The organism is Synechococcus sp. CS-1333 (assembly GCF_025128015.1).
Taxonomy (GTDB): Bacteria; Cyanobacteriota; Cyanobacteriia; order PCC-6307; family Cyanobiaceae; genus MW101C3.
Map to the genome: position 1 here is coordinate 335,141 of NZ_JAHLYO010000014.1, position 56,242 is coordinate 391,382.

A 56,242-nucleotide genomic window follows, 5' to 3' on the forward strand; every position below is an offset into this window, starting at 1 on the left:
GCGCGGCAGCCGGTGCGGCAGCCGGTGCGGGCAGCGGCTGGCCGAAACGGCTGGGCTGGGCCTGCAGCCAGCGCAGGGTGGCCCGATCCCGGGCCGTGAGCGCCAGCACCGGCTGGCGGCCGGGCACAGCCGCCAGGGCATCGGCCGGATCGTCGCTGTGGCCCCACAGGCCGAAGGCATGGCCCAGCTCGTGCAGGGCGGTGGCCTGAATGGCCAGCTGACGCTGCCCCGGGCTGATCAGCACCTCCACCCGCGGCTCCAGCCGCCAGCGACCGGCCCGCTGCACCTCCAGCACCTGCAGCGAGGCGCGCCCGTGGCTGGCACGCAGGCGCCCGCCCAGCTCCCGCAGCGGCGGCCGCTGACGCCGCACCAGCACCTGCGCCTGCGCCGGATCCGTCACCCGCACAATCACCAGCTCCTCCGCCCAGCTGGCCAGCGCCGCGTTCACCGCCTGCTGCCAGCGACTCTCCAGGGACGCCGCCGCAGCGGGGGGGACAGCAGAGGGACCGGCAGCGGCAGGCTCCACCCAGACGCACCAGCGCGCCAGGCGCGCCCAACCGGCGGGCGTGGGCGTTAGCCGGTGGCTGTAGCCCACGGGAGCCTGCGGGGAGAGGGGGGGAGCTGCTGGATCAGGTGGGGGCTGAACGGCCTGCAGGCCGGAGGCTGTGTCCGTACCCCCAGTGGCGGGTGAGGCCGTGCGGCCTGTGGGGGCCGGGCCCGTACCGGCAGTGGCGGCTTTATCGGGCTGCCATGGCCGTGCGGCTACCGACGGCGTGCAGTCGGCGGTGGGATCAGCAGCGGCAAGCTCAGGCCCGGTCCCAGAAACCTCGCCCACTTGAACCGGAGGGAGACCCTCACGGCCTGCCCCCCACGACCCCGAATCCGGGAGGGGAAGAGCGGTGACCTGGCCGGCTGGCCAGACCAGGCAAGCAGCGAGCGCCTGGACCAGATAGTGCCGCAGCGAGCGGAGCCGAGGCCGCACAGGAACGGCTCGCTCAGGCCGCCAGGCCCACGCCGCGGGCCATGAGGGTGGCCAGCACTGGAATCAGCGCGAAACCCACCAGCTCGATGTTGAGGATCCAGCGCAGACGGCCTGCCAGGGCCTCACTCACCTCGGGCAGCTCCCCCTTGCGCAGCGGCAAGGCCCAGAGGATGTAGGTGATGGTGGGGTAGAGGGAAAGGCCACCCACTGCGAGGTAAAGGCCCACCTTCCACCAGAACACCGGGTTTTCGGTGTAGAAATCGGCCCCCTGGCCGTAGTGCAGCACCCGCAGGATGCCGCTGAGCAGCAGGGTGAGCGCGGCGATGCCGTACACGATGTCGGTGATCACCAGGGTGGTGGCCACCTCCTTGCTGGGGTTGGCCTGGATCAGGCGCCGCTCCAGCACCAAAGCGCCGAAGCACAGCATCACGCTGATGTAGTGCAGATAGGCCACACCGGCACTGGGCAGCACGCCAGTGGGAAACACGAAGGCGGGCAGGGGTGCGAGGTGCGCAGAGAGGAGCGGTGCGAGGGCGAGCATCGCCGGTGGCATCAAATCTGCGCGGACGGTAGCGGCCTGACGCGGCCGATCGCCCGCAACGCCAGGGGAAGTGGACCCAACGACAGCTCAAGGTGCAGCAGATCCGCCGCACCTTGCTGTGTTTCACCATCATTTAGGGGCAGATTTAGGCAGGGATAACGGAACGGAACGGCTCCATAATTGCCACTGAAACCTGAGAAACTGGAAGTCTTTCTATAGCTCCTCTTTTATCCTCAAAAGCACCGTAGGGTCGAAACAGATATCAGGAACATATGGCTAGCTCACTCAGTGCCTTTCTTGGCGAGATCGGCAGACATCAGCTGCTCAGCCCCGCGCAGGAACTCATGCTGGGCCGCAAGGTTCAGGCCATGGTGGAGATCGAAGAACGTTGCGGCGCAAGCCGACGCAACGGCGAACCCACCCCGCTCACGAGCATCGAAACACGCACGGTCCGCTATGGAATGCGCGCCAAGGAGCAGATGATCGTCGCCAACCTGCGCCTGGTGGTGAACCTGGCCAAGCGCTACCAGGGCAAGGGTCTTGACCTGCTCGACCTGATCCAGGAGGGCACGATCGGCCTGGCGCGGGCGGTGGAGAAGTACGACCCCACCCGCGGCCACCGCTTCAGCACTTATGCCTATTGGTGGATTCGTCAGGGCCTTAACCGGGCCCTCTCCACCCAGAGCCGCATGATCCGGATTCCGGTGAATGTCAACGAGAAACTCACACGGCTGCGGGCCGCCAAGGCGCAGCTGCTGCAGCTGAATGGCCTGACACCCACAGCGCGCGAGCTGGCCGCGTGCATGAGCATTCCTGTTGCCGATGTGGAGGAGCTGCTGGGCTGCGAACTGCGCAGTGTGACCGTGAGCCTGCAGGGCATCGTGAAATCAAAGGCGGATCCCTCCGAGCTGGTGGATGTGCTGCCCAGCAATGAGGTGCCACCGATGGAGCGGGCCGAGCAGGAGGAGCGGGCCGCCACCGCCTGGAACCTGCTCGAAGTGGCCCAGCTGACAGAACGAGAGCGCACGGTGGTGATCCTGCGTTTCGGGCTGGACGCGCAGCACGAGTGGCGCACCCTTGCCGAAGTGGCACGCCAACTGGGCTGCAGCCGCGAATACTGCCGCCAGGTGGTGCAACGCGCCCTGCGCAAACTGCGCAAGGCCGGCACACAAGCAGGCTTGGCGGGCGTGGCCTAGGCCGTGATCACCGTCCTCTCCAGCAAGAAGTCCGCCCTGGAACTCTGGAAGCGTGGCCGCGATGATGAACAGATTCCGTGCTTGGGAGTGAGTGATGACGCCAGGAGAAGCCACCCCAGGCGACGCTGGTTTTGAATCTTCCGGCTTCAATCCCGATGGCTCCGGCGATGCCGACCGCACCGTGGATGCACAGGTGCTGGAAAGCAGCGTGGTGGATGAGGGGCTGCTGCAGCGGCTTCTGCGGCGCGCCGGCCGAGCGATCGCTCTGCCCGCACTGGAATGTCTGGAATTGCTGCTCGATGGCCAGACCCCGCCGCAGGTGCGCCTCACGATGCTGGCGGCACTCACCTACCTGCTCCTGCCCCTCGATCTCATCCCCGATTTCGTGCCGGTGGCCGGCTTCAGCGATGATCTGGTGGCGCTTACGGCCCTGCTGGGGCTCACCGGTAGCCACCTCACCCCGGATATCCGGTCACGGGCACGCCGCAAACTGGATCGCTGGTTCCCGCCCACCCGTTGATGGCCTCCTTCACCTCCCCGCAACTGGAGGATCTGCAGACCTTCCTGAAGGAATGGATGCGTCACCATGGCCGCACCCAGTCGGATCTGCGCCGGGCGTTGCGGGCCGGCTCCACCCGCATGCCCGTGCTGCTCGAAGAACTGCAGCGACTGGAGCAGGAGGAGGGCTTGGCCCGGCTCGCCGCCCAGCTCTGCGCCATTGAGGAGCAGTGGCTGGGTGAGCAGCTGGAGGGGCGCCCGGATGAGCAGCTCGATGGACAGCTGGATCTGTTGCTGCAGGAAATCCTGCAGGACGGCCAGAACTGATCCCCGCAGGCAGAGTGGGAGCATTCACCTCCCTCCGATGCTGCCCCCCCGTCGTCCACCAACCGGCCCAGCCATGGGCCGATCACTGATGTTGATCGTCAGCGGCTCCCTGATCAGCTTCGGCAGCCTTGGCGCTGTCCCGGCGTTCGCCCAGCGCGAGGGCTACCTGCTGGGTCCGGGCAGCAACGTGGGTCCCGCCACCCGCATCGTGCCCACCAATTGCGTCACGGCGGCCGATGGCTCGGTCACCTGTGACACCAAGATCGAGAACCCTCCTGGCGACACCCGCGCCAAACCCCAGTACACCCCCTTCGGTAACTGATGCGCTGGAGCCGTGGCAAAGCGGGAGACGAGGCCTTCCTCCATCTCGTTGACCGATTCGAGCGCCAACTTGCCAAGGTGCTCTCGTTGATTCTCTGCATCGTGCTGCTGGCGGCCGCCGTCCAGTTCGTCGGTGCGGTGATCCAGCAATTCATTGATCCCAACACAGGCTGGCTGGGCGACGACCTGATCCGTCTGCTCGGCGATCTGCTCACGCTGCTGATTGCCCTCGAGGTGCTGCAGAACGTGACCGCCTACCTGCGCCATCACGTGGTGCAGATCGAGCTGGTGCTGATCACGGCACTCACCGCCGTGGCGCGGAAGGTGATCGTGCTGCCACCGGGTTCGGAAGACAAACCGATGCTGCTGGTGGGTCTCGGCCTGGCCGTGCTGTCGTTGTCGGGGGGTTACTGGCTGGTGCGCCGCGCAGACATCACAACCCTGAACGCCAGTGCAACGCCAGCCAGAGCGTTCCCGGAGCAGGATCCGTAGCCTCCACCCGGTGCGGGCGTCCGGGGGCAATCCGCAGCGTGTCGCCAGCCACCAGCTCCCTGCTGGCGGGTTCATCGGCGAAGGCCAGGCGGGCTCCACCGCGCAGCACCAGCACCCACTCCTCCAGCTCCTGGCTCTGCCACTGCCCGGCAGGGGTGGACCAGGCGCAGGAATGGATCCGCTCCAGCCGTAGATCGGGGGTGTCGAGCAGCAGATCCAGCCGCTCTTCACCCAGCGGCGGGCAGGGACTGGCCAGCAGATTGTCGGCACCCGGAACGGCAGGCGGCAGGTGTTCGCCCCAGCGGCGACCGATCTCAAAGCCGTGGCGGCGGGCCAGTGCCACCACCTCGTGATGGCTGCTGCAATCGCGCAGGGCCTGCTCCACGTCGGGGTCGGCGTCGCTGAGGGCCACGAAGGCCACCAATTGGCTCACCTTGGCGCGGAACTGCTGCAGATCGCTTTCGGCCATGGACCCTGACGCTGAACCTGTCCATCATCCCGGCGGGGCGGAATCGAGGGTTTTGTGCATCAGCGAGCGCCGGAACGACACCCCTCCCAGTTCCAGATCCTCCATCGCCATCACCTGCCAGCCCTGGCGCTCAAACAGCGGACGAGAGATGAAGCTGGCCTCCGTGCGCAGGGAGGCCACCCCAGCGGTGCGGGCCAGGGCTTCGAGGGCCTGCAGCAGGGCGCCGGCCCGGCCCTGGCGGCAGGAACGGCCGCGGCAGTACAACAGCGAAACGCGATCCAGCGGCTCCAGCACGGCGAACGCCTCGATGGGCGGCACGGGATCGGTGCCGGAGGGTTCACCCTCACTCACCAAGCCGAATCCCCGCTCCAGAGTGAGCCTGAAGTCCGGGCGGTTGAGCGGCAGACCTGCCCAGGCCGCCACTTGTTGCGGGCTGTAAAGCGCAGGGGCCTGGGTGTGCACGGCATCGCGGTACACCTCGATGACGGCGGTGTGATCGTCGGGAGTGAGACGACGGATCAGCACGGCTGCAGCCTGGCAAAAGCGCCGTGCCTTAAAGCGAGGGGGAACGAAGTGTACATTCGCTGCAGCCATGGGTTTCGTTATCTTCCCAGTTATTCACCCATGCCTGAGTGTTGACGAGGAGAAGAGGACGAAGCTGCCATGCTGAAGCTGTGGGTTGGTGCCGGATCCGCAGCCGGCCGATGGCCACTGTTGGCGGACCGGGGCGTACTCCCGAGGCGTTTCGAGGCGCTGATCTTTAAGCACGATCTGGCCACCGTGAACTCGCAGAGTGAGGCGATGGTGATCGCATGCGATCGATCCATCGTGTAAGTTGTAGAGCGCAAGGCACGTACAACGGAGAAGATCTCATGATCAAAGGAGCAGATTTGCTGGCCAAGGTCAAGGAGATGGGCGACGTCGGGAAATCCGAAATCGTTCGCGCCTGTGGCTATGTTTCCACCAAGAAGGATGGCTCCGACCGCCTCAACTTCACAGCCTTCTATGAGGCGCTGCTGGAGGCCAAGGGTGTGGATCTGGGTGCCACCAGCAAGATGGGCAAAGGTGGCCGCAAGCTCAGCTACATCGCCACTGTGCAAGGCAATGGGAACCTGCTGATCGGCAAGGCCTACACCGCGATGCTGGATCTCAAACCCGGCGACGAATTCGAGATCAAGCTGGGCCGCAAGCAGATCCGGCTGATCCCCGCCGGCAGCGAAGATGTCGAGGCCGACGACTGATCCATCCGTCCCTGGCGCCGCCACCCATGCCTCTTCCCTGCGCCCACACCACTGACCCCGGCCCCGCCGCCCTCAGGCGGCTCCGGTTGGTGGCCTGGCTGGTGGTCTTCGCCGTGATCCTGCTGGCCTGGTGGCCCCGGCCAGCCTGGGGAGACGCCCCCACCCTGCAGGCCAGCGGCGCCCAGCTGTTCGAGAACCACTGCGTGGGGTGTCACATCAACGGCGGCAACATCCTGCGGCGCGGCAAAACCCTGAAACTGGCCGCGCTGCAGCGCCAGGGCATCGACGGCCCCGACGCCATCGCCCGGATCGCCGCCGCCGGCCAGGGCCAGATGAGCGGCTACGCCAAGGTGCTCGGCGACGGCGGCGACCAGCTGGTGGCGGCCTGGGTGTGGGAGCAGGCCCTGCGCGACTGGAAACCGGCCCCTCCGGTGGGCTGAAGGAACAGCGCGCTCAGGCGGCGAACGCAACCCCTCCGCGCTTCACGGTCGCAACGTCATCCGATCGCCTGGATCCACGGGTACACCTGCACCTCGGTCCAGATGCCCTCGCGGGCATACACATCGGCGTGCACCAGCGCTTCCACCTGCTCCAGGGCGTCCGCCTCATACAGGCCGAACACATGGGTGCTGCCTTCGGTGGGTCCGAGCGTGAGCAGCACACCCTCCGCATGTTGGCGGTGCAGGCCGTCAAGGTGCTCCTGCCGAAAGGGGGTGCGCCGCGTGAGGGCGTCCTCGCAGTAGGTGCCCCAGAGCACGAATTTCGCCATCGCCGTGGTCAGCGGGTTGCAGGATCCACTGTGCCGCCCCGCCGCCGCCGGCAACGCTCGGAGCAATACCGCACCTCCTCCCACACGGCGCTCCAGCGGCGGCGCCATTGGAACGGCCTGCCGCACACCGGGCAGATCTTGGTGGGGCGGTCACCACGCCGCGACGGCCGGTTGGCAGGCTGTTGTGCTGCCATCCCACCTCCTACGTTGAACAACGCTTCCAGTCCACCACCATGACGCTGGCAACCGCGCCGATCGGTCAGGTCGTCGTGCTGGTCACGCTGCCCCAGCTCCCCTCCCTCCACGACCGCCTGCGAGCGATGGGATTGCGGCCGGGCTCCGAAGTGCAGGTGCTGCGCCGTGGCTTCCCCGGCGGCCTGCTGCATGTGCGTTGCGGGCAGGTGGAATTCATGCTGCGGCGCAGTGATGCTGCGGAGATGGCGATCCGACCGCTGGCTGCTTGATCCGCTCAACCCAGACCAAGCAGCAGGCCGCCCTGATAGGTGAGCAGGGCCATCACCCAGGCCAGCGTGAACGACCAGGCCAACGACACCAACACGAACACGCGGCTGCGCGATTCCTGCCACTGCACCGCCACCGTGGACAGGCACGGGGTGTAGAGGAGCGTGAACATCATGAAACTGACGGCCTGCAGCGGCGTGATCGCCTGCACCAACGCTCCGCCCAGGCCCGCCTGGCTGGTGGCATAGATCACCGCCATCGCCCCCAGCAGGATTTCCTTGGCCACGAAACCGAAGATCAGCGACACCGTGAGGGCGGGGTTCATGCCGATCGGCCCGAGCAGTGGCTGGAAGGTGCGTCCAATCATTCCCGACAGTGACAGGCCGGAAAGCGGATCCACGCCCGGCGGCAGGTTGTTGAGCAGCCACACGGCGATCACGCCGATCACGATGAACTGGCGGGTGGTGAAGAAGAAAGTCACCATCTGCTGCCAGGCGCGCTGCAGCATGGTGTCGAGACTGGGGGTGCGGTAAGGGGGCAGCTCGAGCACGAATCCCTCGCGGCCGCGGTACACGTGCTTGAACAGCAGTGCCGTGAGCACCGCCGCCACGAAGCTCATCACGTAGAAGCCGAACACCACCAGCCCCGCCGCCCACCAGGGGCGCACAAAAAAGGCGCCGGCCATGAACACGAACACCGCCAGCCGCGCCTGGCAGAGCGAGAACGGGATCACCAGCATCGACAGCAGCCGCCGGGGGCGGTCGCGGATCACCCGGGTGCCCATGATCGCCGGCACATTGCAGCCGAAGCCCATGATCTGCAGCACGAAGCTGCGGCCATCCATGCCGAGCCAGTGCATGAAGCCGTCCATCAGGAAGGCGGAGCGGGCCAGATAACCCGAGTCTTCGATCAGGGAGATCATCAGATAGAAGAGGAAGATGATCGGCATGAAGCTCACCACAGTGGTGAGCCCGAGCCAGAGCCCATCGGTGGCCAGGTGCACGAGGAAGGGAGAGAGCCGCAGGGACTGCAGCAGCGGCAGCAGCAGCCGGGTTTCCAGTGCATCGGCGGCAGTGCCGATCAGCTCCTGCAGTGGCGTGCCGATCGCGTAGATCGCCTGGAACATGGCGAGCATCACGACCAGGAAAGCCAGCACGCCCACCGCTGGATGCAGCAGGAAGCGGTCGATCCGGTGGCTGAGGCGGTCGATCAGGTCGTGCGGTGCCTGCACGCAGGCCGCTGACAACGCCTGCAGGCGCGCATCGAGTTCATCGCCCTCGAGCTGGACAGGGGGCGGGAAGGTGATCGCCTCGAGGCGGTGAATCTGATGCAAGAGCTCCGGCACCCCGCGACCGCTGCGGGCGCTGATCGGCACCACCGGCACCTGCAGGTCTTCACTGAGACGGGCCGCGTTCACCTTCACGCCGAAGCGCGCGGCTTCGTCGCTCATGTTGAGCGCCACGATGAACGGCAGGCCGGTGGCGCGCAGCTCCAGGGCGAGGCGCAGCTGGGTGGCGGCGCGGCTGGCGTTGATCACCAGCACGATCAGATCCGGCGGGGCTGTAGCCAGATAGCGGCGCACGATCGCCTCGTCTTCGCTGCTGCCCTTGAGGTCATGGATGCCGGGCAGATCCACCAGTTGGTAGTCGTTGCCGAAGGCATCGCTGGGCAGTTCACCGCGCAGCAGATCCACGGTGAGGCCCGGCCAGTTGGCCACATGGGCGCGGCCGCCGGTGAGCTTGTTGTAAAGGGTGGATTTGCCGGTGTTGGGCATGCCGATCAAGGCCACCTGGCGCACCCCGCCCGGCAGCGCCGCCGCCGAGCCGGGCGTATGGCAACCCTGGGTGATCGCAGGCATCCCCTCACGTTAGGAGCAGAAAACAAGGCGCAGCCTTCAGCGCGCGGAGGTAGGCACCAACCAGGCCATCGCGCCTCAGCTGGCGATCCAACAGCAACCCGGACGACCCGCACGGCCCATCCACCAGCGATCCAGGCGGCCAGCGATCAGCACGCCAAAAGGCGAACCTGATGGCGATCCGGCCACGGCCGCTCCCAGGCCCGCGCAGATCGCCATGCTGGGGTCAACAACGCCAACGGACGCTCCATGCAGATCACCACCTGGCGGGCAGAAACTGCCGGAGCCCCGCTGCAGCGCAGCAGCGCCGAGCTGTTGCCTCCAGGCCCCGGCGAAGCGCTGCTGGAGGTGCTGCACTGCGGCCTGTGCCACAGCGATCTGTCGATGCTCGACAACCACTGGGGGATCAGCAGCTATCCGCTGGTGGCCGGCCATGAGGCGGTGGGCCGGGTGGTGGCGGTGGGCGAAGGGGTGCCGGAAACGCTGATCGGCCAGCTGCGCGGCCTGGGCTGGATCGCCGGAAGCTGCAGCCACTGCGCCCTGTGCCTCGGGGGGGATCAGAACCTCTGCGCCGACCTGGAGGCGAGCGTGGTGGGCCGCAGCGGCGGCTTCGCCAGCCATGTGAAGGCCCAGCAGGACTGGCTGATCCCCATCCCCGACAGCCTCGATCCAGCCTTGGCGGGCCCGCTGTTCTGCGGCGGCATCACCGTGTTCGCGCCCCTGATCGACGAGGCCGTCTCCCCCACCGCCCATGTGGGCGTGATCGGCATCGGCGGGTTGGGCCACATGGCGCTGCAGTTCGCCCGCGCCTGGGGCTGCCAGGTGACCGCCATCACCACCAACCCCGCCAAGGCGGAGGAGGCGCGCGGCTTCGGGGCCCATGAGATCCAGCTGCTGGGCGATCTGGCCGCCACGCCGAACCGCTACGACCTGATCATCAACACCACCAACCAACCGCTGGATTGGGACGCGGTGGTGAACGCCCTGGCACCGAAGGGCCGGCTGCACCAGCTCGGTGTGACGCTGGAGCCCATCCCCTTCAATGTGTTCCCGTTCATCGCCGGACGGCGCCAGTTCACCGGCAGCCCCACCTCCTCACCCGCCAGCCTGCTGAAGATGATGGAGTTCTGCGCGCGGCACGGCATCCAACCTCAGGTGGAAAGCCTGCCCATGCACGAGATCAACACCGCCATCGCCCGGCTGCGCAGCGGCGACGTGCGCTACCGCTTCGTGCTCGACGGACCGGCCTGAGCCGGACGCCAGCGCCTCAGGCGCCGGCGGGAGAACGGCGGAACACCAGCAGGCGGTTGTTGGCCGGCAGCGGCAGATCCTCGGCCGCCAGCAGACCCACCGCCCTGGCGCAGGCGAGCAGCTCCAGGCTGTCGCGCACCCCCATGGCGGGATCGATCGCGCGCAGGTGGGCATCAAAGGCGGCATTGCTGGCGCTGGTGTGCACACCGCCATCGTGGAAGGGGCCATAAAGCAGAAACAGCCCACCCGCAGGCAGCACCCGGGCACTGCCGGCGAACAGAGCGGGCACGGCCGCCGCCGGCATGATGTGGGCGGTGTTGGCGCTGAACACCGCATCGAACGGACCGGCCGGCCAGTCGGGCTGGGTCACATCCAGCTGCAGCGGCGGCAGCAGCTGGCCGACGGCCGGCACGCCGTCGGCGCTGGCGTGCGCCTGGCGCCGCCGCAGCCCCGGCAGGTGCTCAGGCCGGTCGCTGAGTTGCCAGCGTACGGGCAGGTGCTGGCTGAAATGCACGCCGTGCTGGCCGGTGCCCGAGCCCACCTCCAGCACCAGTGCCGGCCGGTCGGGGGGCTGGGGCAGCCACGTGCGCAGCGCCTCCAGCAGCGGCTGCTTGTTGCGCTCGCAGGCTTCGGAAAAGGGCAGATCGAGCGGCTGGGGGGGCATGGGCAGGGCGCTCAGCTGTCGAGGGCCTGGCGCAGGCCGCTTGCATAGGCGCCAGCGGCGGCAGCCACGGACGCGCCCTCAGCGGCCGCCGCCGCCATCACCTTCACCAGCGCGCTGCCCACGATCGCGCCATCGGCACCCCAATCGCGCACCTGGAGGGCCTGCTCCGGCCCGGAGATGCCGAAGCCCACGGCCACGGGCGTGGGCCCCATGGCCTTGAGTTGCTGAACCAGGCCGCCCACGCGCATTTCCATCGCCGCACGCACACCGGTGACCCCGGTGACGCTGACCAGATAGGTGAAGCCCCGGCTGGCGGCGGCGATGCGCCCCATACGCTCGGATGGGGTGGTGGGTGCCACCAGCAGCACCAGATCAAGCCCCTCAGCCGCGGCGATCGGCGAGAGCCGCTCCGCTTCCTCCAACGGCAGATCGGGCACCACCAGGCCGGCGGCGCCGGCAGCGGCGGCCTCACGGCAGAAGGTTTCCATGCCGCGGTTGAGCAGCGGGTTGCTGTAGGTGAACAGCACCAGGGGAGTGGTGAGCTGACCGCGCAGGCCGGTGAGCATGTCGAGCACCTTGCCCGGCGTGGTGCCGGCGGCGAGGGCACGGCTGGCGGCCGCCTGGATCACCGGGCCATCGGCCAGCGGATCGCTGTAGGGGATGCCCAGCTCGATCAGGTCCGCGCCGGCCTCCTGCAGGGCGAGCAGGGTGGCAGCGGTGGTGGCCAGATCCGGATCACCGGCCATCAGGAACGGCATCAAGGCGCAACGCCCCTGCGCCTGCAGCTGGCTGAACCGTGCCTGGATGGCCGTGGTGCCGCTGGCGGCGACACTGCTGGAGGGGGTGGCGCTCATTCGGAGCCGGATCCTGCACGCTCTGGCCGTGAGCCTATGGGGTCGCTGGCAGGACGGCCCAGCAAGCCCTGGGCCCAATGCCTCAGCCGCGGTGGCTCAAAGGCTGGCGTCGTCCTTGAGCTGGCCGATCTCACGCAGCAGGCGTTCCTGCTCGGCAGGGCTGAGCGCGTCGAACTCCTTCTGCAGCTGCTCAGCAGTGATGGCGTCGTAACCGGCGCGGTACTGGCGGCGCTGCTCCATGAAGGTCATCTTGCCGGTGACCACCCGCAGCAGGTAGCTGCCCGTCCAGCCGAGCACGATCAGAATCAAGACCGCCTCGGCGGCGATGCCGGCCGAAAAGCCCTCGAAGCCGGCCGCCTTGAAGGCCCAGTAGCCAAGGCCACCGAGCCCGAACACGCCAAGCCCAAGCAGCAGTGCCTGGCCGCGCGTCATTCGCCCTGGCCGGCAAGCCTGAAGTTGAGGAAGGGCGAAAACACGATCATGCCCGGGAAGAACAGGAAGACCAGGCCGTAGACGGCCGTGCGCTCGATCTTGCCCATCACCATCCAGCGCTTGTTCATCCAGAAGAACAGCACCAGCGGCACCACCACCAGATAGGCCCCGCCAAGCAGCAGGTAGGCACCGAGCACCAGCAGGGTGTCAAGCGGCAGGGTGCTGAGAAACCCGGGCAACGGCACGGAGGAGGGAGCAGGTTGAAGAAATTCTAGGATCAGCGTGCGGGGGCATGGCGGAACCGGTAGACGCAGCGGACTTAAAATCCGCAGGCCGCAAGGCTGTGGGGGTTCAAGTCCCCCTGCCCCCATCGCTAGAAATCATTGCAGCACAAAGCTTTTAAGCTGGCTTATGAACCTGGAACCGATTTCCGCTTAGGCACGACCTAGGCACGTTTGGGCACAAAAAGGGCCAAACTAGGCACGGTTCTAGGCACGGTCGCCATGCCCTCACGGGACCCATATCTGACCCGTGTCAACCGGGCTCTCAGGGACCTGGGCTGCGCGGTGGCCATTGAGGTCTCACCTTCCGGCAAGCGACTGCGCCTAAGGAGCACGCTGCCCTTCCCCGATGGCTCCTGGAAACAGCAGCGCATCAGTACCCCGATCACCTATCCCGCAGGATTGGAGCAGGCCCGCAAGCTCGCCGAAGAACTCGGCCGCGATGTCGAGCTCCATCGAATGGGGCTGGATCCCTTCCCCTTCGATCGGTGGGTAGCTGGTCCCTATAAGAGTGCTCGAGATGCCGGGGACGCGATTAGCGGTGTGGAGGCGATCCGCCGCACCGAGCAATGGTGGAACCACCAGCGTCGGCGGGGGGTTAGTGCCCCGGTTTCCTGGGCCACCGACTACGCCTCTCCCCTGAAGCCACTCCTATCTCTCGGAAAGATTGACCTGAATGTCTTGACGGCTCTGGTCGAGAGCAAGGAAGTGGGGAGCCGCAACCGGCGTCGCGCTTCGATCGCCGCCGTGGCGGTAGCCCGTGCGATCGAGTTGGGTCCGGACGCGGTTCTGAAGCTGAAGGATCTCGGCAAGGGGTACACCCCACAGAAAGATGCCGCCCCGCGTGAGCTGCCCACTGATGCGGTAATTGTTGAGGTGATCGATGCGTTGCCGACCGATTGGCAGTGGGTTGCTGGCGTCTGCGCTACTTACGGAACCCGCCCGCATGAAGCACTGATGAAGTCCCAAGTGTTACCAAATGGCCTCGTAGCGATCGTGGGCGGAAAGACCGGGGCCCGCCAAGGGCTGCCGCTCCCGAAGATCTGGATCGATCGCTGGTCTCTTGAGCGCAGGCGCCTCCCCGGCATCAACCTCGATCGGGACCACCGCACGGTGGGAGCACAGCTCGGTGTCGCGCTGCGCCGCTTCGGGGCACCGTTCAAGGCGTACGACCTGCGCCATGCCTGGGCGGTGCGGGCGATACACAACCCCCAGATAAGCCCTTCACTGGCGGCCAAGAGCCTCGGGCACTCGTTGATGGTGCACACTTCCCTGTACCAGCGGTGGTTCGACAGCGCCTCGATGGCGTCACTTGTTGCGCAGATGTGAGGAGAAGCCCTCCACATCCACGTAAAGCGTCCTGCGCTTGCCGGTGTCGCCGGTGGTAGCGCTCACGAACTGTGGAGGGATGCGACCACGGTCGATAGCCGCGCGCAAGGCACGGGAGCTGGGGAAGTGGAGGGCCTTTGCTGCCTCTGCCAAGGGGAGCCAGGGGCTGCTGCTGAGTCTGGGCTTGAGCTCCAGACGCGCCTGAATCAGATTCAGCTGAGCACTGATCAGATCGAACAGCTGCTTGGTGTCGTCTGTGGCTGTCAGGGAAGAACGCATGGCAGATGAAATAGCACAGATATATTTCAGCCCATTGGATTGACAGATGGAGGCAATTAAACCGTGCAAACCGTGCGAGTTCAGCGGGACTGCACGGTTTGCACGGTTTAAGGGAGTGCATCTTGGCTGAGTTCCGATTCAAATGAATGGGCCACAGCGCGTTGCGCCGCGCCTCCTACACTTGTTGCCAGTTATGTCATTGCGAGCGCTCTTTACTGCACATGGCCTGCTTGTTGCAGGGTGCTATCTGACGGGGGGCAGCGGCATGAAGGCTGCCGACCATTTCATGGGTTGGTGGATTCGCCGCTCCGCCTGGGCAGGTGACAACGGCGGTGATCGGTGGCGTGATCGGCAGTTCATTCCATTGATGCCTGGGTGGCGCAGGCCGTTACAGCCGGATGGACCGTCACCGTTCGTCAATGCCGCCGAAGGCTCCACCATCGGAGGGACCCGCTGATGGACGCCCTCAACCAGAGCAACACGGCCGGACCGGAGGACGACACCGTGCGGCCCACCACCGGGGGGGCAATAGCCGAGCTACCGCGGGAGACCACACGGCCAAGAGCCTCGTCGACCTCGTGGAGGGCCATCGACTTGGCCTGGCGGGCAGATGTTGAGAAGGAGAATGCAAGGGAACAGGCAAGGGACGCGAAGAGACTCGCCCTCAGGATGGAGACTTACATCCGCCGAGAGGAGGCGCTTCTGCACATCGAGTTGTTGGGTCTGAGGCATGACGAGGTGCGGTTCCGAACGGTGCCCGTCAACCCAAAACACATAAGCCTCCGCCGCAACTTCAAAGGCGAGGAGGGCGATCGAGATGTTGCTAAAACCATCGTCCAAGAGCTGGCGCCACGCGTGATGAACGGTGCTTCTGCCTTTGTGCTGCCGAATCCTGGCGGCAACAGGAAGGCCGAAATCACCGAGGTCAGGTCGATCAGAGCTGAGTGGGATGATCAACCGATCGAATGGCAGATCAGGGCTTGGGAGGTACTGGGCCTGCCCGAGCCTACCTTCCAAGTGAAAACCGGTGGGAAGAGTGTCCACAGCTACTGGGTGCTCACCGAAGGGGTGGATCCTGTGCGGGGGGAGAAGGCGGCACGCCGGGTGGTGAAGCTGGCGACCGATGCTGGCTTCCCCTCGGACCCAGCAGTCGTGAGCAGGTCGCAGCCGATGCGGCTTGCCGGATCGCGCTACATCGGCAAGTTCTCCAAGGAGGGGCAGCCGGAGAACCCGCTGGCGGGTAAGCCCATTGGCTATGCCGAGATTTTGGAAGGAGCGAATCGGGAGCGGCGTTACACAATTGAGGCGCTTGAGGCGATGTTGCCGGAGCTCACCAAGGGCGAGTCCGAGGAGGTGGGTCGGGTAGGCGCCGCTGCAGGTGACGTGTCGCACTCAGGCGAGGAAAGTCCCTGCCCGATCTGTGGTCGGGATTCCGACGCAGATTGCACGATCTTCGACAACGCCGATGGGGTGGTGGTGGTGGTTTGCCACCGAGGGAAGAGCTTCAGCCCGCCTACGGATCTGACCGTGGGCGATGTTATCGCCGGGAAGGTGGATCCTTCGACTCGGTGGGCCTACGCAGGGGAATCGCCCAAGGGGAGCTTTGGGCGGCCGGCTGCGAAGTTCAAGGAGGTGGGGGCGGAGGTGGCGCTGTGCAATGCCCTTCAGATTGAGCAGGCGCTGACTGAGGCGATGGCTTCGCCACGGCAGAAGCGGGATGACAGGGCGGTGGCTTCGGCTCCAGAGCAGGCTCCCACTCAAAAGGAAGTTACCGCTCCAGAGGTCACCGGCAACCCCGACATCGACTGGGGGACGGCTGTGTTCTGGGCGGAGAGCGAAGAGGATCGGGCGGCGCTGATGGCCGCAGGTTTGACCATCGCTGAGGGGATGGATGGCAAGGACTTCAAGGGACGGACGGTGTTCCTTTGCTGGAACAGCCGGGCGATGGTGAAGGTGCCGCAGGGGTTGAAAGATGTGGCACAGATGTTGGCAAACGGTGGTGGGGAGCCCCGGCTGATTCACCTTCCTTGTGAAGTACCGAAGACGCGGGGTGGGTTGGACCCCGACGCCAGTGCGAACACCCCGATCACCTTTCTCAAGAGACATGGGAGGGAGGCGCTGCTACTGCTTGCGGATCGGGCGGAGAGGTGCTGTGAAACAGATGAGGATGGGGAGAAGTGGGTGTGGTCACGCGACGAGCAGGCCGTTCCGGTTCAGGCCACCATCGCGTGGTCCGTTTTCAAGGATCAATTCGTCGTTGAGGGGGCCGAGGACCGCCTTTACGAATGGGAGGGTGACCGCTGGGTGCCGTTGCCGGGAAAAGCGAGCACAGCGATTGAGCAGCCTTTGCAGCGTTGGGTGGCGGCGATGCAATGGCGCACCGAAGTGACCCTTAGCAGCAAGGCGAGCATGGCTTTGATCGCCGAGTTGCGCGATCACCCGGGACGGCGGGCACTGTCCCTTGATCCGGTGGTTCAGCACGGGGTGCTGCCCATGCGAAATGGGGTTGTCAGGTTATCGGATGGTGTGCTTTTGCCCCATGACCGGAAGTACGGCAACACCTGGGTGCTGCCATACGAGTTCAGGCCGGACGAGCTGCCTGTGAAGATCCTCGCTTGCATCGAGCAGTTGCTGCCAAAGCCGCATCAGCAGCGGTTATTTCGGGCGGCATGTGCAGCCGCGTTGCGGCGGCTGGGGGCTAAGGGCTTCGTGGAGCTCACCGGCGTCGGTGACTCCGGCAAGTCGGTGCTGGCGCGGCTGCTGGAAGCACTGGTTGGGAGGGAATGTACGGCCAGCAGTCAGCTCCATCTAATGGAGGACAGGAACCAGCGGTTCGAGACGTATAAGGCGCGGGGTGCGGCGCTGCTGCAGTTTGCGGAGAGCCAGGACTATGCAGGACCGCTGGAGCGGCTGAAAGCCTTCACCGGTGGAGACACCATCGTGGCTGAACGCAAGAACTCGACCGAGAAGTATGACTTCACCTTTCGCGGCTTGGTGCTGTTAGTGGGGAACTCAGCGGTCAAGGCGAAGGACGACTCTTCGGCAGTGTTCAACCGCAGACGGAGCATCCACCTCGATAAGCCCATCCCAAAGGCAAACCGGAGGGACATGCTTTCATGCCACGAAGATCACTGGAAAGGCGAGCTCGTAGACGAGCTGGGGGCCTTCGTGTCATGGACAATAGCTATGGATCCTCAGGAAGCTAGAGAGGTGATGGAGGAACCCGGAGGGTTGGCTCAGCTTGATTCATTGCTGGATGCGGAGCTGACGAACTCGCCGCTGGCAGATTGGGCGGAGCAGTGTCTGATATTCGATGACACCCTTGATGAGAAGGGGAAGTATCACGGGCTAAAGATCGGTACCATCTCCTCCAGTGAGAGTTCCATGTTCGATGCACCGAATCACAAGATCTCGATGTTCGCTTACCCCTCCTACCGCGGCTGGATGGAGGATTCTGGCCTCAAGGGCAAAGAGTTGGCTGTGAGCCGGTTCAAAACCGCGCTGGTGAGTCTGTTGCGTGATCGATTGGGGCTGCCACTGCCGAAGGGTTCAATGAACGTGAGTCCTTACAGGACTCGGGATGGGGCACGGATCCCGATGCTGAGGATGCGGAGCGGAAATGAGGACACTGAGAACCCTGGAGTAATCCAATATGCACTTCAGCGGAAGCTCGGCGGCCATTCGCTGGAAGCGTAACGATGGCTCGAGCTGGAGGCAGCGATGGCAAGGAACCAGTCGGACCTAGGGGGTGACGGATCCCGGCAAGGGGTGATGGGTTCGTTATGGACTTGTGACGTTAAGAACCCAGTCGTAGACAGGGGTGTGACGGATGTGATGCTTTTCTTGTATTGAGATTTTTCTTGGGAAAGAAAGGGAGAGAAAGAAGGGGGGCTGGGTGACGAGTATGTCTACCCCTGAGTGGGGCCGATGGAGTTGGGAATATCCGTCACATCCACCACAACCCCTGGTAGGACTGGGTTTTTGACGTCACCGATCCGTCACGCCCCCGTCACCACCCATCACGCTGCGCCCGGCTTCGCCCACTGTGGTGGCTTTAGGGGGCGCCGCGGCGCAAGTGGCAAGGCGCCAAGCTGCCCTCACCTTAGGCAAGCGCATCGGTATCAAGCCAGTTGGCGAGTGTTACCCAAAACCCTTGAGTGCCGCTCCTGTGCCCGCTCATTGCATACTCTGATGCCCTCATGCTTCCCGGGCCTGGCCAAGACAGTAGGCGGCCTTCCAAGACGGCAGTAAAATTAACTATCGGATGCTGGTTCCCCGCGTGGTCTTTAAGCGCCTGGAGCCCTGGCAACTCTCCCGCCTCCGGCTCTGCGTCCCACTCATCAGCCAGTTCGGCCAGTGGGCTGAGGCAGGAGCGGTTAGCAGAAGCAGCAGGCACGAGATGGCCGCAGGGGAATCTCGCCACGGCTGGAAGGCCCGCCAAAACTGACGAAATCCAACTCGAACAGAAGCTGCAATGACCTCAGCCACCCTGAAACCCAGGCAAAGGAAGGCTGTTTTGATGACGGCTGAGGGGATGCAGCTGCGTCAAATCGCGCAGGAGCTCGGTATTGGCTATACGACGCTGCTGTCATGGGGGCGGAACCCTGCGTATGTGCGAGCGGTTGATGAGGCCTTGCAGCACATGGAGTCAGAGGCAACGAAGGAGTTGCAGCAGGGCTACGGAGATGCGGTTCAGAAGGCCAGAGAGCTGTTGCAGTCACAATCCGAATCGATTGCGTTAGGGGCTGCAAAGCTGATTATTAACACCATGAACCATGTGGTCGAGCGTCGTGAGTCTGCTACTCGGTGGGCAGAGCTATCGGAGCAGATTGAGGGCTTAGAGAAGCGTTTGGAACGCAGCGAGGTCATGGCCTCGGCGCACGACGTGGACCTGACCGAAAGGGCGATAGAAGCACACAGCATTGCTAATCGGGGTTAAACGCTCATTTCGCAGAGCTTCTTGTGGCCACATTCGCCATTTGCTCGGTCTGTGGGAAGTGATAGAGAGAATGGCTCGGACTATACCCCTGTGACTGTTTTGTAGATTGCAGACATGACGTTCCTATTGAGACCATGCCAAAGACTAGGTCAGTTTCTCGTTACCGTTAGTGATTCACAGGATGGCTGGACCCAGTCTTCTGTGTCTGAAAGTTTGCATGACTGATTCATTGAGAAGGGGGCCCTGTCGCTGACAGTCACTGTCATCCTTCATTCAGCTCTCCAATGAAGTGGTTTCGCGTGTTGGCCTCTCTAGCCCTTCTCTTTTACTCACATACATTTACAAGGAACTATATGTCTTGTCTGCTCCTCTAGGCCTCATTCAGTGTCTCAACCATTGCCCAGTCCGCAGTCATCCGGCCTTCCTCAATTGCTTGACGTATTGCTCGCTTTGCCCTTATGTTGCTTTCAACCGATGAGACAGGACTGCGCCGCAGTCGCTCACTCTCACCGGTCAGGCTCACGGCCTTGAAGCTGAGAGCCAAACAGCCTAATCCCTTTCACTGCAACAGTTTAACTGACGCATCAAGTCTATGCATCATTGCTAGCGGCATTTTGTGCTGCGGCTACAACATAGAAACGCTCCCCCGAGGTCGTACGGAATCCAACCTTTACTGGTTGTGGTGCCGTCAACTGGTAGGTGCAAACGAGACGCCTGACGGCAGCCAATCCGTTCAGCGCAGGGCATGCGGCCCAGTAGAGACACTCGTTCGGCCAAACGACGGAGGGGTTTAGCGAGAGGACGAGGGCAGCAGATGCCCGAGGACGGATCAAGCCGGTGCGCACCGTTGTGCGGGTCAACAGGCTTCCCGTGACAAAGTCTCTCCAGCGTTGCGCCAACACACAACAGGCGCCCATACATGCGCAGGACAGTATCAATAGACGCTAAGTCTTCCTCCTGCGGGGCCTTGCGGCCCTGACGCGTTACGCCCTTCCTATGCCCATTGGGGCCCGGTGTAGCCGTCGCAGCGAGATCGAGCACGATCTCCATCCCTCTTCCCATCTCGCCAAAGGTGGTTGATCAGGGATGCGGTGAAAATCCGGCTTCCAGTCTCCGGATGGGACTGAAAAGAAGGGCAAGAACACCCGACGAACACCATCCACATCCCCAATTCACCTGCATGCCTTCTAGGCCTCTTGGAGGTCATTGCGTAGCAGGCAAGGCGCAGCGAGTGCCCCCCTGTGTCCCTGCCAGGGGGCACTTCGCTGTATGGCGGTTCAAGTCCGCCTGGATTGGTTCGCCCCGCCTCCTGCGGGGCTTTTTTGTGTCCCTCTGACGCTGTGAATTCCATGCCTGCTTCCAGCCTCTACCTGCCAGGTCCACCCCTGTGCCCCCCCGAGCCCGTCTTCCTCAGCAGAAGCAAGCGGGACGCCCGCCACCCCTCTTTGGTCAGCTACCTGCTGCCCACCCATTGGGCCTGCTACTTCATCAACGCTGACCCCTCAGGTCTTGAGGATGACGAGATCGCTGCTGCCGATGCCTGGTGGCAGGAGACCTTCTCCTCCCGAGCCGCCAGCTGCGTCGATGCCGATGAGGAGTACGGCTTTACGGCATTCCACGACGCTGCCGGCTACTGCCTGGCCAGTGACTGCACTATCTACCGCTTCCTCCTGACGGCTGCGCCGGCTGTGGCTCCCCCCGTTGGGGCCCCGGCGCCTGCTGGGGCTCCCCCGTTGGCTGAGAAGCCATGAGCGGTTACTGCAAGGTCCGCTTCCGCTGTGCCCGCAGCGGCAACGCCACCGCCGCTCTGGTGTTGCCAGCAGAGCACCTCCGAGGTGCCTCCTACTCCAGCCTCTTGCGCTACTTCCCGGCCGCTGCCTTTGCCCGCATTCGCTCTCCCTGGCTGGATGTCTCCCCGCCATTCGATGAGGCCGCTGAAGCCCTGCGGTTCTGTTTTCCCGAGAACGGACCAGGGCACTGACGTTGACGTGCCTGCTTTCCAGCAAGCGGTCTGGTCCCTGCCTGCCGATCCACCACCTCCAGCTCCACCACCTCCAGCTCCACCGCCTCCAGCTGGTTAATCACCTGCCTCCCTCTCAATCCCCTCCACCGCCTGCTGCGCAGGCTTTTTTCATGCATTTCCACAGCGAGATCACCATTCGCCGCCCCGATGGTTCCGTCTTCCCTCCGATCGGCCTCCTCCATCAAGACGATGACGTCCTCTCCGGAATCCTGTTCCTCCAGAGCATGGGCCGCCAGATGGCGTGGCATCGCAATGGCGAGCTCAGCGGCCTCCAGCTCCGAGTCACCCCTACCCCTGAGCCTGAAAGCGCCGGACCCCTCAGCCGGGAAGCCGCCAGCTTGCCCCCTCCGAGCCACAAGGACCTGGATGACGCCTTCTCCTTCCTCGATTCCCCCACCTGCTGCCCCAATGGAGCCCACAGGCCATGAATGTCACCGTGCTGACGGGCACCGCCCCCCTGCCGGTGCAGCTGACCTGCTTTGACTGCGGCGCCGTCCGCGCCGAGCTGCTCCTGCTGGTCCCCGGCGTCACCCCCCGCTGGCACGAAGAGTCCGCCGGTGGCTTCTCAGTGCTGATCGAGGTCTGGGGGAAGCAGGCGCAGGAACTCAGTGACAACGCCACCCCCGGCATGCGGCTGTCGGCCTCCGGACGGCTGTGCGGGAACCACTGCGGCCTGCGGCTGGTGGTCGATCGCCTCCGGCTGCTCAACCCATCCCCCTCCTCCAGCTGATCCGTTCAAACGGGCAGGCGGGTGTGAGCCCCGCCCCAGCAGTTGCCGGTCTCCCCGCGAGGCCGGCTTTTTTGTCCTCTCTGGCGGCCTCCGCGCCGCAGCTGTGAATCTCATGTCCCACGATTTCCACTCCGGTGTCTTCCTCAACAGCCAGCCCGCCTGGCACCGCCTGGGCCTTGTCCTTGACGGCACCCTGCCGGCGCGGGAAGCCTTCCGCCTCGGTGGCGCCGACTTCCAGCTCGCCGGCCGCCCCGTCTATGACGCCGACATGCAGCCCATCGATGGCTACCAGGCGATTACAAGGACCGATACCGCCACAACCCTCTCGGTGATGAATGCCACCTACGAGGTGGTGCAAAACGAACAGTTGATCCGGGTCGCCGAGGCCCTCCATAGCGATGCGGTCATGGATGCGGTCTGCGTCCTGGCCGGCGGCCGCAAGGTGACGTTCACCGCAAGGGTGCGCCAATCAGAAGGGGAGGTGCTCCCTGGTGATCCGGTGAATCAGTACCTGGTCGGCTGCACGAGCCATGACGGCACGATCGCCTTCTCCGTGTTCTTCTCCCCCATCCGTGTGGTCTGCAAGAACACGCTCTCTGCTGCCCTGGGGCTTGCCTCAGCGAGTAGCCGGCGCCAGCAGGGCTGCCGCATCCGCCACACCCGTAATGCCAATGCCTTGATCAGCCGGCTGCCTGAGCTGATCGACCTGCAGAGGCAGCAATTCAGCGGAGGACTGGCCGAACTGCGGGCCATGGCCGCCGCCCCCTGCACGGCTGAGCAGTTCCGCAGTTATGTCGAGACCCTGTTCGCTGATCAGCTGCGGGGAGCGATCAATGACCGCCGGGGCGATGCGACAACCAGCCGGCCCAGGCGGCTGGAGGATCTTCCCGCCTGGGAGGGTCTGTCCGCCAAGTTCGACGGCCAGGCCATCGGCAGTGACATCCCCGGCGTGCAGGGCTCGATGTGGGGTGCGTATCAGGCGGTGACCGAATACCTCTCCCATGACGCTGGCCGCTCGAGAGATCCGATCGAAGCCGCCCGTCAACGCCTGGAGGGGCTGTGGTTTGGTAAAGCCGCCGCCACCCTCACCCAGGCGCATGAACTGGCGCTGGCGGCGACCCGCAGCTGAGGGCCTGCGGCTGGATACAGACGGGATCAGAAGAAAGCAGACGAAAAAATGGGCAAGGTCTCTGACCTCCTTGCCCGTTTTGTCCACACCAGCGGGCTGCGATGACCACCGGTGCCTCCTAATGCTGGCATCTCCTGTGGAGCAATCCATTGGGGGCATTCGCTTCTTTCGGTCTTTCGCCCGAGCTTCTCCTCAACACCGGAGTAGCAAAAGGGGGCGAGCAGGAGGGGACAGCAACTGTCTGCCCCTCGTCTCAGCAAGTGGGGTCACCTCGCTCCCAGCAGTAGAGCCCCTGTGGGGCCCCCCAAGCCCGATCTATGCCGGTACGCACAGAACCGCCAAAGCGATCGGACCCCTCAACGGCTCAATCCATCAGGCTGTATTCCCCTGTCCAAACCACCTCACACACCCATCATAAAAGATCTCTGCATCTCAACTGTGCTCATCCTTCCTATGACTTCCAACGAACAAAACGTCTGGACCACCATCGCCTCGTATTGCCATGAACTAGCACCGATCAGCGGCCCATTGCTCGATTGCATTGGCAAAACCGCTGCTGCAATCAATAGGGCTGGAGAACGATCTGACTTACCTGCGCCAACACTGAATCTGATCTGCGAACCACTGCTCTCCTATGAGGACGAAGAACTCAAGGATCAACTCCTCTAGGTCAACCCCGAACCAAAATCTCGGCCTTGGAAGCCCTGCAGCAGCGACCGGTGATCAGATTGACGTAGTGCCTACCTTTGGGGCAATCCCACTCGCTCCGTCAGGTACCGGTGCCGGTCAGCCTCGGGGGTGATCGGGCCTGCTATCTGCCCGCCATCAATCGGATCCAGCTGCCCGATCGCGCCAGCTTCCACTCACCGACGGCGTTCGGCGTCACCTGGGCCCATGAGAAGATCCACTCCACTGGCCATGAGTCCCGCCTGAAGCGGGATCTGAGCGGTGTCTTCGGGAAGCCGCGCTATGCCCGTGAGGAGCTGGTCGCTGAGCTGGTCGCTGAGCTGGGGGCTGTGCTGCTGGGTGATCGGCAGCGAGATCGATAGCCATGCCGCCTATCTCGGCCACTGGATCGAGCTGCTCAAGGAACCGCCCAGGGTGCTGTTCCAGATGCTCAGCGAGGCGAGTCAGGCGGCGGATCTGATCTGTCTGGAGGTGCCTGGGCAGCCTGAGCCAGAAGGCGAAGCAGATCTCGCCTGAATGCTGCTAGCTCTGCTCCCGTGGCTCAGCCTCCGGGCGTCAAAAAGGACGATGGCTTACCGCTGTAGGTCACGATCACCCTCTTCTTTGCTCGGGTCGCTGCGACATGGAGAAGCGACCGCTCCTGCTGTTCAAACAGCTCCCGCGAAACCTGATCCGGCCGTCGGTTCAGTTCAACGCGGTAGGGCATCTGTTCGACCGTGAGCTCGGGGATGAAGACCTGATCGAATTCCAACCCTTTGACGCGATGCATCGTGGCGACGCGCAGGGCCGGATCGCTGGGGTCATCGGCTTCATTGGCCTCAATCAGCCGAACGGAGAACCCAGCCTTTTCCAGGGCCTGGGCGACACGGTCTCGGCCTGACCTGGTCCGCAGGGTGACGCAGGTGGAGGCAAGGTTGCCATCGACCCCGCAGAGCTGGGTGAGGGCGTCCCGTAGAAAGCGCTGTTCATCAGCGGGGTCCTCGAACCCCCTGAGCACGGGCTTCTCGCCGTGGAGCAGCGAGCGGTAATCGCTGCTGGGGTCGTTGCCACCATCAAGGTCATCAAAGTCGATCCCCTCCAACACAGCAGTTGCCCAGGCGCGGGTCTCCTCGGTGGTGCGGTAGTTGATCCGCAGCTTGCGGGAGCGGCCGCGCACATCGATGCCGCAGCGTCCGAGCACGATCGGTCTGCCGTAGATGCGCTGATGGGGATCGCCCACGATGAAGAGGTCGTTGGCATGGGGCTCGCCTGCCAAGACCCGGATCAGTGAGAACGAGGCGACATCGAGGTCCTGGGCCTCATCAACCACCACCGCCACATAGCGCCCTGCATGGTCGGCATTGCGCAGCAGATCCGCTGCTGCGGTTTTGGCCTCTTCCGGTTCCCAGAGCCCGCGCTGCCGAAACTCAGCGCGCAGGGCATCAAACACCGGCCAGATCTGAGCACGCTGCTGTTTGCTCAAGCGGGTGCCGCGGCCAATCCTCCTTGCTACGAGGTAGTCGTCGCGGGAGCGGCAGCCATTGGCTAGCACCACGTCCTTCCATTCCTCCCGGTAGAAACGCTCCTCCAGACCTATGGCGGGGTCAGCCACATCCATGGCGAGACTCCAGCAGGCATCACGGGCTTCGTCGTTGAAGACCCGTACCTGAAGTCCCTGATTCTTGAGAAAGTTCATCACCCAACCATCAAGGTGGATGACCTCGATGCGCCGGAGCTCTTCCGGGCTGCAGATCTTGGCGAGGTTGCTGCGGATGTCGGTAGCGAGGTTGCGGGTGAACGTGGTGAACAGCACCTGGCCCGGGGCACCAGAGGCGAGTAAGCGATTGGCCAGCCAGCGGGCGCGATGCATGGCCACCACCGTCTTGCCCGTGCCGGCTCCACCGAGTACCCGCACAGGGCCGTTCCACTCGCGATTCACTAGTCGCCGCTGGCTGGGATGCAGGAACACCCGCCACTGCTCGAGCGGGGCCGAGAGCATGGCCTCCAGCTCGTCATCGTCGGTGATGACGAGAAACTCCGCCTGGCTCTCAGGTGTGGCCAATGCCGTGGCCACATCCTCGGGGTCGATGTGGGCGGGCCGCTGGCGCTCCAGCTCCTCGATCACGGCCTCGATTGGCTTTCCCTCGGCCAGCAGGATCAGGCCATCGACGCAATCCTGTGGCACCCATTCGATCAGCCGCGCCAGGGCCTCCTCGCTCTGGACAGCACGTACGGCCGGTAGAAGAGCTTCGGGAACGCCGAGCAGCATGAGCTGGTCATCGTCGCAATGAGCGAACAACGAAGCCAGCTCTGCGTTGGTCAGACTTTCCTTGCTGGAAATAGCACTCAGAGCTGCTGTGGTGGCTTCGGTGTAAGCCGCTGCGGTCGCACCCTCCACGGCGCTTTCGGCCGCCTCCACATCGACGATCTGCAGGGCACCGGAGACCCGGTTGACGTGGCAGGTCTTGCGCCGGGCCCAGTCGTAAGCATCGTCGTGCTTATCGATCCAGAGCAGAACGTAGGTGTCCCCCTGTTCGGGTGCCCGCAGGATGCAGCGGATGTCCTGATCGACCCGGATCGAGCGGATCATTGGGTCCTTGCCGCCCTCGATGCGCTCGTAGTTGAGGCCAGGGCTGCGGGGGTTGTCCCGAAACTTCGAGATGAACGCCGCCACCTTGCCGCGGGCCTTCTCCGGCAACTGGTTGAGGGCCTTAAGAAAGCCGGTGGAAAGGGCAACGGTGATGCGGGGTTCGCTCATCGGGGGAGAGGGGCGGGGCAGGTCTGGAGTCGTTCGAGCAATGCGCTGGCCGTCTCATCGGGTGGGTCCTCAGCCAGCCAGCATTGCCAGCCAGCGGCCTCAAAAGCGGGTTGGTCTCCTGACTCCAGCAGCAGGGCCAGGCGCTGTTGGGGCCAGGCCAGATCGGCCATCGGTCCAGCAACGTCTCCCCTCGCTCCCTCCAGCTCGTAGCCGAGATCCGGGAAGGTGATTTTCTCTTGCAGGAGCAGATCCCGCAGCTTCTCGAGAACAGGCCTTGATGCAGGTTCCGCCAGATCGAGAGCCTGATCCCATTGGCGCTGCAGCTCGGGGTTGCTGGCTACGGCACCTCCTCTGCCGTTCGCTCCTGTCAGTCCAGCCACCCACACGGTGGGGGGATCCACAGCGGCGGTTTGTTCCGCTCCGGACCAGCCGGGGGTGATGAGCAGCATGTGGGGCAGGAACTGGAAGAGGTTGCCTTGACGTAGCCACTCCTGCCAGGCGGTCTGCTGCTGCTGATCCGAGTCGGCGGGTTCGGGATCGAAGTGGATGGTGCGGAAGCTGGCAGCAGGGTGCCGGCTGCCATGGCGCGCTTGATCCAGCAGGTTCAGTGCACGCAGGCCAGGGGCAATGGCCAGGAACTGGCCCAGCCGACGACCGGGCTCATTGCCTTGCCACTCGGCCAAGTGCTCAGCCAGGGCAAGCTCAGCCACGGCATCCTGGATTAAAGGGGAGTCGAGCGGGGCCGCACTGCCCTGGGCCAGGCAGAACAGCTGCGCCAGCCCCTGCCACAGGCTCTCCGAAGGGTTGGCTAGATAGGCCATCAGCAGCTGCAAGCTGTTCGCTCCCTGCGCTTCGCGGGGCATCAGCAGTGGTGGCTGAGAAAGGTTCTGGAGCAGAGTCTCAGGCCACCAGCGATCGGTGAAGGTCTCGGGGCAGGTGGCAAAGGCCGGCACTACGCCAACCGCCAATCCATTGGGTTCGAGCGGAATCTGGGCGCTGGGAAGCTTCTCAACCACGTCGGTCCAGCTGAGCGACCACACCAGATAACGGCCGCTGCGCTGCAGGGCCATACGTTGGCGGGCGTCATCGGCGAGGCGGCCGCGGTGAAACTCCCAGCCATCGGTGTAGATGGCGATCGGCTTTCCGCCTGCGGTTGGGGTGAGCAGGAAGTCAGCTCGGGAGAACTCCGCTACGCCCTCGCCCTCACCCAGGGGCACTTGCTGCTCCACCTTCCAGGTGGTGGCCGACGGCCCGCTGCCGATCTTGAGGAGATAGCCGATGCGGCCATGGATCACGTCCTGCTTGAGCACAACCGGCAGGCCATCAGGGGCACCCTTACCTGTGCGAAGGGCCTCGAGGAACCTCAGCTCCAGTTCGCTTTCGGCCCGGCTGTTGATCGTGATCTCCGAAAGGCTGCAGTCGGTGGCCTTGAGGTCACCCCAGCGACGCAGGATCGCCTGCAGCTGCTCAAGGGCGCGGCGTTTGCTCGTGCGTTCGCGATCAAAGCGCTGGCGGTACATGAAGATGCAGCGGTAGCAGCCATCGCTGCAGGGGCAGGCCTGCAGAGCCGCGAGCGAGCCCTGGAACACCTCGCGCAGATCCTTGCCGCCCTGCTCCATCAACTGGCGTACGTAGCCCGTGCCGCCTGGGACGGAATCAAAGAGATAGAGGAAGGTTTTGCGTTGCTGGCTACCGGGCTGGGGTTCTTCCCCAAGTGCAGAGCGCAGGTGGTCCACCTTCCCGCCGAAGCGATGGCGTAGGCCCAGATGCAACGCACCCACGAAGGAGGGCTGGCCCTCCTCATCCCAGAAGCTGGCACCGGGCAAAAGGAAGCGCACCGCCTCGGAGCTGAACTCCCGGTACATGAACAGGAGATTGCGGAGTTGAGCGTTGTCGGGCTTCTCGCGGTAGGTACAAGCCCAGGTGTGGTTGGAGGCCTTGGCAGGACCGCGCTGCACCTTGCCGCAGCTGCGGCAGAGCTCGAAGCCCCTCACCCGTAGCCCCTTGCCGGCGATGTTGTGCGTTGCACCAATAGGGGTGAGCTCCCCGAAGTTGATCTCGCGGAAGGTGGTGCTGGCCAGGTATTCAGCGCCGAAGGGGAATTCCTCGTCGTCTACGACCAGGGAGATCTCGCGTCGGGCCAGATCGGGAAGGATTAGCAGTTCGCGGTGGAAGAAGAGCGGGTTGCGCTCATCGGTGTCGTCCCCAAAGCGGCTGCGGGCGTCTTCTGTGGTGGCCTGCACCTGGCGCAGGCGGGTCATCTCCTTGATCTGGCCATGGTCGGCGTAGCCGCTCTGGCCGCAGCGGGGGCATTCCTTGCGGTTGTAGTCGTCGTCGGTTTCGCGGCAGGCGAAGGAGCAGGAGGGGCAGAACCGCCAGCGCTCCGATTTGTTGAGGTTGGGATCGATCTGATCCACCTTCACCCGCCGTCCCTGGGCATAGAACTGGCCATCGGGCACCAGTTCACGGATGGCCACGTTGGCTGGCCGCTCGTAGCTGAGGGTTGGCAGCTCCTCAGTGCGACGGGCAACACCGCCGCGGGCGGGCAGGCGGCGCCAGAGCACCGACTTCAGGGTGACGCCGGCTTCCGGGAAGGCGTAGTTGGGTAGGAAGCCCTCGTCGGTGAGCATGGCCAGCAGGGGGCGGCCATCAAGATCCTTGCGCAGTTGGTTGTAGGCGATCTGCTCGCGCCGGATCGAGTCTTTGTCTTCCCGCTGCTGCGCCAGCAGGGAGGTATCCGGGATGGCGGCGAGCTTGTTGAAGCGCTCACGGAGTTTGGTGGCCTCGCTGCGCAGGCGCTTGCGCTCGGAGATCAGCTCCTCGAGCCGCCCGATCAGGCCCCTGGCGTAGGCCGCAGCGAAGGCACCGGACTCGTCAGCGTCGGGGGAGCTGAGGAAATAGGCCCTCAGTTCCTGACGGCTGGGCTTCTGCAGCTGTTCATCGAAGAACCCGAGGAAACGATCAAGCAGGGCCGTCTGTTCGGTGCTGCACCAGCGCAGCCATGAGTAGGGGAAGGCGTCGGGGATGGTGGATTCCCGGCCGGCCTGCTCGACTGCATCGAGGACGGGCTTGAGCTTGCGGGGCAGCGCCTCTGCGGTAATGCCGCTCTGCACCCAGCGATCGATCGTGTAGGCCAGCAACTGGCGCTTGAGTATGGCGGCGGCGTCGAGATAGCAGCCGGGGGGACTGACCTGCCCCTGCAGCATCTCGCGGGGATCGGTGAAGAAGTAAAGGTCGTGGGCGGTGCCGGTGACGATGGTGCCGACCACGGCATTGCCATCGCGGCGGCCGGCGCGGCCGATGCGCTGGAGATAGTTGGCAGGTTCCGGTGGCACAGAGGCCAGCAGCACAGTGGAGAGATCACCGATGTTGATGCCCATCTCCAGGGTGGAGGTGGCGGATAGCAGGTTGGGATCGCTGCGGTACTTGCCGCGGATGAACTGGGTTTCGAGCCGCTCACGATCCGGACGCGCCAGCAGGCCGGTGTGCTCGCGGGCCACGATGCGATGCACCTCACCGCGCTCATAGAGGCGGCGGTAAAGGGGCAGGCCAGCGCGGGGATCAAGGCGGTAGTGGCCCGGGCAGTGGCGAACCAGGCAGGACAAGCCATCCCAGACAGGGAGCTGTTCGGTGAGCACGCTCTGCCCATCGCCGCAGCACCCACAGCGCACCAGCTGGGGCTGGGCAGAGACCAGCAGCACCTGGCGCGGAATCGCCCAGATGCGTTCTCCGCGGCCTCCAACAAACTCCTGCAGCAGGCCGGCTTCGGTCAGTGCGGCCACAACGGCATTCAAGGCTTCCTTCTGTTGTTCGGCGTCGAGGAGTGCGCTGGCCTCCAACGTGCGCGTCAACCAGTGCTGGCTCCATGTGGGGTGACCCTTCTCGCGCACCAGCTGCTGGAAGCTGCCCTTGCCACGGTGGCTGGTGAGGAAGATCGGCCGGGTAGACGAGTGACCGAATTTGGGGGTGTGAAAGATCTGGTTGAACTTGAAGGTGTTCTCCGCTCCGCTACTGAGGTACTCAGACCCTTTGTCATCCAGGCCCACCAGCTCGGGAACGGCGATTGCGCCGCGTTGGCGCAGCTGATGCAGCAGACCCACCACCAGCTGTTGCAACTGCCCGATCCGGGCATGGCGCAGGGGATCCACCTCGTTCTGCAGGCGGGTGAGCAGAGGAGCCAGTAGGGCCTGGATGCGGGCTGGATCCACGCCAGCCGCGAGCGACCCTGCCTGCTCCACAGAGGAGCCGAGGCGGGAGCGGTAGCCGAATTCAGCGGCCACCTCCCAGCGCAGGCGTTCGCAGACGGTGCGCACCAGGAAGCTTTCGGCCCCCAGGACTGGTTTGTCCTGGTTTTGCAGCTCATCCCACTCCCTCAGCCATTCGAGATCTGCCGGCAAGAAGGTGGCGGCGAAGTCCACTGGGTTCGGCAGTTCAAGCTGCCAGTGGCTGATCAGCTGGTCCTGCAGCTGGTCGAGGGGCAGAGGCCCGGTTTCCTGCAGGGTGTGGGTGAGGGCGGTGCGGAAGGAGGTGCGGTAGGCGCGGGCGGCGATGAAGCCGGCGCGATGGGCGGCGTCCTGCACTGAATCAGAGAAGGCCAGCAGCTTCTTGTCGCCGTTGAAGGAGGAGGCAAAGAGTGAGGCGCTCCAGGTGCTGGTGAGGTTGGCGGCCGAGGTACCCACCAACAGCAGGCCCTTCTGGGCGTTGCAGTAGGGGCAGTCGCGGCTGATGCGGGGATGGTTGTTCTCATCGAGGTAGCCGCAATCGGGCATGTCCACCAGCAGCAGCTCCCGGCTCTGGCAGTTGGTGCAAACGTCCTTGAGGTCTTTGGGGGCGTGGAACGAGAGGCAGTCGGCACAGAGCACCTTGAGGCTGGCCGCTTCTGGTGAGGCGTCAGGCTGAGGGGCGCCAGGTTGGAAGGGCTGCTGGGGGAAGAGGTAACGAACCTCGCTCTGGCCGGAGAAGTAGGCCTTGTAGAACGCCCGCAGGTTCCCGGCACGGTCGAGGCGCTGGCTGCCTTGGTTCAGCAGGGTGGAGCTCCAGGCAGTGGCACCACAGTCCCGGCAGTGCACCACTGGCAGATGGGCGCCGCTTTCCTTGCCGGCCAGGTCGTCGGAATGGAGCAACTGGGGCTCAGCCTCCACCGAAGCCACCATGCGCTTGAGCTCCCGCAGCCACAGCTGCACCCGCAGGTTCAGCCAGGGCACCACCACGGGCGTGCCATCGAGCTTGTCGGTGGTGCGGCGGGCATGGGCCAGCAAAGCCAGCAGGCTTTCCAGCAGCAGCACCCTGTAGGGCAGGGGAAAGCGATCCCCAAGGCCGAGCTGTCGGGAGAACCGCACCAGCAGCTCCTCGATGGAACAGGTGGTGGCGGCCTGGCGCACCAGGTTGTGTACCGCAGGCAGGGTGCCAAGACGCAGCCCCAGTGCGAGGCGCCATCCCTCATCGGCTACGTCATCACCTGGGGGCGCCAGCAGGGTGTCGGCCAACCAGAGCTCCGCCTGCTTCTGGATGTAGGCGTCGGCGCTGCTGGCGTGTTCAGGATCCAAGGCCTCCATCGCCTCGAGTCCAGGCAGAGGTAGGGCGAAGAGGCCCTCCTCGCCAAAGGCCGTATGGATGGTGAAGAACTCCTCTGGGCTGAGCCGTTCCTCCTCAATCAACGAATCCGGTTCGAAGCAGCTGGCGAAGATCTGCCCGGCGTAGTCGCGCATCGCACCCCGCGATTCGGGGCCACCCAGGGTGGCGGAAGTACCGACGCACACCAGCTCGTCGCCCGGGCAATGGAGGCGATCACGCAGGCGGCGAATCAGGCAGGCCAGATCAGTGCCCTGGGCGCCGTCGAAGGTGTGGAACTCATCTACCACCAGGTAGCGAAGAACGCTGGTTCCATCCGACAGCTTGCCGTTGTGCTGCCACAGGCTCTGCACGTGCGGCTGTAGCAACAGGTAGTCGAGCTGCTTGTAGTTGGTGAGCAGGATGTCGGGCGGAGCCTTGTGCAGGGCGTCCTTGTCGGTGATCACGCTGGTGGCGCTCATCGCCGCGGTGGGGGCTTCGTCGGACGCGCCGATGTAGAGACCAGAGCGGAGCCCAGCCAGGGCGGGAATGGTGTGGATCAGATCAGCGATGCGACGCGCCTGGTCGGTGGCCAGGGCGTTCATCGGATAGATGAGGATCGCCTTGATGCCCCGCTGGCCCTGGGCGTGTTGCAGGCGGCAGTGCTCCAGCACGGGCAGCAGGAAGCACTCGGTTTTGCCTGAGCCCGTACCGGTGGCCACGAGCGTGTTGCGGGGCGTTCCGGGCAGCAGCCGATCGAAGGCTTTCTCCTGGTGGCGGTAGGGCGGGAAGGGCAGCGGTATCTGAGGGAACCAATCGCGGCCGGAGCCCTGGTGGAAGGGCAGCGCCACCGACACGTAGGGGCCTTTGAGGATGCGCTCCCGATCGGCAAGGAATCGATCGATCAGCCCCTTGAAGCCCGGCGTGGTGGGGTGAAAGGCAGTGCGGATCGCATCGCAGGCGACCTGCTCCAGCTCGCTGGCGACAACCGAGGGGAGCAAGTTGCTGGGCCGAGCTGCAGGAACAGGCTAAGGGAGATCGCTGGTCTGCCAAGCGGTTTGAACGATTCAGCCCAGGTCAGACGCCGGAGAAGCGCGGGCCTCCGGCCGCTACTGAGTGACTCAATCGAGGCAAGTAGTTCCAGTTTGCCGCGACTGAGGCATACTGGGACGACGAAGGAGAAGGCAAGTGGCCGTTCAGACCAAGCCCAGCGAAACCACCAGCAGCGTCAACGAGAACGTCCTGCTGCGCAAGGCGTTGCAGCGAGCCGGCGAGGAGCTGGGCCTGACGGCCCAGGAAACAGCGCAGGCGATCGGCAAGAGCCGCACGTTCTTCGAGCAAAACCGGGCTCAGGGTCGCATCGATCCCCACACCCGACAGATGATTGCCCTGGTGCTGCGTCTGCATCGCAGCCTGTCCGCCCTGGTGGGCGACGACACGACCTTGATGAGGCATTGGCTGGATACAGCCAACCGCCACACCAGAGGGATCCCCCGGCAGCAACTACAGAATCCGGTGCAGTTGGTGGAAATGGTGCAGTATCTCGACGCGATGCGCGGTCGGCCGTGAGCCCGGCGCCACAGGTTGATCTAACGACCAGCGCTCGACTGGATGGTGTGGTGATGCGGCTGGTGGAACAGCAGGGTGCTCAGGCCACGCGGCGCATAACCGACAGCCTGGATGAGCAGGCCCGGTTGGAGGAATTTCTTGAGTCCAGCAAACCGGAGCTGCCGGATGCGGAAGAATGTCCCGTGCGGCATCGGCTGCTGCTTACTCCGTTCCGCTATCCGAAACCCTACGGGTCGCGCTTTTCCAGGCCCAGGGAACGGGGCCTGTTCTATGGCTCACGATCACGCTTGGGTTGCCTCCTGGAGGGGGCCTACTACGAGCTGGTATTTCAAGGCGGTCCTGAACGGCCATTTCCGCGAAGCGCGGCGATGCGCAAAACCTTGTTCCACGTGGACGTGAGCACGGAGCTTGGACTGCAGCTGCAACACCAACGCTCAAAAGCACTGCAGCGTTGCTTGCGTGATCCCGTAGATACCCGGTTTGCCCAGGCCACGGGCCAGCGGATGCGTGAGGCCGGAGTTGAGGCCTTTGAATACCACTCGGCCCGCAGCGATGACGAGGTGGTGCAATTTGGCGCGATCAGCTGTTGCGTGTTTCAGAGCACACCCTTTGATCAGGTGGATGTGCAGGTGGAGAGCAGTGCAGTGGAAGTGGCCTTCCGATGTCTGGACGACAACAGCGTGTGGCACTTCCAGCGGGGGCAGTTTGAGGTGAATGGCATCATGCCGGAGCCTTCGGCCTGAATCCCTGGCCGTGGTCAGGCAGGGTGGAGCAGCTTCACCACCCAGTTCTGCGGCTCATGGCGGGCCAATAGATCGAGCCCTTCCTGAAGGGGCAGATCCAGTTCACGGTTGAGAATGTCGCTCACCAGCTGATGGACAAGCTCAAGGGCCACGCGGCGTTGGAGATCAAGCGGGCGCCAGAAGGTGCGTTTCTTCCCATCACCACTGCCGTTCTCGAAGGCCTTGAGGGCCTCGCTGGCCTGGCGCGATCGAATCGCTGGCGCTGAGGTATCACGCATCAGGATGAACTGCACCTGGCGGTGTTGCAGCACCAATTGGTTGAGATTGCGCAGTCGGGCATTGACTGACGTGCCATTGGCCACATGCAAAAAGGCAATGCAGCGCGACGGGCCGGTTCCCTCGATCAGCAGGTTGTCGGGAACCCGCTTGTTTCCCAGTCGCAGTGCGCCCACCCGAAGGGGCCGCATCTGCTGATAGCCCAGGCAGATCTGTCTGAGCTTGCCGGCATCGTCGGACTCGTCAATGATCTGAGGGTGCTCCCAGCGCTGGCGGAGGGTCTGGAGGGACGCCTGGTGGTAGCGGAGGAAAAGCGACTCGTAGGTGAAGTCGGTGTCATCGATCGAGGGTGCGGTTGAGCCCGTTACGGGTACCAGCCGCACCTCGGCATCCATCACGTCCTCGGGCTCCATCCGCTGGGGTACGAGCTGGGGGGCAAGGGCATCAGAAGTTGCAACGTCCTGGGATGCCTGTTGTCCCTCCAGGGCATCCAGCCGATGCAGGATCAGGGTCAACTGTTGCTCCAGGCCCAGTAAACGCTGATTCAGGGCGAATCCATGCTGCTCACGGGTGGGCACAGCCGACGCAGGTGCCAAGGGGGGCAGCGGAATGCCGCGAACGCGGTGTTCAAACAGGGCACCGGCGCGGTTGAGGCAGCTCCGAATCGACGGTTGCCGCACGAGTGACGTGAGCTCGTCGATGGAGAAAAGCTCCAAGGAGCTGGCCTCCAGCGGCTCGAGCCGCAGATCCAAGATGGCCTCAAATTGATCGGGCCGGGGCTGTTCCAGCTGGATCACATGCTGGGCGACCCTGCCGGTGATGCTGCCGTCGAAATCGGCCTGGAACTGCTGCCAGCGATCCGGGAAGAGTGTGACCAGCACCAGGGCATGGGGCACATGCGTGAACAGCTCCTTGATCACCTCCCCGAACCGCAGCAGCACGGGGCGGTTGCCCTCCAGCCACAGCCCCTCCAGTTGGTCGAACACCAAGATCAAGGGCTGGTCGAGGCAACAGAGCAGTCCGATCACCCTCAGGGCCTGGAGCGAAAATTCCTCCCGCAGCTGCTCGTCATTCCAGGGGCTGAGGCCCTCCAGCTCTCGGTCTACCGGCTCATGCTCGCCGGTGGCCAGCCAGCGACGGCAGCTCTCGCGGCGCCGAGGTTCGCTGTAGCGGCAAAAGCGCAGCAGACCCTGGAGGATCTGCCGCCCGAAGCCCGAGGCGGAATGGTGATCAGCCCACCAGCGCAACAGGCAGGCCTCGATGCGCTCCCAACGCTGGCGGCGGGCATCGCTGCCCTCCTGCCCCAGGCGTCCGAGGTCTTCGGCCTCGAGGGCGCTGAGGATCTCGCGATCCCGTTCGGTGGTGGCGCCGCCTGCAGCGACAATCCTGCGGATCGAGCGGATCAGCAGAAGGTCCAGCTGGCTGTGGGGTCCTTCCCCCACCCGTTCCACCAGCGATTCCAGGGTGCGGGAATAAACGTGGAAGAGAACGCTGGCCGCCTGGGTTGGCTGGCGGATGAAGAGGAGGCGGTTGCTGGAGAGCACCTCCTCGGCCAACCGCATCACCAGGTGGGTCTTGCCCGCACCTGGTTCACCGATCAGCACGGCCCCTTGGGATTGGTGGTTGGCATCGGCGCCCACACTGCGCAGCACGGCGGAGAGTCGAGCGAAGGCAGTGCTGTTGACTTGCCGCTCATCGGCGAAGTGCTGGAAGGGGGTGTCGACCCTCGAGCTGCTGAAGGGGTTAGCCGCCTGCGCCAGGCGGCGACATAGTTGATCGCGCTGCAGGTGGCGGAACAGCCGCTGGGTGAAGCGCGCGTCGTAGGCGGCCTGGTGAGCCGCGTCAGGACTGAAGGGTTCGCTGCCGACGCCCAGCTGATCGCAGAGGGATCCGAGGGAATAGGACTCCAGGCGCGGGTGCAGTTGCTGGGCCATCGCCACCGTGCACAACCAGTCGAGCACCGGCGGGGTAAGGCCGCAGGCCTCGAAGCTGGCGCTCAGAACGGTGCGGTCGTGTCCGGCGTTATGGGCCACCAGCTGGCGGCCGCGCAAGAGCAAGCGGAGCTCGCGAAGCAGATCGGGCAGAGGCCGCACCAGATCATTGCTGTGGTAGCAGTCGCCCTGATCAGGGGTGAAGGCCTCGAGCAGCAGCTCCCCGCGGGCATCGACCACGGCCACCTCACGCAGGATGGGCGACCCTTCGGTGTCGATGACCAGGAAGTCAGCACCCATGCTGGCCTACACGTACCCGATGAAGTCTCCCCTGAAAACCTGTCAGAGGAACCAGGCGAGGGGGGATCTGACGCCGTGAAAGCACTCCTTCACGGCCGCGGCCCGCCGGGGGAAGCGGGATCAACCTTGGCCGTGCGCCATTGGGCCAAGGGTCTAAGCGAAATCGACCGATTGGACTGGATTGCGACTATAAGAACCTCGACTTGCCCAATCCCCTTGGTCGACTCCAACCCAGCTGCCGAGGGCGGTGGTGGCTATGACGCCGAGGCAATCAAGGCCGGCATCCTGCAGGAGATCGCGGATCTGAAGGAAACCGTCCAGGCCTTCGGGGTCCAGGCGATCAAGGACGGCAGCTGGTTCAACAAGTTCCTCAAGAGCTGCCTGAGCAGCTACGAGCGCAAGGTGATGGAGCTGGGCGGGGCCGCCTACCTGCGGGGCAAGTATCCGGGCCTGCCCACCGATGCGGTTGCCGGCAAGCTCTGCGAGCTGGCCGAGAAGTACGCCGCTGTTGCCGGCGGGCTTTCGGGGGCCACGGCCAGTGCTGCGGTGCTCACAGCAGGTGTGGGCTTGCCGGCTGCGATCACGGCAGTGATGGCGGAGGTGTTCTTCACCGTGCGCCTGCAACTGCGGTTGGCGTTCGATCTGCACCTCGTCTACGACATCCCCCTTGCTGCCGATGACCCGGAGGAGCTCACCCGGCTGTTTGCGGTGGTCTATGGGGTGAAGGCGGCGGAGGTGGGCGGGCTGGGCCTCAAGGCCTTGGGGCCGGAGGTGGCCAGGGCTCAGCTGTTCCGCCTGATCCATGGCAACACCCCGCTGATACAGGCCGCGGCGAGCTCGGTGCTCGGCCCCAGGATCGCCAAGCAGGTGACCCAGAAGGCAATCCTCAAGACGGCCGTGCCGATCGTTGGGGTGGGGATCTCCGCGGGTTGGAACTACGCCACCACACGGGTGATGGGAGCGCGGGTGAGCCATGGTGTGCGGGTTTCGGCGGCATTGCGGGAGGAAACCCGGCGGCTGCAGGGGCACATCGGCCGCAACGAACAGGCGGAGGTGGCGGTGCTCGAAGGCCTGATGGCCTTAGCTCTGGCCGACAGGAACTTCGACGACAAGGAACGGGAGGTGTATCTCACCTTCCTCAAGCAGTTGGCCTTGCCGGAGGAAGAGCTGCAGCGGCTGGCCGAGAAGGTGAACGCCGATCTCGATGGGGCCTGCGCGGCGTTGCGTTCGATCCAGGAGCCCGCCAACCGAGAATCGGTTGCCCTGGTGTTTTGCCTGATTGTGGCGGCCGATGGCGAGCTACAGAACGCTGAGCAGGAGGTGCTGGCTCGGCTGCTGGAGGCCCTCGGCCAGGATCATCTGCTCGAAGAGTTGCCCGCATTGGCCAAGCGGTTCCGCCGGGAGGATGGCGCGTTCGATCAGGCGCTATTCGCCGCTGGGGATGTGGCCAGTCGGGCCGGGGCGAAGGTGGGCGAGGCCTTGGGCTGGGCGGGCAAGCTGTTCAGCAAAGACAAGCAAGTGGAGACAGGCGCCGCTTCCGTGGACTTCGAGGCGACGGTGGTGGAGAAAACTAATGAAGTGATCCTGGCCGGAATGGAACGTCTTACCCAGCGGTTTGCGGCTGGGGAGCTCAGCCAGGAGGAGTACAAGGCTCAGTTCGCGGTGCTAATGGAGCAGCTGAAAAGATGAAATACGAACCGATCATCAAGCTCTCGCTCAAGAGTCACCCCGAGCTCACCGAGCGATGGGTGCAGGACCGGATTGCTGAAAACCCTCAGATCCTTGGGTTGGGGGATGTTGTGCTCAAGGACAAGGAGCGCATCCAGCCCAGGGCCGGCCGATTGGATCTGCTGCTCCAGGACGCAGAGGCAAGCCACCGCTACGAGGTGGAGGTACAGCTCGGCAAGACGGATGAATCCCACATCATCCGCACGATCGAATACTGGGACATTGAGCGCAAGCGCTATCCCCAGTACGAGCACACGGCGGTGATCGTGGCGGAGGAGATCACGGCCAGATTCCTCAATGTGATTTCCCTATTCAACGGCACCATCCCCTTGATCGCGATCCAGATGAGTGCGGTGCAGCTCGCAGGCACAGTTTCACTGCTCTTCACCACCGTGCTGGATGAGGCTCGCTTCGGATTGGTGGATGAGGACGAGGAGGTGCAGGAGGTGACCGATCGCTCCTATTGGGAGGCGCGGGGTTCGAAGGCCACCGTGGCCATGGCCGATGAGGTGCTGAAGCTGGTGGCGGAGTTCGCTCCTGGTCTTGAGCTTAAATACAACAAGTTCTACATCGGTCTGGCCACCAATGGGCAGCCCAACAATTTCGTGCAGTTCAGGCCGCAGAAGAATGCCTTGAGGGTGGAGGTGCGCCTTCCACAATCCCAGGAGACGGAAGCCACCATTGAGGCCTCCGGGTTGGATGTCATGGACTACGACAAGCGCTGGGGGCGCTATCGGCTACGGCTTGGCAAGGGAGAGGTAGCCAAGTTCTCCGATGTATTAAACGCGCTGGCGAAGCAGGCTTTTTTGGGGGCTAGCAAGGGCAGTGATTGATATGCCACGAAGCACAGCAAAATCGGTTTCATGCTTGGCCTCAAGACAACCATTATCCCCAAGCAAGGGTCATTGTTATTTTATGAAGTTGCCAATTTATGAATACCAGAGCTCTTGGCTTAATCACACTAAATATGATTTGCACTTTTCGAGAAGCCGATGTATACTACCCGTCATCCAGCAGCGAGCACTCACTTAAGCATGAGATTTCCCGATTCTCAACGAGTGACTTACAGCGCCAACCCGTTGGTGGAGGTCATTTGTCAGCTGAAGTTCCCGAAAATACTAAGGATAGAGTACGAAGCCCCATATAAGCTTCAAGACGCAATTCGAGATGAGTATCCAAATATTAATTGCATACAGGGCAATTCAGTAACCATAGCATCTGCGGATTTATCGATTGTCCAATCAGAGGCTGATCAAAGATTTGTTTCTTATGAGTTCATTCATGAGTCAGCAGAGTGGAAGCTGACGCTCGCCAGTGACTCGATCGCTCTTTCAACTCTAAATTATACTAGATGGGAGGATTTTAGAGAACGCCTTTTCAAGGCGCTCGAAGTATTCAATAGCATTTATTCTCCAGCATCGTTCTCAAGGGTTGGGCTTCGGTATCAAAATCTGATTGTCCGTTCTGAGTTAGGGCTTGGGGATACCACTTGGAATCAGTTGCTCAAGTCGTCAGTTCTAGGCTGCTTGGTGTCCACAGATTTATCAGAGTCCGATTTATCAGATGCGTTCCTAACGTTTGGTTGCAGCCTGAATGTTGAGGGTGCTATACTCCGTGTCAGAGCAGGCTTAGCCAAGAAGGATGGCTCGGATGAGGTCTGCTATTTGATTGACTCGGATTGCTACACAGAATCAACCCTCGAATTCGCAAATGTCCGTCAAGTTCTTGACCAGTTCAATAAGCAACTCCGAAATTTCTTCAATTGGGCCATCACGTCAACGCTACGAGACTCCTTGCGACCAAGCTCAGTCGAATAGTGTAATATTTATTTCTTCGCATTATTTAAAAGACGCTCACCAGGCTTCGTCAATAGATGATGTCGTTCTGGTAGATTTCTCCGTCACCCTTAAGAATGCCGACATTCGAAGATACTATTTTACCCGTTCAGTATCTTCTTTTCTTGGCCATCCAGTCCCATGGCCGCGCTTTAGTGATCAGCTAAGCCCTAGCTTGCCAGATTCAGTATATCAAGCTTTTTGTTCTTTGACAAACTCTTTTATTCAAGACGAAAGACATCTTTATATTGAAGCGGGGGCTATCGTTGATTGGCTTATGGATGCTTCCGACATAATTCATGATAAGGCTGCACATTATTTAACTAAAATGCCCGATCTGAGCAAGCATATCTTCCTGGCTTCACTTACTAACGCAGAATTTTCTACGGATTGTAGATATCTGATTGACTTCGTGGCCGATATGATCAAAAGCGATAATAGGCGTCTTGCTCAGTCTGCTACTGCTTTTCTTATGCTTTGCTGTAGTGGCGAGGGGGTCCAAAGAGTGAATATGGCTCTAGATAATGAAAGTTTACCACATAGAGACTTGGTGGTCGGTATAGTTGACATGGTTTGCTGAGTATGCTTGGCTGGCTTTCGACTAAAGCAAAGAGTATCATTCGAAATAATCACATAAATGGCTTTGTCCGCCTTTGCAATAATCAAGTTGAGTTCTTGAGTATCCTTAATGAGGTGCGCTCATGTAGGGGAGGGCCATGGAGTGACGACCTGATTAAGCGAGTAGAAGAATACATATTATGTGGAGCCAATAGTGGCATATCTGTGTACAGGCTAAAGGTATTGAGCTCTTTAGATATTGGCCATGCCCTAGGAGTTATTGCAGTTGGGATTTCTCGTGATGACTTTAGATCTACAAAAGGCAAGAAAAGAAAGGTGCACTGCACGACGGGAACGATTATCTTGCCAGTCAAAGCGCTAGACAAAACTGTCAAGTATACTTACTCTCCAAGTTGTAATCTTAATTTTCATCCTGCAAATAGATTTCACTATGATCTTGCCATTGAAAGTTTGCGCGATTTCTCGATTTTAATTTTAGATGCACTTAGTACCGGAAATGCTTCCTGGGCCATCCTGGGAAATGATAAGAATTGGAAGTGGAGCTATTGCACCCAAGCTCGGGTTGCTTATTCGCATTGCATTTTGCGATATGGATCACTCAACTGTGAGATGCCTCCGAAAAGCTGGAAGGATGGCAAGGAAATTCCAGCAAAGGAGCAAATTGATACGCTAGCGCATCTTGCTCAAATGCATTTACTTGAAAGACAAGACGCTTCCTAGCAAGAGACACCATTCATCCTAGGGGCACCTCAAAAAATCGGCCTTGCCTCGACCATTGGCCAAGGCTGACGCCGGCTAGGACATGAGTCTCAATTGGTACTTCCAGGGTAAACCGGTATTGTTCGAGGTGCCCCTAGGTTGATTCACTGGTTAACCTCTCCCAAACCCCCCGATAATCCTCCACCCGATCACACCTATCAAACGGCGCCTGATAAGTGATCGTGCGCTCCACCGGCCCCCCAGGCAGGGTGTCATCGAGGATGGTGCGGGAGACGGTGCCGGAGGTCATCCCCTGGATGTCTTCCCAGCCGGTGGTCTTTTTGGGGCCGCGGCCGGAGCCCTTGCGGGGGAAGCCGACGCCGGAGAGGCCCTTGCTGGAGGTGAAAACGATGCGGCCGTTCTGGTCGTACCAGGTATCGCGTTCGTATTGCTGCATCACCGGGAACTGCACGCGGTAGATGGTGATTAGCTCCTCCAGAGTGAGGCCGAGGGCCTGGGCCACCAGCACATCGATCTCCACCAGGGCATTGCGGCGGGCGTAATCGGTGCGCAGGGCGCAATCCCTCTGCCAGGTGGGCGTGAGGTTGGTGAAGAAGCTGTTGGGCAGGCGGGGATCGTCTTTTGGCCAGCGTTGCTGGAGGAAGGTTTCATCCCAGCACTCGGCCCAGAGATCGGCGTAGAGGGTGGTGAGGCAGGTAAGAGCCAGTGTTCGAATGCAAAGAGGCTCTGTAGTCTCTAGGGCAGGGAAAGCTTCCCAGGTGTAGTGGAGATTGCTCCTTCCAGTTGACTTGATAAAGAAGTCCGCAAGCAAGCTCGAGCCGAATGCAGCTTGAGAAAGAAGTCGCGCACTATCTTTGAAGATGGTAGTCTGAACTCCGTGAATATGGCCAACTCTCTTTGGACAGATTGCGTTAATGTAGGTTCTTTCGCCGGCAGCCCCTATCATGCCTCTCGCTGCAATCCGATAAAACTCTGTTACCAGCTTCTTTTCTCCCCAGGGCACCCGAGGTGTGCGAGAGCGGTACTCAGAGGGTGATAAATCCGGGCGGTAGTTCGTGCGAGGGAAATAGTCGTCCGGCAGGCTGGTGAGATCGAGACAGTCGTAGTGGCCCTTCTCTGTGCAGATGGCACGGGGCGTTTTATAAAGGGGAGAGCCCACGTAGAAGTGGGGGCCTGAGAGCAACAGCTCACTGGCATCCGCTGGAAAGCTGGTGTTACGACGAATTGTGCCGTCTTTCTGGGCGTTCGTTTCGTGCCACATTTCCAGGGCGATGTAATCACCTTGCAGATCACCCAGTCGTTGAGGCGCCGCTGCAAACTTCTCCAGTACGCTCTGCAGTTGCTGGGAATGCAGCGCCGGCAGGCGCGCCTGGCGAGCGGGCGTACCCGTTTCGTCGTAGAGCTGGGCGTAGAGAGCCAGGCTCTGCTCACACACTGGAATCAGGCGCTGGCGGTGACCAGCCATGTTCCATTGGTTGTCGATGGTTTTGATGCCACCCACTGCGCCATGGCCGTCGTGGGCAAAACAGGCATCCACGGTTTTGCTGTGAAACAGATTCGCCAGATGGATGAAGCTGGGTTTTCGCGTTGGTCCGTAGATGTTGAGGCTGTACTTCACGCGATGTCCGATCGGGAACAGCATCAGCTGGTTCTGGAACTGAAAATGATTGCGCAGCCGCTCATAGAGGACATGACGCAGTGCCCCACCCTTCGGATCGTCATACACCCCCTCCGGATGCAGGAAACCACTTACGCCCTGCTCTGACGCCATCCGCCAAGCCTGGGGCAGGAAGCATTTGAACAGGTTGGTCTGGCTGCCCTTGAGCAGGGGATAGTTCGCCACCGCATTCAGGAAGGCCTGGCTGCCCGCCTGCCCCACGTACTCCTCCAAGTAGGCCGCCTTCAGAGCAGGGTGCGCTGCGAAGGCCTCGCTGCGCACCTTGGACAGATCACTGGCGCTGAGCTTGCGCACCAGCACCATCGGATCCACATCGCCGATGATCCCCTTCTCTTCCCACTCCACCTTCAGCCAGGGCGGGTTGCCCACGATCAGATCGAAGCCACCGCCCTGGAGCACATCGGCGAACTCCAGATCCCAGTGCAGGAACCTCTGTCGCTCGGCGGTGGCTTCTATCAGCTTCAGGCGCGGGAACTCCGCTACCAGCTTTGTCTTGTTCACATAGCCATGACGATCCGAGAAATCCACTGCCAATTGCTTGGGCTTCGTATCGGGCAGCAGTTGCAGCTGCCCTTCATCGGCCTCCAGGCTGGATTCCAGATCCCCCAGCACCATGCTCAGCTCCAGCAGCCACTCCTCGCGGCTGGGGAGTAGCAGCGTCTGTTCCAGCGGCCAGAACCACAGGGCGCACCAGTAGTCCATCGCCAGCTTCAGCCGCAGCCGCGCGTTGGCATTGGCCACCCCCTCGCCGGCCACCTCCTGGGCCTGAATGAGGTCCTTCAGGCTCAGGGACTTGGCCACACCCTTGGCTCCATCACCCGGTTCCTCCCACACCGGCAGCGGATCGGTGGTGCGCTCCCGCACCTGGGCCAGCTCCGGGATCCACTGCTGCCACAGCCCGTCCACCAGGCGGCTGAGCCGCTGCAGGGTGCGGATCTGCTGCTCGCTGAAGGGGGCCTTGATGGCCGCGGCCTGCCAGCGCTTGCAGCGCTCGATCGCCTCGGGCACCAGGCCCTTGATCACCTTGTCGCCGTAGGCAGCCATGCCCGGATCGGGCAGCAGGAAGTGGAAGATGGCGTCCTCCGGCAAGGGCACGCCCCAGGCAAGCTCCTCGGGGGGCTCCTCATGCCAGAGCTTGTTGGGCTTGGCCTTTCGGCCCGTGTCGGCGGGCAGCTGGTTCACCCGATAGATCTGCCGGCGGGCGCCGATCAGGGAGTTGCCCACCTGCAGCTGCTGGCCGAACCAGGGCACGAAGGCGCGGCCATTCTCCGGTTGGTAGATGCTGTTGAGCCACAGGCTCACCTCCGCCAGCTCCACCGCCACCGGGTTGAGGTCGATGCCGAACACATTGCGGTCGGCCAGGCGCATCTTCACCTTCTGCAGCTCGGTGTTGTAGCGCTCATGGCTGATCGTGCGGCCCGTTTCCTGCTGGCGCAGCTCCAGATAGGCCTGGGCCAGCTGGTTCACCACCTCGTTCAGGAACGCCGCCGAGCCCATGGCCGGCTCGCACACCTTCAGCTCCAGGATCTCGGCCGAGGTTTTGCCCGGCAACAGCTCCTTGAGGGCGTACTTCACCAGGCACTGGGTGAGCGATTCAGGGGTGTAGTAGCTGGCGCTCTTCTCGCGGTCACGGCCAGCCAGGCGGTAGATGAAGGAGCCCTTGGGGTAGCACTTGGCACTGCCGGTCTTCGGGTCCACCACGATTTCATTGGCCCTGTAGGCCGTGAGCCGCTCGGCGGTCACGAAGTGGCCCACATCGAGTTCGTCGTGCTCCTGGCCGCTGGCTTTGGGGGTGCTGCCATCGTCGCCGGTCTCGTCGCCCGACTCCTCCTCAGGGTCCTCGTCGTTGCTGCTGGTGGTCTTTTTCTTCGGGGCTGGCTGCACCTCGTAGAGGTCTTCTTCGGCGAAGAAGCCACGGAAGCTCAGCAGCGCCTCATACACCGCCCCCAGCTGGTTGATGCCGAGCTGCGAATAGCTCACGCGGCCGCGGCGTTTTCCCTTGCCCTCCTTGGTGAGCGACATCAGCTCGATCACCTCCCGCAGCACCACGTTGCGGAAGCGCACGCGGCTCAAGGTGGGCACGCGCGCTGGGTCGAACAGATGGGCCTTCAGCGGTGTCAGCCGGAAGCTGTCGTGGAAGGGATCCTCCGCGTCGGCCAGGGGCAACTGGGCTGTTTCGTCTTCGCGCTTGGGGTAGCCCTCCCAGATCATCTGGAACAGCCGATCCAGCGAATCGCTGATGTAGGTGCTCTCCTTGTCCTCCTCACTGCCCAGCTCGGCTGAGTCCATGTCCCGCAGGCTCTCGAGGCTGTAGCCGAGGCGATACACGTCGCTGCCCATCGGCGCATAGCCCAGATCCGGCCGGCTTTCGATGTAGAAGAGAAACAGCAGCCGGTACATGTACCGGAGGCACTCAAAGGTGAGGGCCTTGGCGTCGGTTTCGCCCTTGTAGACCCCCTCGCGCGCCTTGGTTTTGAGCCACGTGATGGCCTCATTGCCCAGCAGTTCAATCGAGCGGCGCAGGGCGTACTTCAGATCGGTGGAAACTTCGTAGGCGTGCTTGTGGCTGTTCTCGTCCAGCTCATCGAGTAGCGGCGTGCCGCCCCCGCTCGGGCAGGTGTGTTCGCGGTGCAGCAGGGTGGCCGCGGCCAGCAGGGCATCGGGGTTGTTGTCCCCCAGGAGCGTGTCGAGCTCGAAGCGCAGCAGCCGTGACGCCGCCCACTTCTGCCGGTCGATCAGCAGCAGCTGGTCGCGGCTCACCGCCAGCACCCAACGCGGTGGCACGTCCTGGCCGAACACCCGCTCGCTGATGAGCACTTCCCAGCTTTCGTTGCCCTGACCGTCGCCATCGGTCAGCACCGTTCCCAGCGACGGATCATCGATCTGGCAGCCCCAGCGGCTGACGATCGTGAGTTCCAATGGATCGGCAGGCTCATCGTTGGGGTTGAAGCACTCCACCGCCCACAGCCAGGGTTCGCCCTTGGCATTGGTCACCTCTGCGAGCAACGGCACCTGGTAGGCCTCATCGCCAACCAGCACCGGCTCAGCCTTGGGGACATAGGGATAGCCGAGGGCCTCCAGCAGCGGCTGGAAGAACAGCTCTCTCTGCAGCCGCAGCCGCTCGGCTGGGTCGTTGCTGATGCCAAGTTCGGCCTCCCTCAGCCTCTGCCAGGGCCTGCGCAGGGCCTTGAAGCGTTGCTCGGGGGTGCTGATCTCCGCCGTGGGATCGGCCTCCAGTTGCTCCCTCGCGGCTTCGAGCCAGCGCTCACGAACCTTCTTGATGTCGCCCGTGAGCACGCTCTCCAGGTAGTGAGCGGAATAGAACTCGTTGGCGTTGCTGATGCCGGGAAGGGCCATGGATCAGGCCTCCCGGTGAAGAACGGCCACCAGCTTCAGGTAGGGAGCGGGCTCGATGGTCATCACTTCCTCTACGAAGCGCTCGTGATCCTTGAAGCGCTCCTCGATGGCCTTTTGGTCGGCGGTGCGCTTTTTGTCCTTGATCTGCCTGGGCCGCTGGTCGGCGGCGTAGGCCAGCTCCAGCTGTTCCACCTGCCGGCGGCGCAATCGCCCCAGGCGCTGCCGCTGGGCCTCCAACTCCGGCTGCATGCGCTGTTTCCAGCGCTCACGGCACTCCAAGAGGTAGTTGTGAGCCGCATCGACGGCCACCTTGCGTTGCTGCTTGATGGAATCGGCGATGGCTACTCCCGGGTTCGCGTAGCTGCGGCGACCCAGCTGTAGCCGTTCAGCCACATCTTCGAACGGCTCCACCGCTGCGACCCGCAGGCCGCTGCCCGTAAAGCGCACGGCCACCCACTCCTGCACCACCGGCACACCGCGCTGGTTGGGGATCGTGCCCTGCAGCACAATCACCACCTCGCCCGGAGGGAGCTCTTCGCTGAGTTGCAGCACCGGCGCCTGGTGGCGGGCAAAGGTGATCAAGCCGCGGTCAGCCAGCCAGTCCACCAGTGGGTGCAGATCCCAGAGGTATTCCAGTTCCGGCCGGGCGCTGTCCTGCCGCCGTGCCTGCTCCAGGGCGCGCTGCAGCGCCAACGGATCAGTGCTGAGCGCCAGGCGCTGGCCGCTGGGAGGCTGCAGCTCGCGGGGGTAGCGGTCGTAGCGGCGTTGCAGGTCCTTCGGTGGGCTGAGCTCAAGGCGCTCTTCGGCGGGGTAGGGCTTGAGTTCGAGCTTTTCGCTGCGGCGCTCCATCTGCTCGCTCACCGCCTCCAGAGAGCGCTCTACATAGCTCCAGAGGGTCGGGAACAGGCTGAAGGCTCGGCTGCACTGGACTGCAGGGCCCGGCTCATCGGGGATGACATTGCCATCGGTGGTGTCGCCGTCATCAACGCCGTACAGATCATCAAAGTTGAACAGGCCATCGTCGCTGGCTTGCTTCGAATAGCGCTCTGCGTTGGCATCCATCCGCGCTTCCAGGCCTGAGGCGTCACCGGCTTCCACCGCTTTCTCGATCTCTGTTTCCTCCGCTGCCGGATCGAACACCCGCAGGAACACCGAGGGATCGCCGATGTTCTGTTGGGCCTGCGCGTCTTTCTTGATCAGCACCCGCAGGATCTTCTCGGTGTCGCCCATGCCCTCGTTCCGGGAAGCCGTGAGCAGGTAGCGGATCTGGGGTTGCTGCGGCTGGCCATAGCGATCGATCCGGCCGTTGCGCTGCTGAAGCGTCATCAGCGACCAGGGGATATCGAAGTGCACGAGTCGATGGCTCAGGTAGTGAAGGTTGAGACCTTCTGAGGCCACTTCAGTGGCCACCAGGATCCGCACTGCCTCCTTCTCCTGGGCGAACTGCTCCACCACCTTCGTCTGCTCAACATCGGCCATGGCGCCATCCAGCTGAACAACAGCGCCCTTGGGAAGGGCAAGGTCCTGGGGCAGGTGTTCCACCAGGAAGCGCTGACTTTCACGCCGCCCTGTGAAGATCACCAGCCGGTCCTTCGGGTCCTTGCCCTGCCAGCTCCAGTCAGAGCGGATCAGCTGCAGCAACCGCTGGTACTTGGAGAAGTCTTCGGCGCCGATTGCCACCAGCAGGGGTTCCAGGGGCTCAAGGGCCGCGATATCTGCCGGGGCTGGCGTGGCTCCGGCCCGCAGGCGCTTGAGGCGGTTGCTCACGGTTTCGAGCGCCGCCATCGGGCTCGAGAGCATGCTCTTGGCCAGGGTGGTGCGGAACAGCTGCCCCGCCTTGGCCTTGGCATCGGTGTCGGGCAGCTTCAGATCTGCCAGCAGGGCAAACACCTGCTCTTCCCTCTCGCTCGCCTGGCACACCACATCCCTGCTCTCCCGCTCCTTGACGGTCTTGCGCAGGTCGGCGATCACGTCCTTGCGGAAGCGCCGCAGGTAGAGATCCTTGATGTCGTCCTTGGTGTAGTGGCTCGGGTTGGCGATGGCCGTGGCATCGAGCATGTTCATCAAGCTGGCGAAGCTTTCCGCCTTGCCGTCATGAGGGGTGGCCGAGAGCAGGATCAGCGTGTCGGAGCGGGTGGCCAAACGGTTGGCGAGCCTTGCCCGCTGGCTCTTCTGGGCACCCTTGGCCCGTTCGGCCACGTTCTGGCACTCATCGATCACGATGATGTCCCAGCTCGCGTTTTCAAGGTAGTAGCGATACTCCCGGTCGTTCTTGAGTGTGTCGATCGAGACGATGGTTTTGTCGTAGTAGTGAAAGACGTTCTGACTGGTGGAAACCTTGGCGCGCACCTTCTGGATGGTCTCGGAATCCAGCCGCACCAACGGGATCGAGAAGCGGGTCCAGAACTCCTTCTGAAACTGCACCAGCATGGATTTGGTGGTGACCACCAGGATCCGCTTGCCCCGGCCCCGGCGGATCAACTCGCTGCAAAGGATGCCGCACTCCAGCGTCTTGCCGAGGCCTACCGCATCGGCGATCAGCAGCCGTTGCCGCGGCATCGCTAGGGCCTTGGCGGCGGGCTGCAGCTGGAAGTCCATCACGTCCATCGCCGCCAGATGACCCACCACCAGGGAGGCATCCGTTGGCACCGTGCGGCGCAGATGGGCCTCGAGGAACAGCAGGCTGTCGCGGTACTGGGGTGAGGGATCAGCCACCAGCTCGGTGTCTTCTGGCTGCAGCACCTTGAAGCTGCCGGCCGCCTGCTCCACCTCCACGATGAAGCGGGCCTCCTTCTCCCGCAGGAAGGCCGACACCCCCACCACATCCACCACCTGCTGGCCATCGGAGCTGCGGCCCAGGCTGCGCACCATCCACTCGGCGCTCCGGCATTCGATGCGGGCCCCTGGGGCGAGGACGGCGGCGCTCATGGCTGAGTTCCCAGAGATTCGGTCACGATCACTTCAAGGGCCTCCACATAGGCCTGCAGCCGGCTGTCCAGCCAGGCCGCCAGCTTGGGCCAGGTGGTGGGGTCACGGGCGTCGGCATCCAGCGATTGGGTCAGCCCGTAGCCCTCGCTGTCGGAGATGGGGACCCCCAGGCGTTTCTCCAAGGCTTCTTGATGGAAGAGGAGCAAGGCCTTGGACTCCTCCAACGGTTGGCCGCGCTTGCCCCGCACGAAAATGCCGCAGCGGTACACGGAGATGTAGGTCACCACCACCAGGCTGCTGTTCTTCAGCGGCTGCCAACGGGAGCTGGCAGCATCCGCCGGACCCCACTGGGATTGGTCGGGGTAGAGCTCCAGCAGCTTGCTCCAGAAGGCCAAGCGGAACTGGCCGAGGGTTGAGAGCTCACCCGTCTGGGAGGCCACCTGCTGTTGGAGCTTCCGGTCCCAGCCGTTGGGCTTGGCCACCACCTCGAACAGGGGGGCGATCGGTGAATCGCCGATCCGCACGGCCTTGACCTGCACCGCGAAGAACGCGAAGGGATCGACGGTGTGATCGTTCAGCCAGTGGATGGCCGAGAGGTGGGGATCGCGGAAGTCGCTGGCAATCCAGACGATCACCTGGGCCTGTAGGCCGGCCAGGTAGGTGAGGATCTGGCCGAGGTGGTTGTGGTCGGTCTGCTCCAGCTGGTTCTCAATCAGCACCAGGGATCCGTCCTGGGGGTTGCGGGCCAGCAGATCCGCTGAGAAGGAGCCCACGCTCACCTCCTGCCCCTCCAGCTCCAGGGGGATCCCCAGGGCAGCCGAGAGGCGGTTCAGGTTCTCGGCCAGCCAGGGGGTGAAGCTCTGGGCCTCATGGGCCCAGGCCTGCCTGAGATCCACGGTTTCCAGCAGGCCGAGGCTGGGAATCTGCGTCATTGAGATCCAGCTGGCCCTTGCATCACAGGAAGCTAGGCGGCAAAGGCGATCTGCGCCGTTTTCCTATAGGCCGCGGCCGAAGAGAACTGGCATCTCGGTTAGCGAAATGTGAGTCGATTCATGACCAGCCCAGCGCCTGTGCTGGCCTTCCTCCGCCCTCTAATGCTCTGCTGGAGGTCGCAGCTTCGATCGAATGGCAGGCACTGAGCAAGGGGAGTTGGAACTGATCGCCCCGGTTTCTGAGGCAAACCTGGCGCCCTCCAACTCCAATTCGGCAGCACTGGAGTGCAAGGGCATCCGCTCCACCCGGGATTTCCCTGCAGATCTAACGGCCCTCAGCCGAGAGCAGATCGAGCACCACTACCAGGCGATGCGCAACAGCCATGCCTCGCTCACCCGATCGAGGTCCCAGCTCCAACGCCGCTCCAGGGAGCTCACGGTTGCGCGGGAACGGTTCCTGGAGACCCTGCGTGGTTACGAGGGCCGCTTGATGACGCTGGGCCAGGAAAAGGCCGAGGCCCTGCGCATCGCCCAGGACATGCACCGCGAGCTGGAGGCCTTTGAGGATAAACAGCAGGCGCTCGATGGGATCTTGCAGGAACTGGATGCCGCTAAGGAGGAGGCCGGCTACTGGAGCATCTTCAGCATCACCCGGCTGATCGAGCGCATGCGCCGGCTGCTGCGCGGGGGGAGCGAGGGCTGATGGGGGAGCTCAGTGATCGCTTCGGCGAGCTGATGGCGCGCATGGCCAAGGGCGATGCCGAGCTGTTCCGCACCGTGGGTGAGCAGAACGCTGCGATCCGGCAGCTGGTGGAGGAGGTCGCTCCTGCGGGGTCGAACGGGTCGAATGAGGCCGCGGCCTTGCAGGGGTCACCCCAATCGCTGCTGCCGCAGGAACAGTGCACCCAAGCGGCACTCAAGGCCCGCTTCGGTTCGGCCGCGGCCGCCCATGCTCACCTGGAGACCGTCCTGGGCCCAGCTCCCACCAAGAAAAAAACCTGGGAGCACCTGAGCACCGTGTTTGAGAGCGGCGCCTGGCCCGCACCGGCCCGCGCGCTGGCGCGACCGGAAGCTGGCCGCGGCGGCGTAAGCGAGGAGGCCCTTGCCCAGTTGGAGACGCGGCTGCTCCGCCGCATCGACCAGCTGGAAGATCGCGTGATTGCGGTTCTAGAAAAGGTTCTGCTGGGCAAGTCCTGACCTGCACCAATGGCGACCCTCTGCGCTTCAACCCTGACGGCCATTTCCGCGTCTCTGAAAGCATCCTGGCTGAGCGCACAGGGTATGGGCCGTTGACCCTCAGCGAGTTCTGGAAAAGGGGATGGTCAAGCCCAATGAGATGCACCCTGGAGGGGAGCCATTCGAGCTGAATGACACGGTGAACGACTACTGGATCGCCACCCTCACAGTGTCCAAGGCCTACCGGGTCCAATGGCTCGACAAGGTACGCACCGTGATCGAGTTCGACCCCAGCACACTGACGACGGAGTACGTCACCACCACCCCCAAGTTCAATGTGGGTGGGGTCTACTACGAGAACCTTCCGGCGGAGTCGTAGACCCTTTCGTTGGGTGGCGCCACCTGCTCCTCATACCCCGACAGGAACTCCCTCCGGATGGCTGGGCTCAGCCTCTTAGCAACTCCCGCATGAACTAATCACCCAACGCCACCGCCGTGGCCGAGTTCTCCGCCTCGCTCAGCCAAGACCTGCTGGTGGGCTTAAAGCTGTTGTAGCACCAGGCGATCGCGAAGCTACCTCCACCGGCCTGACTGGCCCCGAACTGATTCCCCACCCCCTCCCCATGCCGTTCAAACCTGAGAAACTGGGTCGCTTTCTGCTCCGGGGGCTTCGCATTGGCGCCAGCACGATCGCGGTCGTGGAGCTCCTGCGCAACGACTGGAACGCTGGTATCAGTGCCTCTTTGGCCTGGTTGGTGTTTCTTCTGGTGGAGCGGCAGCTTCCGCCTCCAGTGGATGATTCCGAGAGCTGACAGCCATCGACGATCTGCTCAGCCGACCAGGGCCTGGTGCTGATCCGGCATCTGCGGCGGCGGGGGCGGTTGCAGCAATGGGGCGATGCTGCTGATGCCGAGAACACAAAGGAGAAGGCGCCCGGAAAGGTCAGCAGGCGCATCCCCAAACAGCGGCTCGCTCAGCTGCAGGAATTAACAACCGGGTGGCAAACTATCACTAGCGGCTCGTCATTCTCGACTTCGATTGGGCATGGACGATGGAACAAATGGCGATTGTTCGACATCAGCGACTTCTCTCGCACTCGCCCCAGTCTGGGATGTCATTGCCTGCCGCTCGCCAGAGCTAGTCAGCAGTCCGTCGGGGTCATCCGCCATGAACGGGCAGTCCGTTGGTGCGCCCGCCCCATGGGCCAGCAAGACGGTGGCCGGTGCGGCGTCAGGGCCATCGATCAACCGTGGCGCGGAGGTGGGGGGCTCAGCCGTCATGGACTGATCTGCTCCGGTGCGTCTCGGGTCGCTCCAGATACCCCGCCGCCCACACCGCCGGGGCAATCCCGCGGGGCACGATCTGCCGGTAGGCCTCACTGGCGAGGATCTCCTTCACGGCCTCCCCGAGCAGCTCATTGGAGCGGCTGCCGGGCAGCCGGTGGCTGAGGGTCTGGTGGATCCGCAGCAGGTACCAGGCAGTGCCATCGAGCCCCGCCTTGAATCGATCCCAGCTGGCGGGGTCGCGGCGGCCATCGAGCACCTGATCGCGGGCGTTGTGGGCCTTGTCAGCAGCTGTCACCAGCAGCGAGGTCTCGCTCTTGTGCTCCAGCGAGGTCACATAGCGGGTCTTGCGCACCAGCCAAGGTTCTTTGCCTGCGCCGGTCAGGCCCTCGGCGGTGTCGGTGCAGTCCACCACGATGCCGGCCACCTTTTCCCCAAAGCGTTCGGCGATCGAGGCGTGGCTCTGGCCTGCATCCTCGATCGAGTCGTGCAGCAGTCCGGCGATCGCCTGATCTTCCGTGCCCTCGTCCTCCCAGACCAGACCACTCACGGCGATCAGGTGGGAGATGTAGGGCACGGGCTTGCCCTTGCGACGCTGGCGGCTGTGCAGCTGGGCGGCCCAGCGCAGGGCATCGACATAGAGCGGGCTATGGAGATGGGGCTGGGTGGTCATCAGCGATCGGAGGCCGGGGGTGGCAGCCGTTCAAGCAGCAGTTCCAGCTTGCGGTCCTGCTCGCGCAGCACTCCCAGGAAGCCGGCAGCGGTCAGAGCCAGCACGATCAGCCAGGCCAGGGACGTCCATAGAACGGCCTTGAGGACCCCGGAACCTCCCACCGCTGCAGGAGATGCATCGGCATGGAGGACCGTTACGGCGGCTGCCGTGTCTCCGGCGTCCAGATTGAGGACCAGCCGCAGCAGCGCTTCCGGCGTCACTGGGACGAGCGCGGAGCTCAGTGCTGTCGATTGCGAGGTCTCCAGCAATTCCTGCCGGCAGCGATGCAGTCCACCACCTGCCCAGAACATCCCCCACGCTCTGTTGTTCCGCTGCAGCACCACCCACCGCTCGGGTCTGGCGTCAAGACGCACCAGCTGAGCGGCCTTGGCCAGCGACCAGCTACGGCCAGCCGCAACAGAGGGATGGGCTTCCAGTAGCAACTTCCCTTGCGGATCACGTGTGAAACCCGTCACCACCTGCAGCGCAAAGACATCCACGATCTGGCAGTGCACCGCTCGCTGGGCTTCGCTCCACTCCGGTGCCATGAACAGCAGTGCTCCGCCGTAGCGGTGCAGGCAGTCCTCGACGAGCTGGTTTTCGTGCACTGCACCCCTATTCCCGGGCGATCAACGCTAGGGAGAGTTGTGGCTCCCGCAAACAGCGACGGAGGCCTTGACGCCACCCGTAACCGAGATGGACGCGCCCCTCACTCCTCCTCGTCGGCCCCACCTACAGGCACCAGACGGATCTGCTTGCGACCCAGCTTGATTTCGAACTCATCGCCAGGCTTGAGATCCAGAAACGCGGTGTAGGCCTTGCCCACCAGCAGGTTGCCGTTGCCCTGAACCGTGGCGACGTAGCTCAAGCTGCGACCAGCCTTCCCTTTGCCGTTGCCACCACCCTCTCCGAGGCTGACGCCTTTGGCTTCCAGCAGCGCCTCATAGAAGGCGGTGAAGTTCAGCCGCTCGCTGCCGTCCTTCTTGGTGCTCACATAACCGGCGGCCCGCACCAGGTCGGACTTGGAGGCGTCACCAAGTTCTTTGACTTTGGACAGCAGGTCTGATCCGGTCAGGGGCATGTGAGGAGTCCAGCGACTGAGTGGAAGGTAGCCACTCAGGCCACCGTGTCCAGTTGCAGAAGGTGCGGGTAGCCTCTGGGGGCTGGGAACCAAAACAAGTTTAGCCTTGCGAATGACGGAGGGTTCGCCAGCAGCCGCTTTCGGTGCTCACCTCCTGGCCAATGCCGACCTCAGCATCTTGTTAGCTAGCTTCGGTTACAGCTAGTAGATCTGTCTAGAAATCATCTGTTGAAGCTTAAGTTTTGGTCATACAACAGCTTTTGGGTTAGCGCCATACCATCTCACAGCCAGTTCATAGAGATGATCGAGTGTTCCCGAGAATTCTTTGCCGCATTCGGTGAGCGTGTAAGTCACTTGTGGTGGAATAGTGGTTTCGTGTTGACGATGAACCAAATCAAGAGATTCCAACAGCCTTAACCTTTCCGTCAGCACTTTGGTTGAGATACCTTCTACTTTTCGCCTGAGTTCACCAAATCGCTGTGATCCATTGGAATCAAGTAACCAGAGGATGTAAAGAGTCCACCGTCCTGATAGTTTTTTCAGAATTGTCTCCAATGGACAGCCATGGGTTTCAGTCATGGTATGTGTTGCATTCGGTGTTGAGTAGTTACCATTTGGTTCCTACTTTACTTTAGTATCCACCCGTTTTACTGTCGAGAGGTCCTGATTCATTTTCTGATTGCCCCTTATGAAAAGTATTCTGCATCTCGATGCGAGTCCTCGTGGTGAGCGCTCAAGATCTCGTCAGCTCGCTAGGAAATTCATGGCAGCATGGCAGGAGCTCCACCCAGGCGCAATGATAACGTATCGTGACTTGCGCCAAACTCCGATTCCTCACATTACTGAAAGTTGGATTGAAGCTGACTTTACGCCACCAGAATCACTTAGCCCAGAGCTGCGAGAGCTGCTCAAGTTATCTGACGAGTTAGTTGACGAGTTTTTGGGTGCCGATCGATGTCTGTTCAGTGTGCCGATGTATAACTTCAGCGTGCCCTCAAGTTTCAAAGCCTACATTGATCAGATTGTGCGTGTAGGTAGAACATTTACGTTTGAGGATGGTCAAGGCAAGGGGCTAGTCAGCGGGAAGAAAGTTTTGTTCATTACATCACGAGGCACTGAATTTGGTTGCGGTTCACCCTATGAGGGATATGATGCTCAAGAGCCAGCTTTGCGTAATATTTTTCAATTTATGGGAGTGTCTGACATTCAGTTTATTCATGCCAGTGGCTTAGACATGGGAGAGGACGCTCACAAAAGGGGGTTGGAAGAAGCTCAGTCAAAGATTAAGCATTTAGTGGTTGATTGGTAGTGCCAGCCAGATAGCGCTAGCAGTTAGGAGAACCTATGTCACCACAAGAGATTATTCAGTTCATCTG

Annotated in this window: 53 protein-coding genes and 1 tRNA gene (1 of these 54 only partly in view); 32 read left to right on the forward strand and 22 right to left on the reverse strand. The window is 62.9% G+C overall.

Features of this window, described 5'->3' with window-relative positions; genetic code table 11:
• Together KQ303_RS06130 and KQ303_RS06135 are read right to left on the reverse strand one after the other, a co-directional pair.
• Positions 1-835: the 5' portion of a peptidase gene (locus tag KQ303_RS06130; protein ID WP_259729582.1), read on the reverse strand. The gene continues 20 nt to the left of window position 1, outside the view; the window shows 835 of its 855 coding nt (coding positions 1-835); the start codon lies at positions 833-835; its stop codon lies off the left edge, out of view.
• Between the two features lie 160 nt (positions 836-995).
• Positions 996-1,523: a DUF2214 family protein gene (locus tag KQ303_RS06135; RefSeq protein ID WP_259729583.1), complete on the reverse strand. Its 528-nt coding sequence runs from the start codon at positions 1,521-1,523 to the stop codon at positions 996-998.
• A 272-nt stretch (positions 1,524-1,795) separates the two neighbouring features.
• On the opposite strand from KQ303_RS06135, the gene KQ303_RS06140 reads away from it, so the two are divergent.
• From KQ303_RS06140 to KQ303_RS06160, 5 genes are all read left to right on the forward strand, one after another.
• A complete protein-coding gene (locus KQ303_RS06140; RefSeq protein WP_259729584.1) occupies positions 1,796-2,719 on the forward strand; it encodes a sigma-70 family RNA polymerase sigma factor in 924 nt (307 codons plus the stop codon).
• A 94-nt stretch (positions 2,720-2,813) separates the two neighbouring features.
• On the forward strand, positions 2,814-3,239 hold the full coding sequence (locus KQ303_RS06145) for a YkvA family protein (protein ID WP_259729585.1): 426 nt from the start codon (positions 2,814-2,816) through the stop codon (positions 3,237-3,239).
• On the forward strand, positions 3,239-3,544 hold the full coding sequence (locus tag KQ303_RS06150; protein ID WP_259729586.1) for a hypothetical protein: 306 nt from the start codon (positions 3,239-3,241) through the stop codon (positions 3,542-3,544). The genes KQ303_RS06145 and KQ303_RS06150 overlap by 1 nt, the downstream gene beginning before the upstream one ends.
• 88 nt (positions 3,545-3,632) lie before the next feature.
• Positions 3,633-3,866, forward strand: coding sequence for a hypothetical protein (locus KQ303_RS06155; protein WP_259729696.1), 234 nt, complete (start codon positions 3,633-3,635; stop codon positions 3,864-3,866).
• Positions 3,866-4,357, forward strand: coding sequence for a phosphate-starvation-inducible PsiE family protein (locus tag KQ303_RS06160; RefSeq protein WP_255099577.1), 492 nt, complete (start codon positions 3,866-3,868; stop codon positions 4,355-4,357). Before KQ303_RS06155 ends, KQ303_RS06160 begins: the two co-directional genes overlap by 1 nt.
• Here the strand turns inward: KQ303_RS06160 and KQ303_RS06165 are convergent.
• Together KQ303_RS06165 and KQ303_RS06170 are read right to left on the reverse strand one after the other, a co-directional pair.
• Positions 4,299-4,826 (reverse strand): Nif11 domain/cupin domain-containing protein, encoded by a 528-nt coding sequence (locus KQ303_RS06165; RefSeq protein ID WP_259729587.1) that lies wholly within the window; start codon positions 4,824-4,826, stop codon positions 4,299-4,301. The genes KQ303_RS06160 and KQ303_RS06165 overlap by 59 nt on opposite strands.
• 24 nt (positions 4,827-4,850) lie before the next feature.
• The gene (locus KQ303_RS06170) at positions 4,851-5,351 is read right to left on the reverse strand and encodes a GNAT family N-acetyltransferase (protein ID WP_259729588.1); all 501 of its coding nucleotides are present in this window, start codon (positions 5,349-5,351) and stop codon (positions 4,851-4,853) included.
• 347 nt (positions 5,352-5,698) lie between these two features.
• On the opposite strand from KQ303_RS06170, the gene KQ303_RS06175 reads away from it, so the two are divergent.
• Together KQ303_RS06175 and KQ303_RS06180 are read left to right on the forward strand one after the other, a co-directional pair.
• Complete coding sequence (locus KQ303_RS06175; protein WP_094510925.1) at positions 5,699-6,067, forward strand: AbrB family transcriptional regulator; 369 nt, start codon at positions 5,699-5,701, stop codon at positions 6,065-6,067.
• A gap of 26 nt (positions 6,068-6,093) precedes the next feature.
• A complete protein-coding gene (locus tag KQ303_RS06180) occupies positions 6,094-6,507 on the forward strand; it encodes a c-type cytochrome (protein WP_259729589.1) in 414 nt (137 codons plus the stop codon).
• Positions 6,508-6,563: 56 nt separating this feature from the next.
• Here KQ303_RS06180 and KQ303_RS06185 read toward each other — a convergent pair whose 3' ends face one another.
• Complete coding sequence (locus tag KQ303_RS06185; protein ID WP_094510927.1) at positions 6,564-6,836, reverse strand: YciI family protein; 273 nt, start codon at positions 6,834-6,836, stop codon at positions 6,564-6,566.
• Positions 6,837-6,844: 8 nt separating this feature from the next.
• On the reverse strand, positions 6,845-7,030 hold the full coding sequence (locus KQ303_RS06190) for a DUF2256 domain-containing protein (RefSeq protein WP_259729590.1): 186 nt from the start codon (positions 7,028-7,030) through the stop codon (positions 6,845-6,847).
• 39 nt (positions 7,031-7,069) lie between these two features.
• On the opposite strand from KQ303_RS06190, the gene KQ303_RS06195 reads away from it, so the two are divergent.
• Positions 7,070-7,300, forward strand: coding sequence for a FeoA family protein (locus tag KQ303_RS06195; RefSeq protein WP_094510929.1), 231 nt, complete (start codon positions 7,070-7,072; stop codon positions 7,298-7,300).
• Positions 7,301-7,305: 5 nt separating this feature from the next.
• Here the strand turns inward: KQ303_RS06195 and feoB are convergent, their stop codons facing one another.
• Entirely contained in the window at positions 7,306-9,156 is a 1,851-nt protein-coding gene (gene feoB, locus KQ303_RS06200; protein WP_259729591.1) for a ferrous iron transport protein B, read from the reverse strand.
• Between the two features lie 246 nt (positions 9,157-9,402).
• Here feoB and KQ303_RS06205 point away from each other — a divergent pair, with 246 nt between their 5' ends.
• Positions 9,403-10,404 (forward strand): NAD(P)-dependent alcohol dehydrogenase, encoded by a 1,002-nt coding sequence (locus KQ303_RS06205; protein WP_259729592.1) that lies wholly within the window; start codon positions 9,403-9,405, stop codon positions 10,402-10,404.
• A gap of 16 nt (positions 10,405-10,420) precedes the next feature.
• On the opposite strand, the gene KQ303_RS06210 is transcribed toward KQ303_RS06205, so the two are convergent.
• The 4 genes from KQ303_RS06210 to ndhL all read right to left on the reverse strand — a co-directional run bounded on the left by KQ303_RS06210 (position 10,421) and on the right by ndhL (position 12,599).
• Entirely contained in the window at positions 10,421-11,068 is a 648-nt protein-coding gene (locus tag KQ303_RS06210; protein WP_259729593.1) for a class I SAM-dependent methyltransferase, read from the reverse strand.
• A gap of 11 nt (positions 11,069-11,079) precedes the next feature.
• The gene (gene trpA, locus KQ303_RS06215) at positions 11,080-11,922 is read right to left on the reverse strand and encodes a tryptophan synthase subunit alpha (protein ID WP_259729594.1); all 843 of its coding nucleotides are present in this window, start codon (positions 11,920-11,922) and stop codon (positions 11,080-11,082) included.
• A 96-nt stretch (positions 11,923-12,018) separates the two neighbouring features.
• Entirely contained in the window at positions 12,019-12,354 is a 336-nt protein-coding gene (locus KQ303_RS06220) for a DUF3007 family protein (RefSeq protein ID WP_259729595.1), read from the reverse strand.
• Positions 12,351-12,599 (reverse strand): NAD(P)H-quinone oxidoreductase subunit L, encoded by a 249-nt coding sequence (gene ndhL / locus KQ303_RS06225; RefSeq protein WP_158217430.1) that lies wholly within the window; start codon positions 12,597-12,599, stop codon positions 12,351-12,353. Before ndhL ends, KQ303_RS06220 begins: the two co-directional genes overlap by 4 nt.
• A gap of 41 nt (positions 12,600-12,640) precedes the next feature.
• Between ndhL and KQ303_RS06230 the strand changes: the two genes are divergently transcribed.
• Positions 12,641-12,724: transfer RNA gene (locus KQ303_RS06230), tRNA-Leu, on the forward strand.
• Positions 12,725-12,920: 196 nt separating this feature from the next.
• Positions 12,921-13,964 (forward strand): integrase, encoded by a 1,044-nt coding sequence (locus tag KQ303_RS06235; RefSeq protein ID WP_259729596.1) that lies wholly within the window; start codon positions 12,921-12,923, stop codon positions 13,962-13,964.
• Here the strand turns inward: KQ303_RS06235 and KQ303_RS06240 are convergent.
• A complete protein-coding gene (locus tag KQ303_RS06240) occupies positions 13,944-14,243 on the reverse strand; it encodes a hypothetical protein (protein ID WP_259729597.1) in 300 nt (99 codons plus the stop codon). The two genes, KQ303_RS06235 and KQ303_RS06240, sit on opposite strands and share 21 nt — an antisense overlap.
• A 456-nt stretch (positions 14,244-14,699) precedes the next feature.
• On the opposite strand from KQ303_RS06240, the gene KQ303_RS06245 reads away from it, so the two are divergent.
• The 9 genes from KQ303_RS06245 (at position 14,700) to KQ303_RS06285 (ending at position 24,267) form a co-directional block, all read left to right on the forward strand.
• The gene (locus tag KQ303_RS06245) at positions 14,700-17,939 is read left to right on the forward strand and encodes a DUF5906 domain-containing protein (protein ID WP_259729598.1); all 3,240 of its coding nucleotides are present in this window, start codon (positions 14,700-14,702) and stop codon (positions 17,937-17,939) included.
• A gap of 778 nt (positions 17,940-18,717) precedes the next feature.
• Positions 18,718-19,182: an RNA polymerase subunit sigma-70 gene (locus KQ303_RS06250; RefSeq protein ID WP_259729599.1), complete on the forward strand. Its 465-nt coding sequence runs from the start codon at positions 18,718-18,720 to the stop codon at positions 19,180-19,182.
• Positions 19,183-20,531: 1,349 nt separating this feature from the next.
• Complete coding sequence (locus KQ303_RS06255) at positions 20,532-20,933, forward strand: DUF6926 domain-containing protein (RefSeq protein WP_259729600.1); 402 nt, start codon at positions 20,532-20,534, stop codon at positions 20,931-20,933.
• Entirely contained in the window at positions 20,930-21,163 is a 234-nt protein-coding gene (locus tag KQ303_RS06260; RefSeq protein WP_259729601.1) for a hypothetical protein, read from the forward strand. The genes KQ303_RS06255 and KQ303_RS06260 overlap by 4 nt, the downstream gene beginning before the upstream one ends.
• Positions 21,164-21,315: 152 nt before the next feature.
• A complete protein-coding gene (locus KQ303_RS06265; RefSeq protein WP_259729602.1) occupies positions 21,316-21,633 on the forward strand; it encodes a hypothetical protein in 318 nt (105 codons plus the stop codon).
• A complete protein-coding gene (locus KQ303_RS06270; protein ID WP_259729603.1) occupies positions 21,630-21,935 on the forward strand; it encodes a hypothetical protein in 306 nt (101 codons plus the stop codon). The genes KQ303_RS06265 and KQ303_RS06270 overlap by 4 nt, the downstream gene beginning before the upstream one ends.
• Before the next feature lie 112 nt (positions 21,936-22,047).
• Positions 22,048-23,064: a DUF932 domain-containing protein gene (locus KQ303_RS06275; RefSeq protein WP_259729604.1), complete on the forward strand. Its 1,017-nt coding sequence runs from the start codon at positions 22,048-22,050 to the stop codon at positions 23,062-23,064.
• A 779-nt stretch (positions 23,065-23,843) separates the two neighbouring features.
• Positions 23,844-24,113, forward strand: a complete 270-nt coding sequence (locus KQ303_RS06280) for a zincin-like metallopeptidase domain-containing protein (protein WP_259729605.1) — start codon at positions 23,844-23,846, stop codon at positions 24,111-24,113.
• A complete protein-coding gene (locus tag KQ303_RS06285; protein WP_259729700.1) occupies positions 24,034-24,267 on the forward strand; it encodes a hypothetical protein in 234 nt (77 codons plus the stop codon). The genes KQ303_RS06280 and KQ303_RS06285 overlap by 80 nt, the downstream gene beginning before the upstream one ends.
• Before the next feature lie 25 nt (positions 24,268-24,292).
• Here the strand turns inward: KQ303_RS06285 and KQ303_RS06290 are convergent, their stop codons facing one another.
• Together KQ303_RS06290 and KQ303_RS06295 are read right to left on the reverse strand one after the other, a co-directional pair.
• Complete coding sequence (locus KQ303_RS06290) at positions 24,293-26,488, reverse strand: UvrD-helicase domain-containing protein (protein WP_259729606.1); 2,196 nt, start codon at positions 26,486-26,488, stop codon at positions 24,293-24,295.
• On the reverse strand, positions 26,485-33,039 hold the full coding sequence (locus KQ303_RS06295) for a DEAD/DEAH box helicase (protein WP_259729607.1): 6,555 nt from the start codon (positions 33,037-33,039) through the stop codon (positions 26,485-26,487). The genes KQ303_RS06290 and KQ303_RS06295 overlap by 4 nt, the downstream gene beginning before the upstream one ends.
• Positions 33,040-33,226: 187 nt before the next feature.
• Between KQ303_RS06295 and KQ303_RS06300 the strand changes: the two genes are divergently transcribed.
• Positions 33,227-33,607 carry an MbcA/ParS/Xre antitoxin family protein gene (locus tag KQ303_RS06300; RefSeq protein ID WP_259729608.1) on the forward strand — a complete coding sequence of 127 codons (381 nt, stop codon included), beginning with the start codon at positions 33,227-33,229 and terminating at the stop codon, positions 33,605-33,607.
• Complete coding sequence (locus tag KQ303_RS06305) at positions 33,604-34,350, forward strand: RES family NAD+ phosphorylase (RefSeq protein WP_259729609.1); 747 nt, start codon at positions 33,604-33,606, stop codon at positions 34,348-34,350. The genes KQ303_RS06300 and KQ303_RS06305 overlap by 4 nt, the downstream gene beginning before the upstream one ends.
• Before the next feature lie 14 nt (positions 34,351-34,364).
• Here the strand turns inward: KQ303_RS06305 and KQ303_RS06310 are convergent, their stop codons facing one another.
• A complete protein-coding gene (locus KQ303_RS06310; protein ID WP_259729610.1) occupies positions 34,365-36,857 on the reverse strand; it encodes an exonuclease domain-containing protein in 2,493 nt (830 codons plus the stop codon).
• Between the two features lie 216 nt (positions 36,858-37,073).
• On the opposite strand from KQ303_RS06310, the gene KQ303_RS06315 reads away from it, so the two are divergent.
• From KQ303_RS06315 to KQ303_RS06330, 5 genes are all read left to right on the forward strand, one after another.
• Positions 37,074-38,546 (forward strand): TerB family tellurite resistance protein, encoded by a 1,473-nt coding sequence (locus tag KQ303_RS06315; protein ID WP_259729611.1) that lies wholly within the window; start codon positions 37,074-37,076, stop codon positions 38,544-38,546.
• Positions 38,543-39,418, forward strand: a complete 876-nt coding sequence (locus tag KQ303_RS06320) for a hypothetical protein (protein ID WP_259729612.1) — start codon at positions 38,543-38,545, stop codon at positions 39,416-39,418. Before KQ303_RS06315 ends, KQ303_RS06320 begins: the two co-directional genes overlap by 4 nt.
• Positions 39,419-39,619: 201 nt before the next feature.
• Entirely contained in the window at positions 39,620-40,402 is a 783-nt protein-coding gene (locus KQ303_RS14750; protein ID WP_399233056.1) for a TIGR04255 family protein, read from the forward strand.
• Positions 40,296-41,000 carry a hypothetical protein gene (locus KQ303_RS06325; RefSeq protein ID WP_259729613.1) on the forward strand — a complete coding sequence of 235 codons (705 nt, stop codon included), beginning with the start codon at positions 40,296-40,298 and terminating at the stop codon, positions 40,998-41,000. Before KQ303_RS14750 ends, KQ303_RS06325 begins: the two co-directional genes overlap by 107 nt.
• Positions 41,001-41,002: 2 nt before the next feature.
• Entirely contained in the window at positions 41,003-41,719 is a 717-nt protein-coding gene (locus KQ303_RS06330) for a hypothetical protein (RefSeq protein WP_259729614.1), read from the forward strand.
• Between the two features lie 133 nt (positions 41,720-41,852).
• Here KQ303_RS06330 and KQ303_RS06335 read toward each other — a convergent pair whose 3' ends face one another.
• From KQ303_RS06335 to KQ303_RS06345, 3 genes are read right to left on the reverse strand one after another with little or no spacing between them, the layout of a single operon-like run.
• The gene (locus KQ303_RS06335; protein WP_259729615.1) at positions 41,853-46,754 is read right to left on the reverse strand and encodes an Eco57I restriction-modification methylase domain-containing protein; all 4,902 of its coding nucleotides are present in this window, start codon (positions 46,752-46,754) and stop codon (positions 41,853-41,855) included.
• 3 nt (positions 46,755-46,757) lie between these two features.
• Positions 46,758-49,682, reverse strand: coding sequence for a DEAD/DEAH box helicase (locus KQ303_RS06340; protein WP_259729616.1), 2,925 nt, complete (start codon positions 49,680-49,682; stop codon positions 46,758-46,760).
• Positions 49,679-50,614: a hypothetical protein gene (locus KQ303_RS06345; protein ID WP_259729617.1), complete on the reverse strand. Its 936-nt coding sequence runs from the start codon at positions 50,612-50,614 to the stop codon at positions 49,679-49,681. Before KQ303_RS06345 ends, KQ303_RS06340 begins: the two co-directional genes overlap by 4 nt.
• Positions 50,615-50,831: 217 nt before the next feature.
• Between KQ303_RS06345 and KQ303_RS06350 the strand changes: the two genes are divergently transcribed.
• From KQ303_RS06350 to KQ303_RS06365, 4 genes are all read left to right on the forward strand, one after another.
• Positions 50,832-51,317 carry a hypothetical protein gene (locus tag KQ303_RS06350; RefSeq protein WP_259729618.1) on the forward strand — a complete coding sequence of 162 codons (486 nt, stop codon included), beginning with the start codon at positions 50,832-50,834 and terminating at the stop codon, positions 51,315-51,317.
• A 41-nt stretch (positions 51,318-51,358) separates the two neighbouring features.
• On the forward strand, positions 51,359-51,811 hold the full coding sequence (locus KQ303_RS06355; protein ID WP_259729619.1) for a hypothetical protein: 453 nt from the start codon (positions 51,359-51,361) through the stop codon (positions 51,809-51,811).
• Between the two features lie 121 nt (positions 51,812-51,932).
• Positions 51,933-52,169: a hypothetical protein gene (locus KQ303_RS06360; protein ID WP_259729620.1), complete on the forward strand. Its 237-nt coding sequence runs from the start codon at positions 51,933-51,935 to the stop codon at positions 52,167-52,169.
• 244 nt (positions 52,170-52,413) lie between these two features.
• A complete protein-coding gene (locus tag KQ303_RS06365) occupies positions 52,414-52,602 on the forward strand; it encodes a hypothetical protein (protein WP_259729621.1) in 189 nt (62 codons plus the stop codon).
• Between the two features lie 457 nt (positions 52,603-53,059).
• Here the strand turns inward: KQ303_RS06365 and KQ303_RS06370 are convergent, their stop codons facing one another.
• The 4 genes from KQ303_RS06370 to KQ303_RS06385 all read right to left on the reverse strand — a co-directional run bounded on the left by KQ303_RS06370 (position 53,060) and on the right by KQ303_RS06385 (position 55,445).
• Positions 53,060-53,746: an HD domain-containing protein gene (locus KQ303_RS06370; RefSeq protein ID WP_259729622.1), complete on the reverse strand. Its 687-nt coding sequence runs from the start codon at positions 53,744-53,746 to the stop codon at positions 53,060-53,062.
• On the reverse strand, positions 53,746-54,393 hold the full coding sequence (locus KQ303_RS06375; RefSeq protein WP_259729623.1) for a hypothetical protein: 648 nt from the start codon (positions 54,391-54,393) through the stop codon (positions 53,746-53,748). The genes KQ303_RS06370 and KQ303_RS06375 overlap by 1 nt, the downstream gene beginning before the upstream one ends.
• Positions 54,394-54,494: 101 nt before the next feature.
• Positions 54,495-54,866 (reverse strand): AbrB family transcriptional regulator, encoded by a 372-nt coding sequence (locus tag KQ303_RS06380; protein WP_259729624.1) that lies wholly within the window; start codon positions 54,864-54,866, stop codon positions 54,495-54,497.
• Between the two features lie 246 nt (positions 54,867-55,112).
• Complete coding sequence (locus tag KQ303_RS06385) at positions 55,113-55,445, reverse strand: helix-turn-helix domain-containing protein (protein ID WP_259729625.1); 333 nt, start codon at positions 55,443-55,445, stop codon at positions 55,113-55,115.
• 109 nt (positions 55,446-55,554) lie between these two features.
• Here KQ303_RS06385 and KQ303_RS06390 point away from each other — a divergent pair, with 109 nt between their 5' ends.
• Positions 55,555-56,175 carry an FMN-dependent NADH-azoreductase gene (locus KQ303_RS06390; RefSeq protein ID WP_259729626.1) on the forward strand — a complete coding sequence of 207 codons (621 nt, stop codon included), beginning with the start codon at positions 55,555-55,557 and terminating at the stop codon, positions 56,173-56,175.
• Positions 56,176-56,242 lie beyond the last annotated feature (67 nt).

Excerpts from the sequence above, each read along its gene's own strand:
- KQ303_RS06135 (WP_259729583.1), bottom strand. The coding sequence starts at position 1,523 with ATGCTCGCCCTCGCACCGCTCCTCTCTGCGCACCTCGCACCCCTGCCC.
- KQ303_RS06140 (WP_259729584.1), top strand. The coding sequence starts at position 1,796 with ATGGCTAGCTCACTCAGTGCCTTTCTTGGCGAGATCGGCAGACATCAG.
- KQ303_RS06145 (WP_259729585.1), top strand. The coding sequence starts at position 2,814 with ATGACGCCAGGAGAAGCCACCCCAGGCGACGCTGGTTTTGAATCTTCC.
- KQ303_RS06150 (WP_259729586.1), top strand. The coding sequence starts at position 3,239 with ATGGCCTCCTTCACCTCCCCGCAACTGGAGGATCTGCAGACCTTCCTG.
- KQ303_RS06155 (WP_259729696.1), top strand. The coding sequence starts at position 3,633 with ATGTTGATCGTCAGCGGCTCCCTGATCAGCTTCGGCAGCCTTGGCGCT.
- KQ303_RS06160 (WP_255099577.1), top strand. The coding sequence starts at position 3,866 with ATGCGCTGGAGCCGTGGCAAAGCGGGAGACGAGGCCTTCCTCCATCTC.
- KQ303_RS06165 (WP_259729587.1), bottom strand. The coding sequence starts at position 4,826 with ATGGCCGAAAGCGATCTGCAGCAGTTCCGCGCCAAGGTGAGCCAATTG.
- KQ303_RS06175 (WP_094510925.1), top strand. The coding sequence starts at position 5,699 with ATGATCAAAGGAGCAGATTTGCTGGCCAAGGTCAAGGAGATGGGCGAC.
- KQ303_RS06180 (WP_259729589.1), top strand. The coding sequence starts at position 6,094 with ATGCCTCTTCCCTGCGCCCACACCACTGACCCCGGCCCCGCCGCCCTC.
- KQ303_RS06185 (WP_094510927.1), bottom strand. The coding sequence starts at position 6,836 with ATGGCGAAATTCGTGCTCTGGGGCACCTACTGCGAGGACGCCCTCACG.
- KQ303_RS06190 (WP_259729590.1), bottom strand. The coding sequence starts at position 7,030 with ATGGCAGCACAACAGCCTGCCAACCGGCCGTCGCGGCGTGGTGACCGC.
- KQ303_RS06195 (WP_094510929.1), top strand. The coding sequence starts at position 7,070 with ATGACGCTGGCAACCGCGCCGATCGGTCAGGTCGTCGTGCTGGTCACG.
- feoB (WP_259729591.1), bottom strand. The coding sequence starts at position 9,156 with ATGCCTGCGATCACCCAGGGTTGCCATACGCCCGGCTCGGCGGCGGCG.
- KQ303_RS06205 (WP_259729592.1), top strand. The coding sequence starts at position 9,403 with ATGCAGATCACCACCTGGCGGGCAGAAACTGCCGGAGCCCCGCTGCAG.
- KQ303_RS06210 (WP_259729593.1), bottom strand. The coding sequence starts at position 11,068 with ATGCCCCCCCAGCCGCTCGATCTGCCCTTTTCCGAAGCCTGCGAGCGC.
- trpA (WP_259729594.1), bottom strand. The coding sequence starts at position 11,922 with ATGAGCGCCACCCCCTCCAGCAGTGTCGCCGCCAGCGGCACCACGGCC.
- KQ303_RS06220 (WP_259729595.1), bottom strand. The coding sequence starts at position 12,354 with ATGACGCGCGGCCAGGCACTGCTGCTTGGGCTTGGCGTGTTCGGGCTC.
- KQ303_RS06240 (WP_259729597.1), bottom strand. The coding sequence starts at position 14,243 with ATGCGTTCTTCCCTGACAGCCACAGACGACACCAAGCAGCTGTTCGAT.
- KQ303_RS06245 (WP_259729598.1), top strand. The coding sequence starts at position 14,700 with ATGGACGCCCTCAACCAGAGCAACACGGCCGGACCGGAGGACGACACC.
- KQ303_RS06250 (WP_259729599.1), top strand. The coding sequence starts at position 18,718 with ATGACCTCAGCCACCCTGAAACCCAGGCAAAGGAAGGCTGTTTTGATG.
- KQ303_RS06255 (WP_259729600.1), top strand. The coding sequence starts at position 20,532 with ATGCCTGCTTCCAGCCTCTACCTGCCAGGTCCACCCCTGTGCCCCCCC.
- KQ303_RS06260 (WP_259729601.1), top strand. The coding sequence starts at position 20,930 with ATGAGCGGTTACTGCAAGGTCCGCTTCCGCTGTGCCCGCAGCGGCAAC.
- KQ303_RS06265 (WP_259729602.1), top strand. The coding sequence starts at position 21,316 with ATGCATTTCCACAGCGAGATCACCATTCGCCGCCCCGATGGTTCCGTC.
- KQ303_RS06270 (WP_259729603.1), top strand. The coding sequence starts at position 21,630 with ATGAATGTCACCGTGCTGACGGGCACCGCCCCCCTGCCGGTGCAGCTG.
- KQ303_RS06275 (WP_259729604.1), top strand. The coding sequence starts at position 22,048 with ATGTCCCACGATTTCCACTCCGGTGTCTTCCTCAACAGCCAGCCCGCC.
- KQ303_RS06285 (WP_259729700.1), top strand. The coding sequence starts at position 24,034 with ATGCCCGTGAGGAGCTGGTCGCTGAGCTGGTCGCTGAGCTGGGGGCTG.
- KQ303_RS06290 (WP_259729606.1), bottom strand. The coding sequence starts at position 26,488 with ATGAGCGAACCCCGCATCACCGTTGCCCTTTCCACCGGCTTTCTTAAG.
- KQ303_RS06310 (WP_259729610.1), bottom strand. The coding sequence starts at position 36,857 with ATGGGTGCTGACTTCCTGGTCATCGACACCGAAGGGTCGCCCATCCTG.
- KQ303_RS06320 (WP_259729612.1), top strand. The coding sequence starts at position 38,543 with ATGAAATACGAACCGATCATCAAGCTCTCGCTCAAGAGTCACCCCGAG.
- KQ303_RS14750 (WP_399233056.1), top strand. The coding sequence starts at position 39,620 with ATGAGATTTCCCGATTCTCAACGAGTGACTTACAGCGCCAACCCGTTG.
- KQ303_RS06325 (WP_259729613.1), top strand. The coding sequence starts at position 40,296 with ATGTCCGTCAAGTTCTTGACCAGTTCAATAAGCAACTCCGAAATTTCT.
- KQ303_RS06330 (WP_259729614.1), top strand. The coding sequence starts at position 41,003 with ATGCTTGGCTGGCTTTCGACTAAAGCAAAGAGTATCATTCGAAATAAT.
- KQ303_RS06335 (WP_259729615.1), bottom strand. The coding sequence starts at position 46,754 with ATGGCCCTTCCCGGCATCAGCAACGCCAACGAGTTCTATTCCGCTCAC.
- KQ303_RS06340 (WP_259729616.1), bottom strand. The coding sequence starts at position 49,682 with ATGAGCGCCGCCGTCCTCGCCCCAGGGGCCCGCATCGAATGCCGGAGC.
- KQ303_RS06345 (WP_259729617.1), bottom strand. The coding sequence starts at position 50,614 with ATGACGCAGATTCCCAGCCTCGGCCTGCTGGAAACCGTGGATCTCAGG.
- KQ303_RS06355 (WP_259729619.1), top strand. The coding sequence starts at position 51,359 with ATGGCCAAGGGCGATGCCGAGCTGTTCCGCACCGTGGGTGAGCAGAAC.
- KQ303_RS06360 (WP_259729620.1), top strand. The coding sequence starts at position 51,933 with ATGGTCAAGCCCAATGAGATGCACCCTGGAGGGGAGCCATTCGAGCTG.
- KQ303_RS06365 (WP_259729621.1), top strand. The coding sequence starts at position 52,414 with ATGCCGTTCAAACCTGAGAAACTGGGTCGCTTTCTGCTCCGGGGGCTT.
- KQ303_RS06370 (WP_259729622.1), bottom strand. The coding sequence starts at position 53,746 with ATGACCACCCAGCCCCATCTCCATAGCCCGCTCTATGTCGATGCCCTG.
- KQ303_RS06380 (WP_259729624.1), bottom strand. The coding sequence starts at position 54,866 with ATGCCCCTGACCGGATCAGACCTGCTGTCCAAAGTCAAAGAACTTGGT.
- KQ303_RS06385 (WP_259729625.1), bottom strand. The coding sequence starts at position 55,445 with ATGACTGAAACCCATGGCTGTCCATTGGAGACAATTCTGAAAAAACTA.
- KQ303_RS06390 (WP_259729626.1), top strand. The coding sequence starts at position 55,555 with ATGAAAAGTATTCTGCATCTCGATGCGAGTCCTCGTGGTGAGCGCTCA.